Source organism: Rhodococcus sp. IEGM 1351, assembly GCF_030056875.1.
Classification (GTDB): Bacteria; Actinomycetota; Actinomycetes; order Mycobacteriales; family Mycobacteriaceae; genus Rhodococcus_F; species Rhodococcus_F opacus.
On the sequence record NZ_JASHKU010000016.1, the window covers coordinates 89,554 to 146,515 of the forward strand.

General features: G+C 69.3%; 54 protein-coding genes and 2 pseudogenes (2 of these 56 running past the window's edge). 25 read left to right on the forward strand and 31 right to left on the reverse strand.

All coding sequences use genetic code 11. The annotated features are described in order from the left end of the window. The 3 genes from QM806_RS41785 to QM806_RS26055 form a co-directional block, all read left to right on the forward strand. Positions 1–96 carry the 3' portion of a DUF8730 family Cys-rich protein gene (locus QM806_RS41785; protein ID WP_502943886.1) on the forward strand. 75 nt of this gene lie to the left of the window's left edge, so only the last 96 of its 171 coding nucleotides appear in the window; its start codon lies beyond the left edge, outside the window; the stop codon is at positions 94–96. An 82-nt stretch (positions 97–178) separates the two neighbouring features. Next, a complete protein-coding gene (locus QM806_RS26050) occupies positions 179–955 on the forward strand; it encodes a sulfite exporter TauE/SafE family protein (protein ID WP_283293277.1) in 777 nt (258 codons plus the stop codon). An 87-nt stretch (positions 956–1,042) separates the two neighbouring features. Continuing rightward, the gene (locus QM806_RS26055) at positions 1,043–1,312 is read left to right on the forward strand and encodes a metal-sensitive transcriptional regulator (RefSeq protein ID WP_095866271.1); all 270 of its coding nucleotides are present in this window, start codon (positions 1,043–1,045) and stop codon (positions 1,310–1,312) included. Positions 1,313–1,366: 54 nt separating this feature from the next. On the opposite strand, the gene QM806_RS26060 is transcribed toward QM806_RS26055, so the two are convergent. Both QM806_RS26060 and QM806_RS26065 read right to left on the reverse strand, forming a co-directional pair. Next, a complete protein-coding gene (locus tag QM806_RS26060; protein ID WP_502943887.1) occupies positions 1,367–3,427 on the reverse strand; it encodes an N-acetylmuramoyl-L-alanine amidase in 2,061 nt (686 codons plus the stop codon). A 268-nt stretch (positions 3,428–3,695) separates the two neighbouring features. Continuing rightward, on the reverse strand, positions 3,696–5,096 hold the full coding sequence (locus QM806_RS26065) for an MFS transporter (protein WP_283293279.1): 1,401 nt from the start codon (positions 5,094–5,096) through the stop codon (positions 3,696–3,698). Positions 5,097–5,182: 86 nt separating this feature from the next. On the opposite strand from QM806_RS26065, the gene QM806_RS26070 reads away from it, so the two are divergent. The 8 genes from QM806_RS26070 to QM806_RS26105 all read left to right on the forward strand — a co-directional run bounded on the left by QM806_RS26070 (position 5,183) and on the right by QM806_RS26105 (position 11,338). Then, entirely contained in the window at positions 5,183–5,566 is a 384-nt protein-coding gene (locus tag QM806_RS26070) for an ArsR/SmtB family transcription factor (protein ID WP_283293280.1), read from the forward strand. Next, the gene (locus QM806_RS26075) at positions 5,563–7,518 is read left to right on the forward strand and encodes a heavy metal translocating P-type ATPase (protein WP_283293281.1); all 1,956 of its coding nucleotides are present in this window, start codon (positions 5,563–5,565) and stop codon (positions 7,516–7,518) included. The genes QM806_RS26070 and QM806_RS26075 overlap by 4 nt, the downstream gene beginning before the upstream one ends. Continuing rightward, positions 7,515–8,036, forward strand: coding sequence for a signal peptidase II (locus QM806_RS26080; RefSeq protein WP_283293282.1), 522 nt, complete (start codon positions 7,515–7,517; stop codon positions 8,034–8,036). Before QM806_RS26075 ends, QM806_RS26080 begins: the two co-directional genes overlap by 4 nt. Then, the gene (locus QM806_RS26085) at positions 8,033–8,386 is read left to right on the forward strand and encodes a DUF3703 domain-containing protein (protein ID WP_283293283.1); all 354 of its coding nucleotides are present in this window, start codon (positions 8,033–8,035) and stop codon (positions 8,384–8,386) included. The genes QM806_RS26080 and QM806_RS26085 overlap by 4 nt, the downstream gene beginning before the upstream one ends. A 36-nt stretch (positions 8,387–8,422) precedes the next feature. Then, positions 8,423–9,025, forward strand: a complete 603-nt coding sequence (locus QM806_RS26090; protein WP_283293284.1) for a cadmium resistance transporter — start codon at positions 8,423–8,425, stop codon at positions 9,023–9,025. Then, the gene (locus QM806_RS26095) at positions 9,022–9,771 is read left to right on the forward strand and encodes a helix-turn-helix domain-containing protein (protein WP_283293285.1); all 750 of its coding nucleotides are present in this window, start codon (positions 9,022–9,024) and stop codon (positions 9,769–9,771) included. The genes QM806_RS26090 and QM806_RS26095 overlap by 4 nt, the downstream gene beginning before the upstream one ends. Positions 9,772–9,819: 48 nt before the next feature. Beyond that, entirely contained in the window at positions 9,820–10,764 is a 945-nt protein-coding gene (locus tag QM806_RS26100; RefSeq protein ID WP_283293286.1) for a sterol desaturase family protein, read from the forward strand. A gap of 451 nt (positions 10,765–11,215) precedes the next feature. Further along, entirely contained in the window at positions 11,216–11,338 is a 123-nt protein-coding gene (locus tag QM806_RS26105) for a hypothetical protein (protein ID WP_283293287.1), read from the forward strand. On the opposite strand, the gene QM806_RS26110 is transcribed toward QM806_RS26105, so the two are convergent. The 4 genes from QM806_RS26110 to QM806_RS26125 all read right to left on the reverse strand — a co-directional run bounded on the left by QM806_RS26110 (position 11,326) and on the right by QM806_RS26125 (position 17,740). After that, positions 11,326–12,366, reverse strand: a complete 1,041-nt coding sequence (locus QM806_RS26110) for an ABC transporter ATP-binding protein (protein ID WP_283293288.1) — start codon at positions 12,364–12,366, stop codon at positions 11,326–11,328. The two genes, QM806_RS26105 and QM806_RS26110, sit on opposite strands and share 13 nt — an antisense overlap. Beyond that, complete coding sequence (locus tag QM806_RS26115) at positions 12,363–13,877, reverse strand: ABC transporter permease (protein ID WP_283293289.1); 1,515 nt, start codon at positions 13,875–13,877, stop codon at positions 12,363–12,365. Before QM806_RS26115 ends, QM806_RS26110 begins: the two co-directional genes overlap by 4 nt. 71 nt (positions 13,878–13,948) lie before the next feature. Continuing rightward, positions 13,949–14,989 (reverse strand): iron ABC transporter substrate-binding protein, encoded by a 1,041-nt coding sequence (locus QM806_RS26120; RefSeq protein ID WP_283293290.1) that lies wholly within the window; start codon positions 14,987–14,989, stop codon positions 13,949–13,951. A 153-nt stretch (positions 14,990–15,142) separates the two neighbouring features. Further along, positions 15,143–17,740, reverse strand: coding sequence for an AMP-binding protein (locus tag QM806_RS26125; RefSeq protein ID WP_502943888.1), 2,598 nt, complete (start codon positions 17,738–17,740; stop codon positions 15,143–15,145). 909 nt (positions 17,741–18,649) lie between these two features. On the opposite strand from QM806_RS26125, the pseudogene QM806_RS26130 reads away from it, so the two are divergent. Further along, positions 18,650–18,904 (forward strand): annotated as a pseudogene (locus QM806_RS26130) (hypothetical protein); the annotation flags it as partial. Between the two features lie 176 nt (positions 18,905–19,080). Here QM806_RS26130 and QM806_RS26135 read toward each other — a convergent pair. The 7 genes from QM806_RS26135 to QM806_RS26165 form a co-directional block, all read right to left on the reverse strand. Then, positions 19,081–19,494 (reverse strand): Rieske (2Fe-2S) protein, encoded by a 414-nt coding sequence (locus QM806_RS26135; protein ID WP_283293291.1) that lies wholly within the window; start codon positions 19,492–19,494, stop codon positions 19,081–19,083. Next, positions 19,491–20,777 carry a ZIP family metal transporter gene (locus tag QM806_RS26140; protein ID WP_283293292.1) on the reverse strand — a complete coding sequence of 429 codons (1,287 nt, stop codon included), beginning with the start codon at positions 20,775–20,777 and terminating at the stop codon, positions 19,491–19,493. The genes QM806_RS26135 and QM806_RS26140 overlap by 4 nt, the downstream gene beginning before the upstream one ends. Beyond that, complete coding sequence (locus QM806_RS26145; protein ID WP_283293293.1) at positions 20,774–21,844, reverse strand: multicopper oxidase domain-containing protein; 1,071 nt, start codon at positions 21,842–21,844, stop codon at positions 20,774–20,776. Before QM806_RS26145 ends, QM806_RS26140 begins: the two co-directional genes overlap by 4 nt. A gap of 288 nt (positions 21,845–22,132) precedes the next feature. Then, positions 22,133–24,391, reverse strand: a complete 2,259-nt coding sequence (locus QM806_RS26150) for a heavy metal translocating P-type ATPase (protein ID WP_283293294.1) — start codon at positions 24,389–24,391, stop codon at positions 22,133–22,135. Then, positions 24,384–24,797 carry an ArsR/SmtB family transcription factor gene (locus QM806_RS26155; RefSeq protein ID WP_283293295.1) on the reverse strand — a complete coding sequence of 138 codons (414 nt, stop codon included), beginning with the start codon at positions 24,795–24,797 and terminating at the stop codon, positions 24,384–24,386. Before QM806_RS26155 ends, QM806_RS26150 begins: the two co-directional genes overlap by 8 nt. A gap of 63 nt (positions 24,798–24,860) precedes the next feature. Beyond that, a complete protein-coding gene (locus tag QM806_RS26160) occupies positions 24,861–25,211 on the reverse strand; it encodes a DUF3703 domain-containing protein (protein ID WP_283293296.1) in 351 nt (116 codons plus the stop codon). Positions 25,212–25,246: 35 nt separating this feature from the next. After that, positions 25,247–25,576, reverse strand: a complete 330-nt coding sequence (locus QM806_RS26165; protein WP_283293297.1) for an ArsR/SmtB family transcription factor — start codon at positions 25,574–25,576, stop codon at positions 25,247–25,249. A gap of 335 nt (positions 25,577–25,911) precedes the next feature. On the opposite strand from QM806_RS26165, the gene QM806_RS26170 reads away from it, so the two are divergent. Together QM806_RS26170 and QM806_RS26175 are read left to right on the forward strand one after the other, a co-directional pair. Continuing rightward, on the forward strand, positions 25,912–27,072 hold the full coding sequence (locus tag QM806_RS26170; RefSeq protein WP_283293298.1) for a M23 family metallopeptidase: 1,161 nt from the start codon (positions 25,912–25,914) through the stop codon (positions 27,070–27,072). 93 nt (positions 27,073–27,165) lie between these two features. Next, entirely contained in the window at positions 27,166–27,606 is a 441-nt protein-coding gene (locus tag QM806_RS26175; protein ID WP_283293299.1) for an SRPBCC family protein, read from the forward strand. Between the two features lie 29 nt (positions 27,607–27,635). Here the strand turns inward: QM806_RS26175 and QM806_RS26180 are convergent. Then, positions 27,636–28,855, reverse strand: a pseudogene (locus QM806_RS26180) (L,D-transpeptidase). A gap of 58 nt (positions 28,856–28,913) precedes the next feature. Then, on the reverse strand, positions 28,914–29,849 hold the full coding sequence (locus QM806_RS26185) for a cation diffusion facilitator family transporter (protein ID WP_283293300.1): 936 nt from the start codon (positions 29,847–29,849) through the stop codon (positions 28,914–28,916). A gap of 183 nt (positions 29,850–30,032) precedes the next feature. Here QM806_RS26185 and QM806_RS26190 point away from each other — a divergent pair, with 183 nt between their 5' ends. The 7 genes from QM806_RS26190 to QM806_RS26220 all read left to right on the forward strand — a co-directional run bounded on the left by QM806_RS26190 (position 30,033) and on the right by QM806_RS26220 (position 37,735). Next, positions 30,033–31,997, forward strand: coding sequence for a bifunctional copper resistance protein CopD/cytochrome c oxidase assembly protein (locus QM806_RS26190; protein ID WP_283293301.1), 1,965 nt, complete (start codon positions 30,033–30,035; stop codon positions 31,995–31,997). A gap of 127 nt (positions 31,998–32,124) precedes the next feature. Beyond that, entirely contained in the window at positions 32,125–33,078 is a 954-nt protein-coding gene (locus QM806_RS26195) for a M23 family metallopeptidase (protein ID WP_349307610.1), read from the forward strand. 38 nt (positions 33,079–33,116) lie between these two features. Further along, positions 33,117–33,476 carry a BlaI/MecI/CopY family transcriptional regulator gene (locus QM806_RS26200; RefSeq protein WP_054248955.1) on the forward strand — a complete coding sequence of 120 codons (360 nt, stop codon included), beginning with the start codon at positions 33,117–33,119 and terminating at the stop codon, positions 33,474–33,476. Beyond that, positions 33,473–34,420 carry a M56 family metallopeptidase gene (locus QM806_RS26205; protein ID WP_054248956.1) on the forward strand — a complete coding sequence of 316 codons (948 nt, stop codon included), beginning with the start codon at positions 33,473–33,475 and terminating at the stop codon, positions 34,418–34,420. The genes QM806_RS26200 and QM806_RS26205 overlap by 4 nt, the downstream gene beginning before the upstream one ends. 117 nt (positions 34,421–34,537) lie before the next feature. Beyond that, positions 34,538–36,316, forward strand: a complete 1,779-nt coding sequence (gene ctaD / locus QM806_RS26210) for an aa3-type cytochrome oxidase subunit I (RefSeq protein ID WP_283293302.1) — start codon at positions 34,538–34,540, stop codon at positions 36,314–36,316. Between the two features lie 43 nt (positions 36,317–36,359). Continuing rightward, on the forward strand, positions 36,360–36,911 hold the full coding sequence (locus QM806_RS26215) for a hypothetical protein (protein ID WP_283293303.1): 552 nt from the start codon (positions 36,360–36,362) through the stop codon (positions 36,909–36,911). An 89-nt stretch (positions 36,912–37,000) separates the two neighbouring features. After that, entirely contained in the window at positions 37,001–37,735 is a 735-nt protein-coding gene (locus QM806_RS26220) for an Rv2732c family membrane protein (RefSeq protein WP_283293350.1), read from the forward strand. Positions 37,736–37,778: 43 nt separating this feature from the next. Here the strand turns inward: QM806_RS26220 and QM806_RS26225 are convergent, their stop codons facing one another. Next, the gene (locus tag QM806_RS26225) at positions 37,779–40,010 is read right to left on the reverse strand and encodes an MMPL family transporter (protein WP_283293304.1); all 2,232 of its coding nucleotides are present in this window, start codon (positions 40,008–40,010) and stop codon (positions 37,779–37,781) included. Between the two features lie 793 nt (positions 40,011–40,803). Here QM806_RS26225 and QM806_RS26230 point away from each other — a divergent pair. After that, the gene (locus tag QM806_RS26230; protein WP_283293305.1) at positions 40,804–43,143 is read left to right on the forward strand and encodes a SulP family inorganic anion transporter; all 2,340 of its coding nucleotides are present in this window, start codon (positions 40,804–40,806) and stop codon (positions 43,141–43,143) included. A 280-nt stretch (positions 43,144–43,423) separates the two neighbouring features. Here QM806_RS26230 and QM806_RS26235 read toward each other — a convergent pair whose 3' ends face one another. From QM806_RS26235 to QM806_RS26245, 3 genes are all read right to left on the reverse strand, one after another. Continuing rightward, on the reverse strand, positions 43,424–44,125 hold the full coding sequence (locus QM806_RS26235; protein WP_283293306.1) for a metal-dependent transcriptional regulator: 702 nt from the start codon (positions 44,123–44,125) through the stop codon (positions 43,424–43,426). Between the two features lie 115 nt (positions 44,126–44,240). After that, complete coding sequence (locus QM806_RS26240; RefSeq protein ID WP_283293307.1) at positions 44,241–44,894, reverse strand: vitamin K epoxide reductase family protein; 654 nt, start codon at positions 44,892–44,894, stop codon at positions 44,241–44,243. After that, positions 44,891–45,565 carry a DsbA family protein gene (locus tag QM806_RS26245; RefSeq protein WP_283293308.1) on the reverse strand — a complete coding sequence of 225 codons (675 nt, stop codon included), beginning with the start codon at positions 45,563–45,565 and terminating at the stop codon, positions 44,891–44,893. The genes QM806_RS26240 and QM806_RS26245 overlap by 4 nt, the downstream gene beginning before the upstream one ends. 147 nt (positions 45,566–45,712) lie before the next feature. Between QM806_RS26245 and QM806_RS26250 the strand changes: the two genes are divergently transcribed. Both QM806_RS26250 and QM806_RS26255 read left to right on the forward strand, forming a co-directional pair. Then, positions 45,713–46,255 (forward strand): copper resistance CopC family protein, encoded by a 543-nt coding sequence (locus QM806_RS26250; protein WP_283293309.1) that lies wholly within the window; start codon positions 45,713–45,715, stop codon positions 46,253–46,255. A gap of 40 nt (positions 46,256–46,295) precedes the next feature. Then, positions 46,296–47,240, forward strand: coding sequence for a cytochrome c oxidase assembly protein (locus QM806_RS26255; RefSeq protein WP_283293310.1), 945 nt, complete (start codon positions 46,296–46,298; stop codon positions 47,238–47,240). Between the two features lie 74 nt (positions 47,241–47,314). Here QM806_RS26255 and QM806_RS26260 read toward each other — a convergent pair whose 3' ends face one another. The 5 genes from QM806_RS26260 to QM806_RS26280 all read right to left on the reverse strand — a co-directional run bounded on the left by QM806_RS26260 (position 47,315) and on the right by QM806_RS26280 (position 51,010). Further along, the gene (locus QM806_RS26260) at positions 47,315–48,067 is read right to left on the reverse strand and encodes a DUF305 domain-containing protein (RefSeq protein ID WP_502943890.1); all 753 of its coding nucleotides are present in this window, start codon (positions 48,065–48,067) and stop codon (positions 47,315–47,317) included. Next, complete coding sequence (locus tag QM806_RS26265; protein WP_283293311.1) at positions 48,060–48,839, reverse strand: thioredoxin-like domain-containing protein; 780 nt, start codon at positions 48,837–48,839, stop codon at positions 48,060–48,062. Before QM806_RS26265 ends, QM806_RS26260 begins: the two co-directional genes overlap by 8 nt. A gap of 52 nt (positions 48,840–48,891) precedes the next feature. Then, complete coding sequence (locus tag QM806_RS26270) at positions 48,892–49,698, reverse strand: cytochrome c biogenesis CcdA family protein (RefSeq protein WP_283293352.1); 807 nt, start codon at positions 49,696–49,698, stop codon at positions 48,892–48,894. Positions 49,699–49,706: 8 nt separating this feature from the next. Further along, positions 49,707–50,267, reverse strand: coding sequence for a TlpA disulfide reductase family protein (locus QM806_RS26275; protein WP_283293353.1), 561 nt, complete (start codon positions 50,265–50,267; stop codon positions 49,707–49,709). A 92-nt stretch (positions 50,268–50,359) separates the two neighbouring features. Further along, positions 50,360–51,010, reverse strand: a complete 651-nt coding sequence (locus QM806_RS26280; protein WP_283293312.1) for a TlpA family protein disulfide reductase — start codon at positions 51,008–51,010, stop codon at positions 50,360–50,362. Between the two features lie 170 nt (positions 51,011–51,180). Between QM806_RS26280 and QM806_RS26285 the strand changes: the two genes are divergently transcribed. Next, the gene (locus tag QM806_RS26285; protein ID WP_283293313.1) at positions 51,181–51,531 is read left to right on the forward strand and encodes a DUF4229 domain-containing protein; all 351 of its coding nucleotides are present in this window, start codon (positions 51,181–51,183) and stop codon (positions 51,529–51,531) included. A 270-nt stretch (positions 51,532–51,801) separates the two neighbouring features. Here the strand turns inward: QM806_RS26285 and QM806_RS26290 are convergent, their stop codons facing one another. From QM806_RS26290 to QM806_RS26320, 7 genes are all read right to left on the reverse strand, one after another. Next, a complete protein-coding gene (locus QM806_RS26290) occupies positions 51,802–52,761 on the reverse strand; it encodes a M56 family metallopeptidase (RefSeq protein WP_283293314.1) in 960 nt (319 codons plus the stop codon). Beyond that, positions 52,758–53,132, reverse strand: a complete 375-nt coding sequence (locus QM806_RS26295; RefSeq protein WP_283293315.1) for a BlaI/MecI/CopY family transcriptional regulator — start codon at positions 53,130–53,132, stop codon at positions 52,758–52,760. The genes QM806_RS26290 and QM806_RS26295 overlap by 4 nt, the downstream gene beginning before the upstream one ends. A gap of 620 nt (positions 53,133–53,752) precedes the next feature. Next, positions 53,753–54,115, reverse strand: a complete 363-nt coding sequence (locus tag QM806_RS26300; RefSeq protein ID WP_283293316.1) for a DUF1707 SHOCT-like domain-containing protein — start codon at positions 54,113–54,115, stop codon at positions 53,753–53,755. Beyond that, positions 54,115–54,324, reverse strand: coding sequence for a hypothetical protein (locus tag QM806_RS26305; RefSeq protein WP_283293317.1), 210 nt, complete (start codon positions 54,322–54,324; stop codon positions 54,115–54,117). The genes QM806_RS26300 and QM806_RS26305 overlap by 1 nt, the downstream gene beginning before the upstream one ends. A 415-nt stretch (positions 54,325–54,739) precedes the next feature. After that, positions 54,740–54,898: a hypothetical protein gene (locus tag QM806_RS26310; protein WP_283293318.1), complete on the reverse strand. Its 159-nt coding sequence runs from the start codon at positions 54,896–54,898 to the stop codon at positions 54,740–54,742. 141 nt (positions 54,899–55,039) lie between these two features. Beyond that, positions 55,040–55,669: a TVP38/TMEM64 family protein gene (locus tag QM806_RS26315; protein WP_283293319.1), complete on the reverse strand. Its 630-nt coding sequence runs from the start codon at positions 55,667–55,669 to the stop codon at positions 55,040–55,042. Between the two features lie 157 nt (positions 55,670–55,826). Continuing rightward, positions 55,827–56,962, reverse strand: the 3' portion of a protein-coding gene (locus QM806_RS26320; protein ID WP_283293320.1) for a L,D-transpeptidase. 97 nt of this gene lie beyond the right edge of the window; the window shows 1,136 of its 1,233 coding nt (coding positions 98–1,233); its start codon lies beyond the right edge, outside the window; the stop codon is at positions 55,827–55,829.

Here is a 56,962-nt window from a genome sequence, read left to right on the forward strand (position 1 = left end):
ATGCAGTCGGTGCCGGCATCCGAGTGGTGCTCGTGTGCGCCGGTGTCCGAGCCCGCGCCGAGGGCCGGGTTCTTCGGCTCCCTTTTCCGCCGCTGACCCCCGCGAATCCGCCCCGCGACCGGCGGTCGGTGTGCACCGCCGGGCACGAGATGCCGGTCCGAGGTGAGAGGAGGATCCGGTGACGGTTGTGCTGGCCCTGACGCTCGGGGCCGTGATCGGGATCCTGCTCGGGCTCCTCGGCGGCGGTGGGTCGATCCTCGCGGTCCCGGGCCTGGTGTACGGGCTCGGGATCCCGCTCGACCAGGCGGTGCCGATGTCGCTCCTCGTGATCGGCGTCGCCTCGCTGTTCGGGGCCGTGCCGAAGATCCGGGCGGGGCAGATCCAGTGGCGGGTCATGGCGGTCTTCGCCGGCACCGGTGTCGTGGCCGCGTTCGCCGGCAGCGCGGTCAACCGACTGCTGCCGCCCGCGGTCACCCTCGGCGGGTTCGCGGTGGTGATGATCGCCTCCGCGATCCGGATGCTGTCGAGCACCGAGAGCGTCGGGACCGCCTGCCGCGCGGACGGCGCCTCGGCCATCGACTGGCGCCGCTGCACGTCCCGTTCCGTCCCGGCGGGCCTCGGTGTGGGTTTTCTGACCGGGCTGTTCGGGGTGGGCGGCGGTTTCCTCATCATCCCCGCCCTCGTCCTGCTGCTCGGGGTGCAGATGGCCGTCGCCGTGGGCACGTCACTGCTGATCGTCGCCGTGAACTCCGGGGCGGGGCTCATCGCCTACCTCGGTCATCTGCGCCTGGACTGGGCGCTGGTTGCGGTGTTCACGGTGACCGCCGTCGGTGGATCGCTTCTCGCGGGCCGCTACGGCGGGCACGTCGACAAGGCCCGGTTGCAACGGTGGTTCGCCGTCCTGATCTTCGCGGTGGCGGGATTCGTCCTGATCGAGGTGCTCGCGCTGCGATGACCCACACTCGCGAGCCACGCACTCCACACTCATATACCCCGGGGGGTAGCCTGGGGCAGGTTGTTTTCTTTCACAGGAGGTTTCGTCATGGTCGGTGACGACGACAGTGTTGCATTGGTGCTCAACAGGCTTCGGCGGGCGCACGGACAGCTCGCCGGGGTGATCTCGATGATCGAGCAGGGCCGTGACTGCAAGGACGTCGTCACCCAGCTGGCCGCGGTCTCGCGGGCCCTGGACCGGGCCGGGTTCAAGATCGTCGCCTCCGGTCTGCGTGAGTGCCTGACCGGCAACACCGCCGAGAACGCCGAACCGATGACCGAAGCCGAACTCGAGAAGCTGTTTCTGGCGTTGGCCTGACCGGGGTCCCGCAACTGCGATCCCTCGGCGTTCGGCGGCGCGATAAACGGCGTGTCAGCCCGCGGGTGCGGGAGCTGGAGCAGGTTCGACCGGAGCCGGGGCAGGCGGAAGTTGCACGGGATCAGCGACCGAAGGCATCGGCGTCACCGGTGCGTCGGCGTCGTTGTAGGTCTTGAGGATCGTGGTGACGATGCCGGTGAGCTCGTTGAAGATCAGCGAGCCGTTCTCGAAGTCCGCCCGCCGCCCACCCGGGATCGGGTACTCGTCGGAGGTCGGCAGGCCGATCTCGCCGGTGTCGGCGCCGACGTTTTGCCAGGTCTTGAAGATTTCGCCGAGCACCGACCACACGCCGTTGGCGGAGGTGTAGACGGCGCCGTTGGTGAACTTCGCGGCGCTGTTGCCTGCCTTGGCCGGCAGCAGTCCGGTGATCGCCGGGCCGAGTCTGCCGGTGTCGCCGCCCTCGGCCGCCCACTTCTGTGCGACCGGGGACGGGTCGGTGAGCCGGAGCAGTTCGGTGACCAGGGCCGGGATTCCGGCGCCGAGACTCGAGCTGGCGTCGGTGCCGGGACTGCCGGACGGTGCCGGGGTGTCGCCGTCGGCCGGTGCCGGGGTGCTCGCCGGTGCATCCGACGCGAGGGACGCGCTGCCGCCGCCCAGGTTGGCCGCGGCGATCTGCCGGATCTCGTCCATGTGCCGGTACCCGGCGTCGCCGTTGCAGCTGGTGTTGCCGACATCGCGGTGCGCGAAGATGATCGGCAGGTCGACCGCTTCCCCCTCGGCGTAGGGGGTGAATTCGGTGCCCTCGGAGTACATGGTGGTGTGGCCGAGCGGGTCGAGTCCGGCCTTGCCCAGTTTCCAGCCGAGGAACTTGCCGACCGAGTCGAGGGTGACCTGCGGCGGATCCTCGGAGGAGAAGTCGCCCATCATCGCGATACCGGTGGTGTTCTCGTTGAACCCGCCGGAGTGGGCGCCCTGGACGGGACGGTCGAGACCGCCGGCGCGGCCCTCGAAGATCTGCCCGTACTTGTCGACGAGGACGTTGTAGCCGACGTCGCACCAGCCGAGCGTCTGGGCGTGGTAGGCGTAGATTCCGCGGACGATCTCGGCCGACTCGGTCTTCGAGTAGTCGTTGCTGCCGTCGGTGTGGTGGACGGCGGCGCCGCCGATGAAGTCGTCGTAGTCGGGGTCCTGGCAGCGGATCGACTCGTCGGCCCCCCACTGCGCCCGGGAGATGACCTTCGGGCCGGTCCCGTCCAACGGGGCGGCGACGTCGGCGAGGGTCGCGTCGCCCGGGCCGCTGCCCGGTTCGATCAGCACGGCGGTGACGTCGTCGTGGCCGGTCTGCGCGGGCTGCTGACGCAGCGGCGTGTTGACGGCCGCCGGCGTGTACCCGAGCGGCGCCGCGCCCGCAGGCGCGGGCCCCGGTGCCGGGGCGGGTGCGGGGGCGGGTGCGGGGACCAGCGCTTCCCCGGGCGTCGCCGGGAGGGCGGGAAGTCCCGGAACGGCGGCGGCCGCCTGATTCGCGATCGGGGTGAGGATCTGGATCGCCTTGGTGAGGCCGACGTACACGGGCTCGGTGGCGACCTTGCCGCCGGCGGCGGCCTGGTCGGTGCGGCGGGTGTCGATCATGTCCGGGGAGATCCACTGTCCCCAGGTGCCGTCCGCCTGCAACGCGCGGACCTTCGACTCGGCGGAGGCCGCGGTCTGCGAGGTGAGCGCCACCATGCTGAACGGGGTGTCGCGGGTCAACTCCTTCACGATCGCGCCCGGCTGCTGATCGGCCGGCGGCGCGAGGCTCGGGTCGGACACGTCGCCCGGTGCGGGCACCTTCAGCGGGATCTGCAGGTTCGGCAGCTGCAGGCCGCCGGGCAGCTGCAGGTTGCTCGGGATCTGAATCGTGTCGGGAAGCTTGATGTTCCGGAGATCGCCGAGGTTGACGTCGGGCAGGTTCAGGCCCGTCAGTTCCTTCAGCGGGATCACGATGTCGGGGATCTGGGACAGGGCGACCTGGGCGATCTGCGTGGACACCGTGACGGCCTGGGACTCGTTCGTGGAGCGCACTGCGGCCGGTGCGCTGGTGAGGCCGTAGACCGCGACGGGACTGGCGACAGCCACTGCCGCGATCGCCGCGACAATGAGCGAAGGACTCCGGCGGCGGTACAAGGGCACTCCTCTGTTGCAGTTTCCCGGACATCGGATCGTGCGAGGTTTGTGCGTGGAACTGGACGAATGTCTTGTTCTCCGAACAACATCCGCTGCAGAAGCGGACCTGCGGCCGGCGCCCCGCCGGTCTTGATCACTCTGGTCACAATAGTCACAGCAGGCGCAACATTCAATCTGAAGTTGAGACTTTGGGGTTGCGCGCCGGTGGTGACGTGGCCCGTCAGGTGCGGGCGGGACCGATCGCCGTCGGCGCGCCGCGGCGGGGCATGGCGGCCGCGGTCAGGGCCGCACCGACGGCGGTGACGGCCGCGCTCACCAGCAGCACCGTGGTCATGCCGTCCATGAAGGCGACCGGGGTGGCGGCGTGTTGCCCGGCGAGCAGGCTGCCGAGCACGGCGACCCCGAAGGCGCCGCCGACGTAGCGGAAGGTCATGGTGATCGCGATGCCGGAGCCGGACCGTTCGGGGGGCAGGACACCGAGGACGGCGTCGACCGCCGGGGCCAGCGCCGCTCCGACGCCCGCCCCGACGGCGGCGAGCCAGGTGGCGGTCACCGGGTAGCCGGTGGCCGCGTCGGTGGTGGCGCCGAGGGTCAGGCCGGCGGTGGCCAGGAGCAGTCCACCGGCGACCGGGACGCGGACCCCGCACAGCGCCGCGAGGCGCTCGCCGAGCGGTGCGCCCACGACGATGCCGCCGATGACCGGCAGCAACCGCAGTCCGGTGCCGAAGGCGTCGTAGCCGCCGACCAGGTGCAGGTACTGGGGCACCGCGAACAGCAGCCCGAGCAGCGCGAAACTGGCCAGCGCCGCGGCGACGCTGCCCCAGACGAACAGCGGCTCACCGAACAGGGGCAGGTCGATGATCGGATGCCGGGTGTGTCGTTGCCACCAGACGAACACCGCCACCAGCGCCAGGCCCCCGGCCAGGGCGGCGACCGTGACCGGATCGGTCCAGCCCCGGGTGGGTGCCTCGATCACCCCGTAGACGACGGCCACCAACCCGGTGGTGGCCAGCACGGCGCCGAGGACGTCGACCGGCCGCGGGGCCGGGTCCCGGAACTCGGGGATCAGCAGCGCGGTGGCCACCAGCGCGGCCGCCGCGACCGGCACGTTGATCAGGAAGATCGACCCCCACCAGTAGTGATCGAGCAGCCAGCCGCCGATCAGCGGGCCGAGCGGGATACCGGCACCCATCGCGGCGATCACCACCGACAGCGCCTTCGCCCGCTCGCGGGCGTCGGGGAACAGCACCGGCAGCGTCGCCAGGGCGATCGGGGTGAGCACCGCGGCCCCCAGCCCCATCACCGCGCGGGCCGCGATCACCGGTCCCGCGGTGTGCGCCGCCGCCGCCACCAGCGATCCGGTCGCGAACAGGGCCAGGCCGGCCAGCATCGACCGCCGGTGACCGTAGCGGTCGCCGAGCGCCCCGCACGGCAGCATCAGGCCGGCGAACACCAGCACGTAGGCGTTGACCATCCACTGCAGATCCGCGGTGTCGGCACCGAGGTCCGCCGCGATGGTGGGCAGCGCGACGTTGAGGATGGTGATGTCGAAGCCGAGGGTCAGGACCGCCAGTGTCAGCGGCAGCAACGCCCACCACCGGCGGTGTTCGGGTGTGTGCATGAGCGTGCTCCTCCACCGCCGAACCGAATAGCGGCGATATCATCGTCGCCCAACGATGTAACTACCAAACATGTTATCATCGCCGTATGACGATTGATAGTGATGGGTGCCTGGTCTCCGGCACCGGCTCGAAGTTGGATGCGGCGGTGGCGTTGTTCCACAGCCTCTCCGACGGCACCCGGCTGGCGATCGTGCGCCGCCTCGCCGACGGGGAGGCCCGGGTGGCGGACCTGGTCGGCGAACTCGGTATGGCGCAGTCGACGGTGTCGGCGCACATGGCGTGCCTGCGGGACTGCGGTCTGGTGCAGGGCCGCCCGCAGGGCCGGCAGGTGTTCTACTCGCTGACCCGCCCCGAGCTGCTGGACCTGCTGGCGTCGGCGGAAACCCTCCTCGCCGCCACCGGGAATGCGGTGGCGCTGTGCCCGAACTACGGCACCGACGCCGCCGCCGGCCCGGGGGTGACCGCATGAGCGACGCCTGCGGCTGCGGCCACGACGAACCCCGCCCCGAGGGCGAGGAGGAGCACGAACCGGAAAAACTGTGGCAGATCACCGAGATCCGGGCCGCGGCCGCCGCCGGGGTGCTGCTGCTGGCCGGACTGATCACCGGCTGGGTCGGCGGACCCGATCCGGTGAAGTTGGCGCTCGAAGCGCTCGCGTTGGCCGTCGCCGGCTACACCTTCGTCCCCTCCACCCTGAAGCGGCTGGCCAAGGGCAAGATCGGCGTCGGCACCCTGATGACGATCGCCGCGGTCGGCGCGGTGATCCTCGGCGAGGTCGGCGAGGCCGCGATGCTCGCGTTCCTCTTCGCGATCAGTGAGGGCCTCGAGGAGTACGCGGTCACCCGCACCCGCCGCGGCCTGCGCGCGCTGCTGTCCCTGGTCCCCGACACCGCCACCGTGATCCGCGACGGCCGTGAGCAGACGGTGCCACCGGCCGAGTTGGTGCTCGGGGAGATCATGATCGTCAAACCCGGGGAACGGATCGCCACCGACGGCACCATCCGGGCCGGGCGCACCGCGCTCGACACCTCGGCGATCACCGGCGAATCCGTGCCCGTCGAGGCCGGCCCCGGCGACGAGGTGTTCGCCGGCTCCATCAACGGCACCGGCGTCCTCGAGGTCGAGGTGACCGCGGGCGCCGAGGACAACTCGCTGGCCAAGATCGTGAAGATCGTCGAGGCCGAACAGTCCCGCAAGGGCGAGGCCCAGCGCCTCGCCGACAAGATCGCCAAACCCCTGGTCCCGACGATCATGGTCGCCGCCGCGATCATCGCCGCCGTGGGCAGCCTGCTCGGCGAGCCGCGGGTGTGGATCGAACGCGCCCTGGTCGTGCTGGTGGCCGCCTCCCCGTGCGCGCTGGCCATCGCCGTCCCGGTCACCGTCGTCGCCGCGATCGGCGCCGCCAGCAAACTCGGCGTCCTGGTCAAGGGCGGCGCCGCCCTCGAGGCCCTCGGCCGAATCCGCGGGATCGCGCTGGACAAGACCGGCACCCTCACCCGCAACAAGCCGGTCGTCATCGACGTCGCCACCACGAACGGTGCCACCCGCGACGAGGTGCTCGCGGTGGCCGCGGCGCTCGAGGCGCGCAGCGAACACCCCCTCGCCGCCGCGATCCTCGCCGCCGTCGACGACTACGCCCCGGCCGAGGACGTGGAGTCCGTCACCAGCGCCGGCCTGACCGGGCGCCTGCACGGCGCCGCCGTCCGGCTCGGACGACCGGGCTGGATCGAGCCCGGCCCACTGGCCGACGAGGTGGAGCGGATGCAGCACGCCGGAGCCACCGCCGTACTCATCGAACGCGACGGCCTGGTGCTCGGTGCCATCGCGGTCCGCGACGAACTGCGCCCGGAGGCCGTCGAGGTCGTCGCCGGGCTGCACCGCGACGGCTACCACGTGGCGATGCTGACCGGTGACAACGAGCGCACCGCCCGCGCCCTGGCCGCGGATGTCGGGATCGACGAGGTGCACGCGGACCTGCGCCCGGAGGACAAGGCCCGCATCATCGACGACCTGCAAGGCCGGCGGTCGACGGCGATGGTCGGCGACGGCGTCAACGACGCCCCTGCCCTGGCGACCGCGGATCTCGGTATCGCGATGGGCGCGATGGGCACCGATGTGGCCATCGAAACCGCCGACGTCGCCCTGATGGGTGAGGACCTGCGGCACCTGCCGCAGGCCCTGGCCCACGCCCGCCGCTCGCGCCGCATCATGCTGCAGAACGTCGGGTTGTCGCTGGCGATCATCACCGTCCTGATGCCGCTGGCCCTGTTCGGGGTCCTCGGCCTGGCCGCCGTGGTCCTGGTGCACGAGGTCGCCGAAATCGTGGTCATCGCCAACGGTGTCCGGGCCGGCCGCGCCCAGGCCCTCACCACCGGGTCGGTACCCGCCCCGGCGGCGGGGAAGGTCGAGGCCCGCACGTGAGCGATACAGCGGCTCGATCGACCCGCACGGGTTGGTCGCGGCGGGTTCTTGCGGTCGTCGGTGTCGCGCTCGCCGCCGTCGCACTGCTGGTCGAACCCGTTGCGCGCCGCGAACTTTCCGATGATCGCACCGTCGACCTGGGATTGCTGCAACTGAAGTTGGCGTACAACAGCGGTGTCGCGTTCAGCGTCGGCGACCAGCTGCCGGCCTGGATCGTCCTCGCGGGCACCGCCACCATCACCCTCGGTGTCGGTATCTACGCGTGGCGCACCGTCCCCACCAGTTCGCTGGTGGCGGTGGTGGGTTTCTCGGCGATCGTCGCCGGCGCGGCCGCCAACGTGATCGACCGCGCCGTCGACGGGAAGGTCACCGACTATTTCCACACCGGCTGGTGGCCCACCTTCAACCTCGCCGACACCTACCTCACCTGCGGTGTCGTGCTGCTCATCGCAGCACTGCTCTGGGAGTCCACCCACGCCCCCGCTGATCCCACGCCCGCGAAGGAGAGTTCGACATGACCGCCATGCCCGATCGCATCCGATCCGTCTACACCGCGGAGATGACCGCCGCCCGCGACACGGCGGACGACAACGCGCGGTGGGCGCATCTCGAACGGGCGCACATCCTGTCCCAGCCGTACCCGTGGCCGCACACCCGCAACCACCTCGCCATGCTCACCCTGGCGCTACGGCAACACGATCGCCGCGAGGCCCTCGGGCAGATCGTGCGGGTCATCGTCGCCGCGCCCGGTTCGCTGGCCGGCCGCTACCCGGAGGGCAACACCGGCCGCACCCGCGCCGGACTGACCACCCGGATGCCGATGCCCGCGGACCTGGCTGGCACCATCACCGGAACCCGTGACCGGTAAGAGCATCGGGCGGACCAGTGCCGCTCGGTGGAGCCGATGATCGGCACCATCGCCGCGGCGGTGGCGATGTTCGCCGGCACCAACATCGACGACATCGTCGTGCTGACCGTGCTGTTCGTCGCCTCCGCCAGCGGGGGCCGGCCGCGGCCCTGGCAGATCGTCGCCGGCCAGTACCTCGGCCTGATCACCCTCGTCGCGATCAGTGTGGTCGCCGCCCTGGGGTTGGTGATCGTGCCCGAGGACTGGGTGGGGTTGCTCGGGTTGCTGCCCCTATCGCTGGGGATCTGGGGACTGATCCGGGGCCTGCGCGACGACGGTGACGGTGAACCCGCGGTGGCGGCGACCGGGCTGGCCAGTGTCGCCGCCATCACCATCGCCAACGGCGCCGACAACATCGCCGTCTACACCCCGGTCTTCCGCACCCTCGGTGCGCCGCAGACCGCGGTCACCATCGCCGTGTTCCTGGTCTGCGTCGGACTCTGGTGCGCCGCCGGCAGACTGCTCGGCACCCACAAGAAGGTCATCGCCACCCTCGAGCGGGTCGAGCACTGGCTCGTGCCCGCGGTGTTCATCGGCCTGGGCGTGATCATCCTGCTCGAATCCGGTGTCCTCGGCCGCCTGACCGCCGCCCTGACATGACCGACACCCGCTGGCGCGGCGGCGCCCTGATCCGGCCCGGGATCCTCGCGTTCGCCGGGTCGATCGGGGCCACCGACACCCACGCCCACCACGCCGCCCAGGTCATGACCGCAGACACACCGCTCACCGTCGCCGACGAGGCCGGGGCCCGGCACTGCGGCACCGCGATCGTCGTGCCACCCGACACCGCTCATCGCATCGCGACCGGAGCGCCGACCGGTGCGGTGGTGTTCCTCGACCCGGACACCGCGGCCGGCCGCGCCGCCGGCCACCGAGCCCACCGATTCGGCTGGGCTGGAGGACCACCACTGCCCGCACCCGCCACCGTCGACGGCGGTCTCGGCGCCCTGGTCGCCGACGTGGTCGGCGCGCTGGTCCCGGATTCCGCCCCCGACCCACCGGACCGGCACCGGTCGGTGACCGCGGCATTGGAGCTGCTGCCCACGCTCGTCGCCGACGGACCGGTCACCACCAGCGACCTCGCCGACCGTGTGGGTCTGTCCACCAGCCGGCTCACCCATCTTTTCAGTGAGCAGGTCGGACTCCCGCTGCGCCGCTACGTGCTCTGGACCCGCCTGATGATCGCCGTCACCGAGGTAGGGGCCGGACGCGATCTCACCACCGCCGCCCACGCCGCCGGGTTCGCCGACAGCGCCCACCTGACCCGGACCTGCCGGGACACCTTCGGGCTGCCCCCGTCCGCGCTGAGCCGCACCGTCGCCTGGGACACCACCCCGCGCCGATAGCCGAATCGTTCAAGCCCGCACCCCTACTCGGCGGCCACGATCGAGCACATGCCCACTCTCACCCACACCCCGGTGCACCAGCTGGCCCGCTACGGGTACGCACCGTTCCTGCTGATCGGACTCAACGGCATCGGGATCGCCCTCACCGCCGCCGGAACCCCGAAAATCCTGCTGCTGCTGGTGCTGGCCACCGCGATCGGCGCGTCGTTCCTCGTCGAACGGGTCATCCCCTACGCCCCGGAATGGAATACCGACCACCAGGACACCACCCGGGACCGCATCCACGTCGCGGTGAACGAAACCCTCATCCTGGCCAGCGTCGCCGCGATCCCGGCGCTGGCCGCGATCGTGCCCGCACCCGGGATCTGGCCGCAGCAATGGCCGCTGCTGCTGCAGGTGCTCGCCGCGATCCTGATCGCCGACCTCGGGATCACCCTGGTGCACCTGGCCAGCCACAAGATCGGGGTGCTGTGGCGGTTCCACGCCGTCCACCACAGCATCACCCGCTTCTACGGCCTCAACGGGCTGATGAAACACCCCCTGCACCAAACCGTCGAAATGGCCGCCGGGGTCGCCCCGCTGATCCTGCTCGGCCTCCCCGTGGAGGTCGCCTCCGTCCTCGCCCTCGCCGTCGCGATCCAACTGCTCCTGCAGCACTCGAACGCCGACTACCGCGTCGGCCCCGCCACATACGTCCTCGCCCTCAACGAGGGCCACCGCTTCCACCACCTCAAATGGGCCGGCGTCGGCGACGTCAACTTCGGCCTGTTCACCCTGATCTGGGATCACCTGCTGCGCACCTACTCCTACGACCCGGCCCGCCGCTTCACCAGCGACCACCTCGGGATGGCCGCCAAACCCGACTACCCGACCGGCTACCTCCGGCAGCTGAGTTACCCCTTCACCGCCGCCGGCGGCTGCCACCCCACCCCCACACCGAGTCCCTCGTCGACCGACCGTTCGGTAGGGATACGCAGTCGGCGCTGCCCGTAGGCGGCGGCCTCCTCGAGCACGGTTCGGGAGCCGCAGGTCCGGCGCAGCACCGCCTCGATCCGGGCGACCAGAGGGCTTGACGACGTAGTCGTCGCCGCCGAGCCGAAGCCCCATCACCCGGTCGTTTTCACCGGCCTTGGCGGTGAGCATCACGATGGGGACATCGTCCGCCTTGCGGAGCAGCCGGGCCATCCTTCGCTGCGCAGGTCGAGGGCGCGGCGGCCGTCGCCCGCCTCGAGCACGGTGTAGCCCTCCCGCTCGAGGTAGTCGCGCACCAGGCGCGCAGTTTCACCTCGTCGTCGATGATCAGCACCGTTGCGGTGGTCATGACCGCCCAGTGACCGGTGCGGCGCTGGCGGGCGGGGTGCGTGGGAGGGCGGGGAGGTCGAGGGGTGAACCGGCGGAGCCGGTTGGCGTTGCTCACCACCGACAGCGAGGAGGGTGCCGGACCATGACCTACGCAAACGAGGTAACAGGTCTCGACAAGTCGTTCGGTGCCGCGGCGGTGTTGCGCGCGTCGAACGGTACCAAGGTGGCGGCCCGCGATATTGCCGGATTGGCTCAGGCTTGGTAGGCCACGCCCCTGCCGAGGACGCGGATGCCGACGCGATCGCCCGGAGTGAGGGCGGTGGCACCGAAGCGGCGGACGGTGACCCGTTCGGAGACGACGCCGTCCGCGTTGTCGAGGCGTATGCCGAGCAGCATCTCCGACCCGAGGTATTCGACGTCGACGACCGTCCCGGTTACGCCTGCGCCGTCCGCGGTGAGTTCGATCTGCTCCGGCCGCACCATGACTCGGGCGCTCCCGCGGACGCCGTTCGCGGCCACGGCCACGTCGCCGAGGGCGCAGCGGGCCCGGCCGCCGTCGACGTGCGCCGACAACACGACGGCGTCACCGATGAACTCCGCGGTGGGGACGTCGATCGGGGTGGAATAGATTTCGCGTGGGGTACCGATCTGGGCGAGGCGACCGGTGCTCATCACCGCGACCCGGTCGGCGAACGACAGCGCCTCGGGCTGGTCGTGGGTGACGAGGATGGTGGTGATCCCCGCCTTCGCGAGCACGTCCGCGACGATCCTGCGGGTGTTCGCCCGCAGCCCGGCGTCCAGTGCGGAGAACGGCTCGTCGAGCAGCATGAGTTCGGGTTCGCGGGCCAGCGCCCGCGCGAGTGCCACCCGCTGCTGCTGCCCGCCCGACAGCTGGTCGGGTCGCCGGGACGCGTACGACGGGTCCAGCGACACCATCTCCAGGAGCCCGGCGATCGTCGCCGCGGTGCGGGCCCGGCGGGGCAGCCCGAACCCGACATTCGCGCCGACCGTGGCGTGCGGGAACAGCGCGCCGTCCTGGGCCACGTACCCCACCGACCGCCGGTGCGCCGGCGCCCAGCCACCGCCCGCGACGACCCGACCGGCTAGTGCGATGGTGCCGGCATCCGGCTTCTCGAAGCCCGCGATCAGGCGGAGCAACGTGGTCTTGCCGCAACCCGACGGCCCCACGATCGCCGTCGTGGATCCCGCCTCGACGGCGAACGCGACGTGCCGGAGGACCGCCGCGGCGCCGAACGACTTGTCGAGTCCGTCCACTTCGAGTGCGTATGTCATAGTCCCGCTACCTTTTTCGACTGGGAGAAGAGCACGTAGGTCATGGGCAGCGACAACACGATCATGATCAGTGCGTACGGCGCGGCGCCGGCGTAGTCGATCTCGCTGCTCAGCGACCAGAACCGCATGGACAGGGTGCGGGTACCGGTGGGCGCCAGCAACAGGGTGGCGGTCAGCTCGTTGACGATCCCCAGGAACACCAGGGCCCCGCCCGCCGCCGTGGCCGGGGCGGCCAGCCGCAGCGTGACCCGGAAGAAGGCCGACAGCGGCGAGACACCCAGCGACTGCGCCGCCTCCTCGAGCCCGACGGGCGCCTGCGCGAGTCCGGCCCGGAGGTTCACCAGGGCACGCGGCAGGAAGAGCAGCGCGTAGCCCGCGATCACGACGGCCACGCTCTGATAGAGCGGGTGGAGGTAGCGGATGGAGACGGTGACCAACGCCAGTGCCACCACGATGCCGGGCAGCGAACTCGAGATGTAGGTGCCGCCCTCGAGGAAGCGGCTGAACCGACCGCGGCGGCGGATCGAGATCCAGGCGATCGGGAAGGCAAGTACACACGTCACGACGGCGCCGGCGATGCCGAACCCGAGAGTCTGTACCAGCGCGGACGCGACGGCGTCCCACTCCCAGACCGCGCTCCCACCGATGACGAGCCACCGCAGGACACTGACCACCGGGACACCGACGGACGCCGCGATCAGCACCCCGAGGAACGCAAGCACCATCGGCGAGTACCGCCACCCGAGTTCGGCGGGCACGACCCGGCGGGCCGCACCCGACCCGATCCGGGCGTACCGGGCGCTGCCGCGGACGACCGATTCGATCACCAGCAGGGTCAGGCACAGCAGCACCAGGACACCGGCCAGCATCGTCGCCGCGGTCCCGTTGAACGTCGACTGATACTGCTCGAAGATCGCCGTCGTGAACGTGTCGAACCTGATGAAGACGAAGGCGCCGTATTCGGCGAGAAGGTGCAGCGACACCAGCAACGCCCCGCCGGCGATGGCGAGGCGCAGCTGCGGCACCACGACGCGGAAGAACACCGCCCACGGCCCGACGCCGAGTGCTCGCGCCGATTCCTCGACGGCCGGATCCAACCGGCGCAGTGTCGCGGCCGCCGGAATGTAGACGAGGGGGAAATACGAGAGGGTCGCGATGAGAACGCCGCCGGGCAGCCCGCCGAGGGAGGGAACCGCCGTCACCCAGGAATAACTGTTCACGAACGCCGGAACGGCCAGAGGCGCCGCGAGAAGCACCGCCCACACCTTCGCCCCCGGCACCCGGGTGCGCTCGACGAGCCAGGCGGCGAGGACGCCGACAATGACGCAGATCGGGACCGTGACCACGACCAGCAGCACGGTGTTCGACAGCAATTCGCGTACCCGGGGTCGGAACAGCAACGCCGACGCGGTGTCCCAGCCCGTGGCGATGCTCGCCGCGATCACGTACCCGAGCGGAATGAACGACGCGGCCACCACGATCACCGCGGCGACCGCCAAGGGGAGTGGCATGCCCGGCCGGGCGGTCGGGCGACGCGCCCTGTCCGCGTCTCCCGACCGCGCTCGGCCGATCAGTGCGAGATTCAGAGCAAACCGGCTTCCGTCATGAGCTCGGTGACCTGCGGGCTGTTGAGCTTCGCGGGGTCGACCTGCGGGGCCTGCAGCTCGGCGAGGGGAACCAGCTTCGGATTCGCGGGCACGCCACTGCCCACCGTGTACTCGAACGACGTACCGGTCTGCAGGACGTCCTGCCCCTTCTGGCCGGTGACGAACTTCAGGAACTGCTGCGCCGCATCCTGCTTCGTGCTGGACTGCAGGACACCGCCACCGGAGACGCTGACGAACGCCCCCGGATCCTCGTTCTTGAAGTAGTGCAGAGCGACGTTGTTGCTGTTCTCACCGGTCTTGGCCTGATCACCGAACCAGTAGTAGTGGTAGATCACCCCGCCCGGGATCTCCCCGGCGTTGACGGCCTTCATCACCGCGCCGTTGCCCTTGTAGGTGCGGACGTTCTCCTTCATCCCGGCCAGCCACGCCCGGGTGGCGTCCTCACCCTTCAGCTCGAGCAGCGCACTGACGATGGCCTGGAAATCGGCGCCCGACGGGGACGCAGCCCAGCGGTCCTTCCAGGCGGGATCCTGCAGGTCGAGCAGCGACTTCGGCAGCTGGTCCTGGGGCAGCGTGTCCTTGTTGTACGCGAATACGGTGGAGCGGGCCGCGATCCCGGTCCACTTGCCGCTCGACGGCCGGTACTGGCTCGGGACCTGGTCGAGGACGTCCTGGTTCACGTCGGCGAAGAGCCCGGCGTTCTCCACCAGCGTCATGGCCGGGGAATTCTCCGTGAGAAACACGTCGGCCGGCGACTGGTCACCCTCGGCCACGAGCTGGTTGCCGAGCTCGGTGTCACTACCGTTGCGCAGTTCCACCTCGATGCCGGTCTCCGCCGTGAAGGCGTCAGCCCACTCCTGGGACAACGATTCGTGCTGCGCGTTGTACACGGTGATCTGGTTGGCGGCGCCCGAATCGGTCCCGTTGTCCGAACCGGAATCCGAGCACCCTGCCACCATCAGCACCGCGGCGGTGGCGAGCGCCACCCCCGACATCAGTCCGATCCGCATCCTCATCGTCCGTCCTCTTCCGCAGCGGGACCAGTCCCAGCCGTCATTAGGAAAATGATGCTACCCACAGGATTGGCAAACCTAAATTGCCGCGCAGGGCGCACCGAGTTGAGGATCGCCCGGGACCGAGCGCCCGACCGTCGCGCGGACGACCGACGCTCATTCGCCCGTCTGCGATGACGCGCTGGTTCGAACCAGAGATCGATGCGATCCGGCTCCCGTGAGAGTCGACAGCACGGCACCGCGCCGTCGGCGCAGGCCGAGTACGAATGTCACCGCCTGCCAATAGAGGATGCCGACCAGAATCGACAGCGCCAGCGCCAACCAAGGATGGTCGTCGCGCAACGGCAGATACACCTGGAAATGTGTCAGGTAGATGTAGAGGGACGCACTCGCCAACACCCCTGCCACTCGGCTCAGCATCGTCGGGCAGGGGACGGATTTGAGCCACACCAGCAGGCAGAGCCCACCGACGATGATGATCTCCCGCCGAGTCTCACCGAAGAAGAACCCGGGAACCGTGGCCACGACCACCGCGGTGACGCAGAGTCGATGCCAGACGGTCGTCGACTTGGCGGCTGCCCAGCCGAGGGCGAACAACCAGAAGACCACCGGCGCGGTCAGGATGCGATTGCGGGTGTCGTCGACGTCGACCAGTCCGTACCGGGTGAGCAGGCCGAGGGCCACGAACCCCATCGCGAACCAGAACGGGTACCTGCGCTCGATGCGGTCGACGAGCGGTATGGAGAGCACCGCGGCGGCGGCGAGCACGATGTACACGATCGCCTCGACGAACCAGTATCGCCACTCGGCGGACCACCCGTCCGGACCGAAGATTCCGTTGAGCAGGAACGCACTGGTGATGCGGTAGTCCCCGGTGAGGGCGATGACGGACCCGATCCACACCATGCTGGGAACGGCGATCCGGGCGACGCTCCCGAGTGTGTGGCGGACACGGTCGGTCCGTTCGGCTGCGCCGAGGTGGAAGCGTGCGAAGTTGTAGCCCGCGATCCCGAGGAGCACGTGCGCTCCGCCGAGCAGCGTGAACAGGTGAATGTGCGAGCCCGCGATCAGCACGATCGCCACCGCGCGGAGCAGGACGTTGGTTTCCACCCTCCGCCAGCGGTGTCGCCGCGGAGCCGCTGCGAAGTCCCCGACACGGGTGGTGTGCCAGTTCTCGGGGAGATAGCCGAGCATCTCCTCGAGTCGCAGGGACATCCGCACATAGGACAGGGAATCGCCGCCCAGGCTCACGAACGTGCTGTCATCGGTGACGTGCGTGCAGCGGAGGATGTCGGCAAACAACGCCCGTACGGCGCCGGTGTCGGGGCCTGTGGTCGATTGCGTGGCCCGCGGTCGTTCGGACGCGTGTGCCAGCTCGGCGACGGCGCGGAGATCGGGTTTTCCCGTGGAGGTCCGCGGAAGCTCGTCGACGGGGCACACCCGGATGGCCGCGACGGGAAGACCCGAGGCCCGGGCGGTCGCGTGCCGGACCGTATCCACATCGCCCCAGTTCTGGACGGCCACGATCAACTCGTCCGTTCCGCCCGCGCAGCAGGCCGTCAGCCCGTGCTGCGCGAGTGCCGACTCGACGTGCTGCAGGTCGATCCGCAGTCCGAAGACCTTGGCGAACCGGCTTCGGCGACCGACCACCTCGTACAACCCGTCACCCGTCTGCCGGGCGAGGTCACCGGTCCGGAGTTCGCCGCCGAGGGTGTCACCGAGGCGCAGGTCCTCGGGGGTGTGGGCGTAGCCGAGCATCACGTTCGGCCCCGCGTAGATCAGCTCACCGGCGCCGTCCGGGGCGTCGGCGACCGGTTCGAGCCGGAAGGATCCGCCGGGAACCGGCCGGCCGATCGACAGCGGGTGGGTGGCGGCGAGTTCCGCTGGTAGATACGCCATCCGGGCCGTCGCCTCCGTCTGCCCGTACATGACGAACAACTCCCAGCCCCGCCGTCGACCCAGATCCGCAAAGGCCCGCACCCGGTCCGGTGCCAGCCGCCCACCGGCCTGCGTGATGTACCGCAGGTCGGGCAGATCCAGTTCGTCGAACCCGATCCGGTCGAGGAGATCGAAGGTATACGGCACACCCGCGAAGCTGGTGCCGCGGTGGGCCTTGACGAGGTCCCAGAACCCGGGGTCGGTGACCGAGTGGGTCGTGAGGATCAGGGCGGCGCCGCGGAGGAGGTGGCTGTGGATGACCGATAACCCGTAGCAGTAGTGCATGGGCAGCGTCGTCACAGCACGGTCGGTGCCCTGGATGTCGAGGTAGTCCGCGATCGACTCGGCATTGGCCTGCACGTTGCGGTGCGAGAGGCGGACGAGTTTCGGTGATCCGGTCGATCCGGAGGTGCTCAGCAGCAGCGCGAGGTCGGGGTGCAGCAGGTGCGCGGAGCGCTCACGGAGCTCCTCGACCACCGTGCGCCCGTCGGCGCTGCGCACCACGACGTCGGGTCGGTACGCGGCGATCAGGGCCTCGAGGCTATCGGGATTGTCGCCCGGTGCCAGCAACACCGGATGCCCGGCGAACAGGGCCGAGAGATAGGTGATGCTCAGATCGATCTCGTTGCTGCCGGCGACCAACACCAGACGTCGGGTCCCGCCGAGCCGTGAGGCCACCCGCTCGACGCGTTCTGCCAGTTCACGGTAGGTCACCGTCTCGCCCGGCGTGATCAGCGCCGGAGAGTCACCGAATCTTCCCAGCTCGCGCGGGAAGCGCACACCGGGGCGCTCTACATGGACGGACGAGCTGGACACCGACCGAGTCTATAAGGCATGCCGTACCTAACACGCTCGGTGGTGGCGTCGCGATGACCACCGCGCGGGTGGCGTTCCACCAGGGTGCCCCGTCCGGGCCGATCATTGTGGACTCCCGCGGCAGGACTGTTCTTCGGGGACGCTGCTCGCCACCGGCGCCGCTGGCCATGGCCGCCCGACCACCGTGCAGGACGGTACCCACCATGTCAGACCCATTTCGAGCCGCGCGTTGTTCCAGGCGCATGCAATCAACCGCAGCAGTTATCCGAACACGGGTTCCTCTGAGTGGCCTCGGTAGGCGCCCTTGACGTAGACGACGAGGCGGGTCTCCGGAGAGCTTTCCAACGCATCGGTGCTATCTGGTGTGTCCTCGAGTCGGTCCAGCCTGCGTATCCTGCCGCCCACGGTTCAGCCTGGCACGCTGGTGGATTCGATCCCTGGCGCCAATCCGGTGCGGCCTGGGCGCGGGTGTATTCGTCGTCGCTGAGCCGGATGGTTATGCGGTGGGCGGGGCCGGGGGTGGGTTGCTGGTTCAGTTCGTGCTGGAGGGTTCGCGCACGGGTGACGCCCGGGAAGGGGGTGCGTGATGTTCGACAGATTCGCCGATCAGGCCCGCCGGGTCGTCGTCCTCGCCGCCGGCGGCCCCGCAGTCGCAGCACTGACCTCATACGGGGTATCACCGCACCCACCCTCGACAACACACTCGACACCGTCAGCACCGGTACCAGCTCCGATCCCGCCGGGCACCTTCCGATCACCGGAGAAAACGGAGAAAGTCCTCCAAGGCGCCCTGCGCCAGACGCCCTGCTCCGGCACGAGGAGATCGGCACCGACCACCTACTCCTGGCCCTGCTCACCCGGAGCCTCACCGACCTCGCACCCCTCAACATCAGTGAGATGCGCGAGCACCACTCGGTGGCCGGACTGCTCTCACACCTGAGCGGAACAAATATCGACTGGGCGCTCACCGCTGTGTTCGCCACCACCGCAATTTCCGGATCACTCCTCGCCGGACACTTCGGCACCGCTACATCCCCGACTTCGGCAATCGGAACCCGGCGCGCTGCGCTACGCGTCGACACCAGCCGACTCCAACGATGGTTCGGCTACCTCGTCTTCGCCGTCGCCACGTACATCCTGGTCGACTCGACGATCCTCCATTGACGGACATGTCCGAGGACCGCAAGCACAACCGAGAAAGAATGCCTTTGCGGGCGGCGAGGCCTGGCGACGAACCGACCGGGACCTGGCCGCTCTGCTACGACGGCCTCACCCGGGTTTCCCGGCCGGTCCACCGCTTGTCGCGATTGATTTTGTCTCCGCCTGCGGATCCCGGTGCGTCAACTGATTGTGAGAAAGTCGCCGGTGCGGGTGACGGCGTAGGTGGGGAGGGGCTCCTGGGCGGGTCGGCGGACGACGGAGCCGTCGGTGATGGAGTAGCGGCTGCCGTGGCAGGGGCAGTTGATGGTGCCGTCGCGGACCTCGGACACGTTGCAGCCCTGGTGGGTGCACACCGCCGAGAAGGCCCGGAACACGCCCGCTTGCGGCTGTGTGAGGACGAGTTGTTGCGCAGGGAGGACGATTCCGCCGCCGACCGGGACATCGGAGACGGCAATTCGGGCGGTATCGGTGGTGGATCGGTCGGAGGTGGCCGCCCCGGCGCTGCATCCGGCGGCGGCGAGGCATCCGGTGGCACAGGTGGCGGCGAGGAAGGTTCGGCGGGGCATCCCTGTGGGCGACGGGAGGGTGCTCATGCGGGCACCGCCAGGGCGGTGACGAACATCAGGAGCATTCCGGCGCCGATGCCGGCGAGCACCCACGGCCCCGCAGCGGTGCGGTCATCGCTTCGCAGGGACGGGGCGATCTGGATGATCACCTGGATGATGGCGCCGACCCCGACACCGAGCAGCAGCGCGGAGACCTCGGTGTTGCCGACCCCGGCGCCGAGGACGGCGCCGAGGATGGCCGGTGCGCCGGCGAGCATCCCCAGTCCCAGGAGCGTGATCACCTGGGTGCGCCGACGGGTGAGCGGGGCGACGATGGCCAGGCCCTCGGTGGTGTTGTGCAGGGTGAAGCCGAGCACCAGGAAGGCCCCGAGGGCGAGTTCCCCGACCGCGTACGCCGATCCGATCGCCAGCCCCTCCCCGAGGTTGTGCAGCCCGATCCCGGCCGCGATCATGACGGCCAATCGCAGACCGGACGCTCCGGCGGCGTCGGCGTGCGCCCGGCGGGCCCGCAGGAATCGGTCGATTCCCATCAGGGTGAGGAAGGCCGCCGCGGCGCCGAGGACGACCAGGGCGGTCCCGCCGAAGGCACCGCCGGACTGGGATGCCAGCTCGAATCCCTCGCTGGCACCGTCGAAGGCGAGGAACGCGAGCAGGCCGACGGTGACGGCGAGGACGAACCGGACCACGTCGGCGCTCACCCGGCGCAGCACCGGGAGCAACAGCATGCCCAGCAGCACCGGGATGATCCCCACATAGGTGCCGAGCAACGCCATCGTGACGAAGAAGTCGGCCCCGGGTGCGGGGGTGTCCACCGCGGCGGGGATTTCGTGTTCGATGACCAGACCGGTGTTGGTCAGCATCGAGATCAGATACGGCTGACCGGTGATCCACGGGTAGTCGAGCGTGATCGTCTCGGACGCCAGCCGCCCGAGCGGCTCCTCGGCGCCGACGACGTCGACGAATGCGTCGTTGACGAACACCTGCGCGACGGTGACCGGATCGGGGCCGACGTTGCGCAGAGTCAGGCTGATCTGCCCCGGCTCGAGGACGGTGCGTTCGATCGCGATGTCCTCGATCGGGGGGCCGGCGCGCTCGGGCAGGCTCTGCGCGGCCAGCATCGCCAACGCCGCCAGCGCGGCGACGATGATCGCCACGACACCCACGCCGCGGATCCACACTCCGGCGCGGGGTGCGTCGGGGCGTTCGGCGGGTGATTCGGTCTCGGTGACCGACGCCTGGCCGGGGTCCTGCGGCGGCACCGCGGTACGGTCCGGGTTGTCCGACGTCGCCGGACCTGGGGTGGGGGTCATTCGGTCACCTCGAAGAATCCCATCCAGCCCAGGTCGGCGAACTCGGTCTTGTGGGCGTGGAACATGTATTTGCCCGGATGCGGGAACCGCATCTCGCAGATTCCGCGCTGGCCCTGGGCCTGGACGATGGTGTCGGTGAACTCGGCCGGCTCGAGCCGGGTCCCCGTCGGGTAGTAGTCGAAGAAGTTGCCGTGCACGTGGAAGCTGTTGATCGGGTCGTACTCGAGCACGTTGACCAGGTAGATCCGCACCAACTCACCACGTTTGACCTGCACGGGCTCGTGCATGTAGTGGAACGGGATGCCGTTGACCGCGTAGAGCTGGTTGCCTTCCCCGTCGAAGGTGGTGTTGTAGCCGTGCATCACCATCACCATCTCGTCGGCCGGGGGCCGTCCCTGCGGCGGGTCGATGACGAAGGTGCCGTACATGCCGCGGGCGATGTGCTCGGCGAGCGGGCTGACGTGGCAGTGATACAGGTGCAGCCCGAACGGGGTGGCGTCGAATTCGTAGGTGAAGGATTCGCCGGGTTCGATGATGCCCCGGCCCACCCCGGGGATCCCGTCCATCTCCGCGGGGTGGATGCCGTGGAAGTGCATCGTGTGCGGATGCGCGGACCCGTTGGTGAACCGCACCCGCAGCCGGTCGCCCTCGGTGCACCGCAGGGCCGGACCCGGTACCCGCGAATTGAACGTCCACGCCGGAAAGAAGACACCGGGCGCGACTTCGATCTCCTCGTCACCGGCGAAGACCTCCCACTCGCGCAGCGTGCGCCCGTCCGGCAGCACGGAGGTCGTGCCGTAGTCGAAATCACGCAGCAGGGCGGTGGGATGAAATCCATTCGCCGCGTGGTCGACCTGCTGGCCGAGTCGGAAGGTCGCCCCACTGCTTCCACCACCGTGACCGGCGGTGGCTGCGCTGTGGGACGAATGGTCCGGTCCGGCGCCGGCGTTTGCTCCGGGATGGTGCTCGTTCGGTGATTGCGTCAGTTTTCCCGCCCCCAGCACCAGCCCGGCGGACCCCGCCAGCGCCCCGCCGAGCAGCAACTGACGGCGCGACGGCGCGCTCATTGCCCCGTCTCCGGCCGGTCGGCAACCACATCTCGCACATCGATGAGCCTCATCACATCGTAAAGTTTGGCATGCCGAACTCAGAACTTCAAAGTTCCGAATATATTCTGGGCCGGGTGCTCTGTCGGCTGCCCGACTGCCGCCCCCCTGATTGCCGACGCCCCGGCGGCTGAGCTGGGACTGCAGGAGGGAGCATCGATCGCCGCCGGGCACTCCCGCCACCCGTCCGCCGTGGGTGGTTCACCACCGGATCGGCCGGGCCCTGGCAGGAGCCGGCGCCTCGATCGGCTACTGCTGTCGCGGGGTGTGCGAGCGCAGCCCGCTGGGGGCCTCGATGTCGGGTTTCCGGTCCGTGCGCCTGCCCGTAGCGCTCGACGGTTGATCGGCGGCGTCGACGGGGGATGGGCAGCAGTCGCAGCCATCGTCGGCGCTCTGGCCGTCGCGGGCAGCCGAGTTCGGCATGGTCAGCGGCAGCAGTGTCGGTGTGCGTCCCGCAGGCGCGGCAGGCGCGGTGCGCTGGGCCGGGGCCGCGGCCGCGGCGGGGGGACAACAGGGGTCACCGAGGACGTGGTCGGAGGCTGCGACGCTCACGTGCACGGCGCCGGTGGTGGTGGGGGCGGCGGTCAGCCCGGGCAGGGTGGTGGCGCGGGCGGCGCGGATGGCGTTGCCGATCACGAGGACCTCGGCGAGTTCGTGGATGAACACCACGGTGGCCAGGCCGAGGACGCCGGTGGCGGCCAGCGGGATCAAGATCCCGATGATGGCCAGGGACAGGCCGATGTTCTGCAGCATGATGGTCCGGGCCCGCCGCGCGTGCGCCAGCACCTGGGGGAGGTGCCGCAGGTCTTCGCCCATCAGGGCGACGTCGGCGGTTTCGATGGCCACGTCGGTTCCCATGGCGCCCATCGCGATGCCGATGTTCGCGGTGGCCAGGGCGGGGGCGTCGTTGATGCCGTCGCCGACCATCGCGATCCGGCGGCCGCGCGCGAGGGTCGGCAGCAGCGTGGCCTTGTCCTCGGGGAGCAGTTCGGCGTGCACGGTGGTGATGCCGGCCTCGGCGGCGAGGCTGTGGGCGGTGCGGTCGTTGTCCCCGGTCAGCATCGCCACATCGATGCCGAGTCCGCGTAGCCGGTGGATCGCCTCGGGTGCCTCGGGGCGTAGTTCGTCGCGGACGGCGATCGCCGCGATCACGGTCGCATGCTGTTCGAGCAGCACCACGGTGGCGCCCTCGCCCTGCAGGCGGGCGACCGGGTCGGCGAGCGGCCCGGGATTGATCCAGCCGGGTTTGCCGAGCCGGAGTCCGATGCCGGCGAGGGTGCCGTGCAGGCCGTGGCCGGGGACCGCGGTGACGTCGTCGGCCGGGGTGATGTCCGGTCCGGCGGCGGTCAGGATCGCCTGGGCGAGGGGGTGTTCGCTGCGGGCCTCGAGCGCCGCTGCGGCGGCCAGCGCGGCCGGTTCGTTCACACCCGGGACGGTGACGGTGGCGATGACCTGCGGGGTGTTGCGGGTCAGGGTGCCGGTCTTGTCGAGGGCGACCACCCGGATCCGGCCGAGTTCCTCGAGGGCGGCGCCGCCCTTGATCAGGGCGCCGTGCCGGCTCGAGGCGCCGATCGCGGCGACCACGGTCAGCGGGACCGCGATGGCCAGGGCGCACGGGGAGGCGGCGACCAGCACGACCAGGGCCCGTTCGATCCACAGCATCGGATCGCCGAGCAGGGCACCGAGTCCTGCGACGAGGGCGGCGAGGATCATGATCGCGGGCACCAGGGGGCGGGCGATGGTGTCGGCGAGCCGCTGCCCGGCGCCCTTGCGGTCCTGGGCCTCTTCGACGATGTGCACGATGCGGGCCAGGGAGCTGTCGGCGGCGCGGGCGGTGACCTGCACCTCGATGGCGCCGCCGCCGTTGATGGTCCCGGCGTGCAGCTCGTCGCCGGGTCCGGCCTCGACCGGCACGGATTCGCCGGTGATCGCCGACAGATCGAGGCTGGTGCGGCCGGAGCGGATGATGCCGTCGGTGGCGGCCCGCTCCCCGGGGCGCAGCAGCAGCAGGTCCCCGAGCGCCAGTTCGTCCGGGGCCACCGAGAATTCGGTCCCGTCGCGCAGGATTGTCGCGGTCGGGGGCACCAGGGACAGCAGGGCGCGCAGCCCGCGTCGGGTGCGGGTGACCGCGTAGTGCTCGAGCCCCTCGGCGATGGAGAACAGGATCCCGAGCATCGCGGCCTCGGGGATCTGCCCGAGCGCGACGGCCCCGATCGCGGCGATCGTCATCAGCGTGCCGACCCCGATCCGGCGGTGGCGCAGCAGGTTCCGCAGCGCCCCGGGGACGAACGTCGTACCGGCGACGACGGCGGCGAGCAATTCCACTGCGGTCCCGATCGTGTCGGCACCGGACCGCCCGATCAGCCAGCCGGCGCCGAGCAGCACCGCGGCCGCGGCCGCCAATTGCAGCTCCCGCACCTGCCACCAACGCTCCGGCCCGTGATCGGGCTCCGCGACGGCGCCGTCGGTGTTCGAGGTCGGTGCTGGTCCGCAGCAGGCGTCAGACATGTTCGGGCTCCACCTTGTCGGAACTGCTCGCGGCGGCGGCCGGGGCCGCGGTGGGCTGGTCGCCGAGTACGGCGCCGACCAGCGCCCGGCCGCGCAGGGTGAGCGAGTACATCACCAGCCGGCCCTGTCGCCGCGAGGCCACCAGGTCGGCGATCTTGAGTTGCCGCAGATGGTGCGAGACGAGGTTCTGCGCCTGCCCGACCACCCACGCCATGTCACATACGCAGAGCTCACCGCCGGCCGCGAGCGCCGTCGCGATCGTCAACCGCGTCGGGTCGCCGAGCGCGCGGGCGGCGGCCGCGGCGGGTTCGATCCGGCTCGCCGCGGGAAGCCCGGCGCGGATCTGCTCGGCGTGCGGGAGGTCGAGACACAACAGGTCGCAGGTGTCGACAGGTTCCTCAGTCATATCAACATACTAACGGATATTGATATGAAGGATAGTCCCGATGTCGTGGGTGCGACCGGGGCGTCAGGCGGCCGCGGCGGCGATCTCCTCGGCCAGATCACCCGGAACCGGCATCGGCGTCATCAGCCCCGCCGAGACCCGCCCGGTGTTGCCCTCCGGATACCGGCCCAGCGCCGAGCCGGGGGCGGCCACGATGATCCGCACCACCTGGCCGAGGGCCTCGCGGCGGTCGTGCTGGCGCAGGGCCAGCCGAAACATCGCCACGTGATTGCGGGTGTGCAGCCACGGATACGGCTGCGACACGATGTGCGCCCGTTCCAGGTGCGCCCACCGCGCCTGCGCCTCACCGGCACCGGCCGCGGCAGTCATCTCCCGCTCGTACAGGACGCGAATCGACTCGGTCAGCTCAGTCATCTCAGTTCCCTTCCACATCAATATGATTCGGGTGGTCAGCAGCAACTGTCGTCGTCGGCGTCCGGGCACAGCGCCGGATCGACGGCGAGCACCAGCTCGAGCAGATCGCCGAGCGCGTGGCCGATCCGCGGATCCGCCAGCTCGTAACGCGTCCGCCGGCCCTCCGGTACGGCGACCACCAGCCCGCACCCGCGCAGGCAAGCCAGGTGGTTCGACAGGATCTGCCGCGACACCCCGATCTGCTCTGCCAGCTCGGACGGATACCCGGGTTCCTTCCTCAGGCTCAACAGAATTCGGGTGCGCGTCGAATCCGACAACGCGTACCCGAACCTTGACAGCGCATCTGCGTGCGTCACGGTGTCCACCACACCAACTGTACAGAGAAAACTGAATTCAGAAAAGGCTGAATCTTCGTTGCCGTCCGTCCCGGCGGCATCGGGTCAGGGCGCTGCCCGCGAACCATGGGCTTCACGGGCTTGACCAGTCGTCGTTCCGCCGCAGCTCACAGGGGCGCTCGCCGGCCCCCGGACCTCGCGCGATAACGCTGCTGCGCCTCGTGGGGGCCATGTGAAACAAGTGGATAGCGACACGGATGTGAAGGAAATGCATTAGCGTTACGGCGTGTCGTCTTGACTTGTCGCGCCGGTTCGCTTCGCCTCGCCGCCGAATGCCGGGCGTGACTGCACCGAAGGGACCTGCGATGCGCGGTATCACCACAGCAACGCTGATGGCCTGCATGAGAAGGCTGCCCACACTGGCGCTCGGGGCCTCGACGGCTGTGGTCGCGGTGGTCATCGCAGCACCACCCGCCTCCGCCGATACACCCGGCGACGCGGCCTCGCCGTCCGTGCTCGCCGCGACGCTGGCCGACGCGGTCGCCATGGCCACCGACGCCGCGCAACCGGACGTGGTGGTGGTCGATCCCAGCCGCTGGCAGAGGGTCGCGAATATCGCGGCCGCCAGCCTGGCGGGCGCCGAGGCGAGCGGCTCGTCCGCCGACACCCGGAACCTGCTCGCCGGATGTCTGAGCGGATTCGCCGCCACCGGGTCCGCCGCTTCCGATGTGCTCGGCGCCTGCGCCGACGAACTCGGCGCCGTCGACGGCGGCATCGCCCCCCGACTGGTTGCCGCACTTGAACTCGGTGATGTCTCCGAATCCGCCGGCCCCGGCTCGTTCGACCACACCCCCGCCGCTGACGAGGCGTCACCGGACTCGTCGTCCACCGAGTCCACCACGCCGAACCCGGACGAGGCCACCGGTGCCGGTTCGGGAACCGATGAGGCCCCGGCCGCCACCGAGGAGCAGAGCGAGCCCACCGACCCCACCGGTGTCGAGGCGCCCTCACCCGAGGCGAACACCGGCACCGGCACCCCGGACAACGCCGACGCCGCGAGCGGTGAGCAAGAGACCGAGGACGGTGCGGCGGCGGCCCCGCCGCGGCCGCGCACCTGGAGTCGCCCCGGGACCAAGGAGTTTGTGGCACCCAGTGCGGGCACCGTCACCTCCACCGTGGGGGATGGGCGCGGCCACGAAGGCATCGACATCGCGAACACGCTGGGGGCGCCGATCGTCGCGGTCGCCGACGGTGAAGTCATCGACGCCGGCCCGGCGCAGGGATTCGGGTTGTGGGTGCGGATCCGGCATGACGACGGCACCATCACCACCTACGGGCACAACAACGACAACCTGGTCGAGGTGGGGCAGCGGGTCAAGGCCGGACAGCAGATCGCCACCGTCGGCAATCGAGGCCAGTCGACCGGCCCGCACCTGCACTTCGAAATCGAAGACTCGGACGGGGAAATCGTGGACCCCGTCAAGTGGCTGGCCAAGCGCGGCGCCTCCATCGTCGGTCTCGACTGAGCGGCGTGCTCTTTCTCCGCAACCGGAGACAACCAATCGGCAACAGAGGCCCTGCGTGACGCGGCACGCGGTGGAAAGGGATGGTGGTCGGTGATGATCGACGTCGAGGGCAGCATCGTCATCGACCGCCCCATCGGGGAGGTCTTCGACTTCGTGGCCGATCAGACCAACGCACCCCGCTGGCAGAACGGACTCGAGCAGGTCCGCCGGGTCACCGACGGACCACCTCAGGTGGGCACCAAACATGTTGTCGTCCGCAAGTTTCTGGGCCGGCGGCTGGAACTGATCAACGAGTACGCCCACTTCGAGCCGAACGCGGAGATCACGTTCACCGGTGCGTCCGGACCGAGCCGCTTCGAGGTGACGTACCTGACCGAGGAGACCGCCGAGGGAACCCGGCTGAGCTGCCACATGCGGATGGAGCAGAAGGGACTGTTCGCCCTCGCCGACCGGGTGGTGGCCGCGAGCCTGCGGCGGGACTTCGCCACCAGCCTGCGAAACCTCAAGGCATTGCTCGAAACCCGCGCCGAGTAGGCCGCGACCTCTGGCCAGGTCTGGTCTGGTCAGGTCAGGGCACTGCCGGCCTGCCATTGCTCCCACGGGACGGACCAGTCGCCGTTCTGCCACAACTCGAGGGGAGCGCCGCCGGTATTTCGGACCTCGACGATGTCGCCGGGGACGGAGAAGTCGTAGAACCAGCGGGCGTTGTCGGGGCTGAGGTTCAGGCAGCCGTGTGAGACGTTGGTGTTGCCCTGCGCCCAGATGGTGTCGGCGAGTTCGTGGAGGTAGATGCCGTCGTTGCTGATGCGGGTGGCGTAGTTGATCTTCTCCTTGTAGCCGAGGCGGGAGTTGACGGGCAGCCCGTAGGTGGAGGAATCCATGATCACGGGGTTGGCCTTGTCGATGACGGTGTAGATGCCCGGTTGGGTCCAGAACGAGAGGGCCCGCCGACGACTTCGGTGCCGCCCCGGCCCATCGACGTCGGCATCGTGCGGACCACCTGCCCGTTGTTTGTGACGGTGACCTGTTTGGTGGTGTCGTCGGCGACCGAGATGTGCGCGTCGCCGATGGTGAACGAGGTGGTCGCGTCCTCCTGGCCGAAGAGGCCTTCGCCGAGCGCGATGCCGTAGACGTTGGCGCGGACGGTGACCTGGGTGCCGGGCGCCCAGTAGTTCTGGGGTCGCCAGTGCACGCTTTGGTCGTCGGCCCAGTACCAGGAGCCGGTGACCGGGGGTGTGGTCTGAACGTGCAGGGCTCTTTCGGCGGCGACGCGGTCGGTGATCGGTTCGTCGAAGTGGGTGACGATGACGATGCCGATACCGAAGGTGCCGCCGTCGGCGAGCAGGTTCCCGCCGCTGGTGACGAAGGTGGGTTTGGTCTGGTTGCCGGGGGTGACCGTGGAGAACGTGCTGGTCTTCTCGCTCCGGACACCCTGGTCGCCGACCGCGATGACCGCGAGGGTGTAGGTGCGGCCGTAGCCGAGGGGAACGCCCGGTTTCCAGGACAGGCGGTCGGGGGTGAAGATGCCCTCGACCACCCGGCCCTCATCGTTGGTCATGGTGACCGTCTCGAGGGTGCCGCCGGTGGTGTTCACCGCTACCGGGTCGGTGGGGTTGACCGCGGCGGCGCCGTCGGCCGGGGACACGGTGATCTCCGGTCCCGGCGGCGGCGTGGCCGGCCCTGCGGGTTGGTCGGTGGACGGTGCGCAGGCCGCGGCCACGAGAGCGAGCAGCAGGACTGCGAGGACGTGGATGAGGCGACCGAGACGGCGACGGGCGGGCATGGCACTGATTCTCCCGTGCACAAGGGTCCGGGCGCGTGCAGTCGCGATGCGACGGCGGTCACCAGGGCAGTTCGCGGCAGCGGCCTTCGCCCTCGGCGGGCTCGACCTGCAACGTGGCGTGCTCGAGGTCGAACTTTTCGGCGAGCAGGGTTTGCGCCGAGGCGAGCACGGCGGTGGGGTCCGCGCCGCGTTCGGTGGTCAGGTGCGCGGACGCGACTTCCATTCCCGAGGTCAGTGTCCACAGGTGCAGGTCGTGCGATTCCTTCACCCCGGGAAGGGTTTCCAGTGCCAGGCCGATCGCGTCGACGTCGACACCGGCGGGGGCGTGCTGGAGCAGGATGCGGATCGCGTGGCGGCCGAGGTTGAACGCGCGCGGCAGGACGAACAGGCCGATGGCGACACCGATGACCGGGTCGGCGTACCGCCACCCGAACAGCAGGGTGAGCAGGCCGCTGACCAGAACCCCGATCGAGCCGAGCATGTCGGCCATGACCTCGAGGTAGGCGCCGCGGACATTGATGGACTCCTTCGCACCGCTGCGCAACAGCAGGAACGCGACGACGTTCATCGCCAGCCCGACGAGCGCGACGATGACGACGGGCAGGCCCGGCACCTCGGGCGGATCGGAGAGTCGGCCGGCGGCCTCGTAGAGGATCCAGCCGGCGACACCGAAGAGCAGGACCGCATTGAACAGGGCCGCGAACACCTCCGCCCGATACATCCCGAAGGTGCGCTCGGGCCGGTTGTGCGCCTTGTTGGCCAATGTGATGGCGATGACCGCCATCAGAATGCCGAGCACGTCGGTGAACACGTGCGCCGAATCCGACAGCAGCGCCAGCGACGACGTCGACAGGCCCACCACGAGCTGGGTGACGAAGGTGACCAGTCCGAGGGCGACGGCGATCCAGAGCTTGCGCAGATGCTTACCGGAGGCGCTCGTCGCATCCGCGGGTGAGATCCCGTGTCCATGCCCGTGGCCGTGTCCCTGCCCCATGCCGGCGTGTCCTTTCGTCGCAGCGTCAGCACGGATCATATTGTCATATGCGCATATATTCAATCGGGAGGGTGTTCGGCGCTGCACCCTCGTCAACTAACCTGCATAGTATTTCGGCGGCGGTGCACAGGCGATGAGCTGGCTCGACCGGAAACTCCACAGACCAGGAAGGCCCTCTTTCGCGTGAGTGCAGTAGATGACCCCGGCGCCCCCGTGGGGGAGCGGTCCCGCAGGCGCACCCTGCCGCAGATCCTCGGCTGGGCGGCGATCGCGGCCGTCGTCGCCGCCGCGCTGGCGCAGCTGTCGACGACCGAGGCGCTGCGCCTTCTGGGATTGCCCGATCCCGGCACGCTCACCACCTACGGGCTCCCGGCGGTGATGGCGTTCGGGGAGGCATGCGCGGTGGTCATGGTCGGCTCGGTGCTGCTGGCCACCGCGCTGGTGCCGCCGCAGGCCTCCGGGGTCCTCGACGTCGACGGCTATCTGGCGATGCGCGCCGCCGGTGTCGCCGCCGCACTGTGGGCGCTGAGCGCGGCCGCACTGGTGCCGCTGACCCTCTCGGACAGCTCCGGCCAGACTTTGGGCACGGTGTTCGCCGACCCGGGCCCGTTCCTTCAGGCCGTCACCGACCTGGAGGTCCCGAGGGCGTGGGCGTGGACCTGCCTGCTCGCGGTGGTGGCCGCGATCTCGGCCCGGCTGGTATTGCGCCACAAGTGGACCCCGGTGGTGCTGGCGCTGGCGGTGATCAGTGTGCTGCCCCGCGCGCTGTCGGGGCACTCGGCCTCGGGCGGCTCGCACGACGTCGCCACCAACAGCCTGGTCTTTCACATCGTCGCCGCCGCGCTGTGGGTGGGCGGGCTGGTGGCCCTGGTGCTGCACGCCCGCCGCCGCGGCGCACGCCTCGACATCGCGGCGCGCCGGTTCTCGGCCCTCGCGCTGGGTGCGTTCGTGGTCATGGCCGTCTCCGGGGTGGTCAACGCCGCCGTGCGGGTCCCGATCACCGAGCTGGTGACCAGCACCTACGGGGTGCTGATCCTGGCGAAGGTCGCCGCCCTGGTGCTGGTCGGGTTCGCCGGCTGGCGCCAGCGCACCGTCGCGGTCACCGCCCTCGAGACCGATCCCGAGGACCGGGCGGAGTTCGTGCGGCTCGCGGTGATCGAGTCGGTCGTGCTCGCGGTCACTCTCGGCATCGCGGTCGCACTCGGGCGCACCCCACCGCCGCCCGGCGAGCGCCGCGAACCCACCCCGCTCGGAGAAACCCTCGGCTACGACCTGGGCGGGGCGCCGTCCGCCGGACGGATGCTCGGCGATTGGCGGTTCGACCTGATCTTCGGCACCGCGGCGATTCTCCTCGCGGCCGCCTACCTGCTCGGGGTCCGGCGGCTGCACGCGCGCGGTGACCGGTGGCCGGTGGGCCGGACGGTGTGCTGGGTCGCAGGGTGCGTGGTGCTGCTAGTGGCCACCTCGTCGGGGATCGGGCGGTTCGCGCCGGCGGTGTTCAGTGTCCACATGGGCGCGGTGGCGGGGCTGGCGATCATCGCGCCGCTGCTGCTCGCGCTGGGGGCGCCGCTGACCCTGTGGTCGGCCGCGGCGCGGCGCGCCGCCGACGGGGTGCCTGGGATGTGGGAGTTCTCCCGGCAGCTCTACCGCAGCACCCCGGTGCGGCTGATCACCCACCCGGTGGTGGCGTTGATCCTGCTGTTCGGCGGGTTCTATGTGTTCTACCTGGGCGGGATCTACGGCTCGCTGGACGGTTCGCACACCTGGCACGTGGTGGCCAACGGTTACTTCCTGGTCGCCGGATTCGTGTTCTTCTGGGTCAGTGTCGGCCCGGACCCGACCCCGACCACGGCCTCGGCGCGTGCCCGGCTGATCACGGCGGCGGCCGGGCTCGCCGCCTACGCCGGGTTCCTGCTCCTGGTTGCCGGGTCCGGCAGCGTGATCGCCGCCGAGTACTACACGATGTTGCGCCGCGGCTGGTGGGACGATCTCGCCGCCGATCAGCGGCTCGGCGCCGCGATCGGGGCGGGCACCGGGGCGGTGGCGCTGGCGGCCGCGGTCGTACTCGCCGGCGCCGCGCTCACCGCGCCGCGCCGCGGCCGGGACGCGGCTCTCGCCGTGCCCGGGGGACCGAACGCGGCCGAATAGGTCCGGGCGGTGTCGTCCTCGCGCTGGTCGGTGGCGTCAAGCCCCAAATGAAAAACTATGCAAGATAGTAGTACTGTGTGCGTGTCCGTCACCGTTTCGTTATCTCAACCCGGCAAGGAACGCGATCTTGGCACGTCACCGCAGGCCCGAACCCGATCTCGACGCGTGCTGGGATCACGAGAACATCACTACCGCCGCCCTCGACCCGGTCACCACGGCCCCCGCGGTGGACCCGCGCCCGGCCGTCGACGAGGGGGGTGTCGCCGATGTGGGGGAGTGGGAAGCCGATTCGGGCCCCGCGCCCACCGCCCCGCGGCACCGGCGCGGCGGCGCGCACCGGCAACCCACGCCGGCCCGGCCCGGCGGGCGGGCGATGGTGCTGTCGATGGCCACCGGCGCGCTGCTCGCCGCCGGAACCTCGACCGCGCACGCCGCACCGGCCGAGCCGGCCCCGCAGACCGAGGTGGCCCCGCAACCCGCCCCCGATCCGGTGGCCGCCGCCCTCGCCGCTGTGCCGCAGGTGCTGCAGATCCCCGAGATCCCCGAGCTGTCGAAGTTCACCGACCAGCTCGCGAAGGCGCGCGAGCGCGAAGCCGAACGACTCGCCCGCGAGGAGGCCGACCGGGCCGCCCGGACCCCACCGGCCACCCCGGGAAGCGGCGGAGGGTTCCTCCGCCCGCCCGGAACTTCCATCGCACCGGTCAGCGGAACCCTCACCTCCAACTACGGGGCACGCTGGGGGACCACCCACTACGGGCTCGACATCGCCAACGACATCGGCACCCCGATCGTGTCGGTCACCGACGGCACCGTGCTCGAGGCCGGACCCGCCTCCGGGTTCGGCATGTGGGTGCGGATCCTGCAGGACGACGGCACCATCGGCGTCTTCGGGCACATCAACGAAGCCCTGGTCACGGCGGGAGAAAAGGTCCGGGCCGGGCAGCAGATCGCCACCGTCGGCAATCGTGGGCAGTCGACGGGGCCGCATCTGCATTACGAGGTCTGGCAGGCCGACGGGATGAAGACCGACCCGATGGCGTGGCTGCAGGCGCGGGGCATCAACATGACATCATCCGACTAGGGATTCGTAGTAGCCGACGGGACGTGGGGAGGAGAGCCATGAAGGGACTGGGCGGCCTCGAAGCCGAGGTGATGGACATCCTGTGGTCCTCGGCCGAGCCGTTGTCGGTGCACGATCTGCTCGACACGCTCAGCGAGCGCAAACAGTTGGCCTACACCACGATTCTCACGGTCGTGACCCACCTGCACGACAAGGGCTGGGTCGAGCGGGAAAAGCGCAGCCGCGCCTACTTCTACTTCCCGGTGCGCACCCGTGAGGAAGCGACCTCGCAGGCGCTGCGGGAACTGCTCGACAGCAGCACCGACTCCGCGGCAGTCCTGCTGCACTTCGCGCGCACGGTCTCCGAGACCGAGCAGGAAGCGTTGCGGCGGGGCCTGCGGAAGGGCCGCAAGAAGTGACCCTCGCGGCCGTGCTGCTGGTCGGCGCCGTCCTCGTGGCGGTGCTCGCCCCACCCGTGCTCGAAACCATGCCGTTCTCCGGGATCCGGCCCAACGTGGTGCTGGCGTTCTGGCTGGCGAGCATGGCCAGTGTGCTGTTCTTCGCCGGCTCGGCCGTGGTCGTCCTCGCCTGGCCGGACCATGCCCCGGCCGAGGGGGTCATCGAGACGATCGTGCGGTGCTTCTCCGCCGTGTCGCACACCGCCGCGCCCTGGATCGGGACATCACTGGTCGCCGCGGGCCTGATGATCGGTGCCGGGTTGGTCGCCCGCGCCGTCTTCTTCACCCGCCAACAATCCGCCTCCCGCGCCCGGATGCAGACCTTTCACCGCGACGTGGTCGCGATCGTCGCCCGCACCGAACACGACCACGACGACGTGATGTGGCTCGATCATCCACTGCCGATGGCCTATTCGGTCTCCGGGCGCCCCGGTTTCGTCGTCGCGACCGACGGGCTGTCGTCGAGCCTGAGCAGCGTCGAACGCGACGCCGTCCTCGCCCACGAACGCGCCCACCTGCGCGGGCACCATCACCTGATCGTCGGCGTCGCCGACGTGCTGGCCAACGTCCTTCCGATGGTCCCGCTCTTCGCCCGGGCCCCGCGCTCGATCAAGACCGTGATCGAACTGGCCGCCGACCAGCAGGCCGCCCGGGCCACCAGCGCGGCCGTGGTCAGCTCGGCACTGACCGCCGTGGCCGACGCCGCCCTGCCGACACCGGCGTACACGCTCGGGCTCGGCAACGACATGAACCTGCGCCTGTGGCGGCTGCGCCGGGCGCCGCACACCCGATTCTCCCGGCTGGCGTGCTGCGCGGCGGCCGCCGTGACGGTTACCGTGCCCGCTGTCGTCGCACTGACGGTCGTGTCGGTGACGACGATGACCGCATGCATCATGCTGACCTGACACGCTTTTCGTCGCCCGGACCGGGTGACGCCTACCCCCTAAATACTATGTTGCGTAGTAGTTCGGCTAGGCTGTCGACGTCTCATTGATTGCGTTTCGACAGGAAGCGGGCATCTCATGACCGCCATCGCACCCCCACCGGTCGCCGCCCGGCCGTATCCCGCCCGCACGGCGCCCAAGGGGTCGTTCGTCTATAAGATGATCACCACGACCGATCCCAAGGTCCTCGGGATCATGTACCTGGTGACCTCGTTCGCGTTCTTTCTGATCGGTGGCCTCATGGCCCTGATCATGCGCAGCGAGCTCGCGGTGCCGGGCATGCAGTTCCTGTCGAACGAGCAGTACAACCAGCTGTTCACCATGCACGGCACGATCATGCTGCTGCTCTACGCGACCCCGGTGGTGTTCGGGTTCGCCAACTACATCCTGCCGCTGCAGATCGGCGCCCCCGACGTGGCGTTCCCCCGGCTGAACGCGTTCAGCTACTGGCTGTACCTGTTCGGGGCCATCATCGCGACCGCCGGGTTCATCACCCCCGGCGGTGCCGCGGACTTCGGCTGGACCGCCTACGCTCCACTGAGCTCCGCGGTGAGTTCACCCGGCATCGGCGCGGATCTGTGGATCGTCGGTCTGCTGGTCTCGGGCCTGGGCACCATCCTGGGCGGGGTCAACATGATCACCACCGTCGTGTGCCTGCGCGCCCCGGGCATGACGATGTTCCGGATGCCGATCTTCACCTGGAACATCTTCATCACCAGCATCCTGATCCTGCTGGCGTTCCCGCTGCTGACCGCCGCGCTGCTCGCGCTGCTCGCCGACCGCCAGCTCGGCGCCCACATCTTCGACCCCGCCTCCGGCGGTGTGATGTTGTGGCAGCACCTGTTCTGGTTCTTCGGACACCCCGAGGTGTACATCATCGCGCTGCCGTTCTTCGGCATCGTCTCGGAGATCTTCCCGGTCTTCTCCCGCAAACCGATCTTCGGCTACACCGGCCTGATCTACGCGACGCTGGCGATCGCGGCCCTGTCCATCGCGGTGTGGGCGCACCACATGTACGCCACCGGCGCCGTATTGCTGCCGTACTTCTCGTTCATGACGTTCCTGATCGCGGTGCCGACCGGTGTGAAGATCTTCAACTGGATCGGCACCATCTGGAAGGGGCACCTGACGTTCGAGTCGCCGATGCTGTTCTCGATCGGGTTCCTGGTCACCTTCCTCTTCGGTGGTCTGTCCGGTGTGCTGCTCGCCAGCCCGCCGATCGATTTCCAGGTCACCGACTCCTACTTCGTGGTCGCGCACTTCCACTACGTGGTCTTCGGCACCGTCGTGTTCGCCACCTACGCCGGCATCTACTTCTGGTTCCCGAAGATGACCGGCCGGATGATGGACGAGCGTCTGGGCAAGTGGCACTTCTGGACCACCTTCATCGGCTTCCACGGCACCTTCCTGGTTCAGCACTGGCTCGGCGCCGAGGGCATGCCCCGCCGGTACGCGGACTACCTGCCCTCGGACGGCTTCACGTTCCTGAACTCGATCTCGACGATCTTCGCGTTCGTCCTCGGTGCCTCGACGCTGCCGTTCGTCTGGAACGTCTTCAAGAGCTACCGGTACGGCGAGGTCGTCACCGTCGACGACCCGTGGGGCTTCGGAAACTCGCTCGAGTGGGCCACGACCTGCCCGCCGCCGCGACACAACTTCACCGAACTGCCGCGCATCCGCTCCGAACGTCCCGCGTTCGAGCTGCACTACCCGCACATGATCGAGCGACTGAGGGCCGAGGCGCACGTCGGGCCCGGCCACGGCGGCACGCACGCCAGCGCGGTGCTCGAGGAAGAACGCCACGCCCCGCTCACCGAAGCCGACACCGGTGGCGCGCGCGGCGAACAGGCCACGTAGGAACCTGCCCGCCGACAACGATTTTCCCGATCGGAACGCAACCATGACAACACGTTCGATACCGCTGCTGACCGTCCCGGCCACCGACGAGGCCGCCGCCACCCTGGCCGACTGGCTGGTCCGCAGTCTGGTCCCAACCGTCCTCGACGGTGCGGGCATGGTCGAGGCCGCCGACGACCTGTGCGCACTGGCACCGATCACCGCCCGGCGCCTCGCCCGTCCCCGCAGGTTGCGGGGCCATGAGCGGCAGCTCCACGAGACCATCGCCCTGATCGAAGACCGGCTGCGGCAGCCACCGTCCCCGGTCGCTGCCGCGATGGTGGCGTCTTTCGCCGACCCGCCCGTCCGGCCGATTCCCGACGAAATCTGCGATGTCGCAGCCCACATCGCGGGCACGATCGCCGATGCCGGCAGCCCCGCGGCTGCGCTGGCGAACCGGGCGCTGCACCTCGGGGCGGTCGTGGTCGACGCCGGACTCGGGGCCACCGCAGCCGTGCACCTGCGCGCGCAGGTCACCGAGTCGTACAGCTCGCTGATGACCTATCTCTGGCACACCGATCCCGAGACGCAGATCCATCTGACGACACCCCGATGACCGGACCGACCGCAGGCGGCACGGGGCTCGATGGGGAGCCGTACCGGTCATCGGCCCGACTCGAACCCGCCGAGGACAGGACACCGATCATGAGCGAACCCGACGACACCGCCCACACACCCGGGCAGCAGCAACCCGCGCAAGACCCACCGGCACAGCGTCCCCCGGCCGCGGCCGGCAGCGACGCACCGGCCTCCTCGGCGGAAACCCCGCGAGAACCCGGCCCGGCCGACGACCGGTCCGCGGCCGACGCAGCCCGCCGAGCCGAGCACGATGCGGCCGCAGCGGAACGCACGATCGCCTCGGCGATCGACCCGGGGGCGCGCGCGATGGTCGTCGCGGTCGCGGTGCTGGTGCTGTTGTTCTCCTTCACCCTCGCGCACACCGGCACCGCGAACGGATGGGAAGTGCTGGTCAGCGCGGACGACGCCGGCGCCGAAGCTATAGCCCTCCCGTCCCGCGTCTTCCTCACCCTCGCCGTGGCATTCGGGGCGGTGATGTCCATGCTCGCCCTGATCACCCGGCGCTGGGTGCTGGCGTGGATTGCGTTGGCCGGCTGCGCGTTGGCGAGCGTGTTCGGCATGCTCGCGGTGTGGTCCCGGCAGACCGTCTCACCCAACCTCGCGGCCGCCGGCGTCGGTCCCGGGCTGCTCCTGGGCTGGGCGACGGTGATCGTGCTGACGTTCCACTGGCTCAAGGTGGTGTGGGGGCGCACCGTCGCCCAGATGGACGCCGAGCACGAACGACGCCGCCGGGCCGCGGACGCCGAGCGGTACGGCGACGGCAACACCGGCCCCGGTGGGTTCACACCGCGACTGAAATGAGGATGCGCGGCGCGTCGCCCCCGGCAGTACCCGGGCCCGTCCGCTACCTCGGCCCCGATGATGGGCGCGCTGCACGCGTTTCGGCCGCCTTGCTCTCCTCGAGTCGAATCCGGTCGTGCGGCCGGACCCGGTCGCCGCGACGGTGCCGGAGGCGGGGGAACCACCAGTTCCATTTGCCGAACAGCCGCATCAGTGCAGGGACCAGAACCAACCGGACGATGACCGCGTCGATGGCCACCGCCACCGCAAGTGCGAGCCCAAGCTGCTTGAGTTCCAACACATTCGCGGTGACGAAGCTCCCGAACACCACCACCATGATGGCGGCCGCGGCGGTGATCGGGCGGGCGGTGTGCGTGATGCCGGCGGCGACCGCGTACCGATTGTCGTGGCTCGAATCCCAGGACTCCCGCATCCGGCCGATCAAGAAGACCTCGTAGTCCATCGACAGCCCGAACAGGATGACGAACACCACCGTGGGCAGATAAACCTGCAGGAAGCCGGTGCTGGTGAAGTCGAGCAGCGACTCGCCGATGCCCCATTGGAAGACGGCCACGGTAATCCCCAGGGCGGCGCCGGTCGCCAGCAGGTTCATCACGATCGCCTTCACCGGCAGCGCCAGGCTCCGAAACGCTGCCAGCAGAAAGACCAAAGACGAGCCGAGGACCAGTGTGACGACCAGCGGAAGCTTGGCGGTCATTTCGTCGGAGATGTCGATGAACTCGGCGGTGCTGCCCCCGATCAGCACCACCGGCCCGCCGCCGCGCGCTACCTCGGCCGCGTCTGCGCGAAGGTCGCGTACCAGGTCGCCGGCGACCATGGAATCGAACGGCACCCCGGGGAGGGCCGAGATGAGCAGACGCCCCCCGCTTTGCTGGGCGGGCAGGACCGCATCGACGCGGCCGTCGCGGGAGATGCGTTCGACGAGCTGATCGACTCGGGTGATGTCCTGCGCGGTCAACGGGGTATCGCCGGGGCCGGTGGCGATCATCTCGAGCGGGGACAGCGACCCCGGGGGGAAGTTCGCCGTCAATGCCGCCGCCGCGCGGCCCGAGGGTGCGTCGTCGAGTGCGGAGGTCCCCATGTCCAGGCCGTACCGGATCCCGAACAGCGGCATCGCGGCGAGCACGAGAACGGCGACGGCCAGAGATCCGAACAGCACGGGGCGGGCCATCATCGCGTATGCCCACCGCGCCCACCGGCCCGGCTTTCCCGGATCGGCGGGCGCGGTCTCGGCCGGCCGCATCCGCTGCGGGAGGGCGCCGCGGCCCACCGCCGGACCGAGCGTGGCCAGCAGCGCGGGCAGCAACGTCAGGCTGACGATCAGGGTACTGACCACCGCGGTCGCGACCGCGAGGGCGATCCCTCGAAAGATCGGAGCTTGCATCACGATCAGGGAGCACAGCGAGATCATCACGATCAGTCCCGAGGCGATGATCGTCTTGCCGGCGGTCATCAGGGATCGTCCGACGGCATCGGCGATTGGTGCCCGGTCACCGCGGCCGGTGACTCCGGCCCGGGTCAGCTCCTCGCGGAAGCGGCTGACGATGAACATGGCGTAGTCGATCCCGATTCCGATGCCGATCATCGTCGCCATCGAGACGACCAGCGAATCGAACGCGGTGATCGTGGTCATCGCGAACATGGCTCCGACCGCGACAAGTAGACCGGCAACGGCGATGCCGATCGGGACGATCGCGGCAACGAGGGCGCCGAGCGCCAGCACGAGAAGTGCCAGCGCCACGGGGATTCCGATCGTCTCGGCGCGTTGCACGTCGGCGTTCTGGATCTCGGTCACATCGTTCTGGACCGGTGAGTAGCCGGTGAGCGCGGCGTCGATGTCTCCGGTGTCGGTGGCCGCAATCGCCTCCTGCAGGTCCCTGGCCACGACCGCCCGCTGAGTCATGTCCCCGTCCACCCCGACCACGGCGATCGCCACCCGGCGATCCACCGAGATCTGCGCCCCGTCTCCGGCATACGGGTCGATGACCGTGCGCACCCCCGACATCTGCTGCGCCACTGCGCCGATGCGGGTGACCGCCGCCCTGAACTCGGGATCGTCGGCTGTCCGGGTTCGGGATTGGAAGACGATGACGTCCTGCTCTACCCCGATCTGCGGGAAATGTTCGGTGAGCAACCGGTCGACGTCGGCCGACTCGGAGTCCTCCACGGTGAAGTCCGGTGCACCGAGCCGGGCCTCGAGCATCGGGTAGGCCGCCGCGCAGAGCACGAGCAGCGCGGCCCACACCGCGAGCACGAGTCGCTGCCGCCGCGCCATCGCGACCCCCCAGGCATAGATCGCGGGCCGGTGTTCCCCTGGCCCAGCAGCAGGGGCCGACCGCTCCACATCGGATGCATGTATGCGCATACCGCTATGTTTCCTCGCCGGGACGGGAAAACGCAACCCCCAGGCGCGGGAATTCAGCTGCGCGGGCGCCCGCCCGATCCCGGAACTGTGCGGCATCGCGGCGTTGTTCAACGCCTGGCCAGGTCTCACCAGAGCCGAACGGTGGAGCGCCGCAGGGCATTGCGCCGATTTGGAGGTTTCGCGCTGCGTGCGGATATGTGCCGTCGCCGCGGCGTGCGCGTCGACGGGCTGGAGGGCACCGCCAACTCCAAGTACTATGTTGCATAGTTCTTGGGGCAACGTCGCCCCACCGAGGCGATGGCACGGTGCCCCGTCCAGAACCCTGCGTGCCGGGTGCCGCCAAAAGCTGATGTGTCCCCGTGAGCGCGCTGCCGGTCGGCCTCGATGCGCAGCGACAGGCGATCCGAACGCCCCTCGTCGGGCCGCGGTACGCGCGCGCCCGATCGATCTAATTACGTTGTCTAACAACATCTTCGGTCGTTGTGATGCTCGCCGCACTTCGTCTTCGATCTCAGCATGCTCTAAGCCTTCGCCCGTAGCGTCAGCGACCGCAGAACCCTCGGCCCTTCGGGGCTGGCAGAGCAAGACGGCCGGGCCGCATCGGCTCGGCGCACTCTCATGTACGTCTTGGTCTCACCGATAGGTACACCGTGCCCGACGACAGCGCCCGGCAGCTCGAGACCGGGGTGAAGGAGAGAGCCATATGCCGCCGACCACGACCACACAGAGCGACGATCCACCCACCGTCCCCGCCGACAGTGCGAAGCCGGACCCCTGGCTCCCGCGCGTTCTCCGACACGACCTGCCTGCCTCGCTGGTGGTGTTCCTCGTCGCCCTGCCGCTGTCGATCGGCATCGCCATCGCCTCCGGTGCGCCGATCATGGCCGGCCTGATCGCCGCGGTCATCGGCGGTGTCGTCGCGGGCCTACTCGGGGGGGCGCCCCTGCAGGTCAGCGGCCCGGCCGCAGGCCTGACCGTGGTCGTCGCCGAATTGGTCAGCACCTTCGGGTGGAAGGTCACCTGCGCGATCACCGTCGCGGCCGGGGTGCTGCAGATCCTCTTCGGTCTCAGCCGGGTGGCGCGGGCCGCCCTGGCGATCTCCCCGATGGTCGTGCACGCCATGCTGGCGGGAATCGGCATCACCATCGCCTTGCAGCAGGTCCACGTCCTCCTCGGTGGCAGCTCGCAGAGTTCGGCGTTCGAGAATCTCACCGCACTGCCGAGCCAGATCGGTACCGCCCACCTCGACGACGTCCTCGTCGGGGCGATCGTGATCGCAATCCTGTTGTCCTGGAAATACGTACCCGCCACCGTGCGGCGGGTACCCGGACCGCTGGTGGCGGTCGTCGCCGCGACCGCGCTGTCGCTGGTCTTCCCGCTCGACGTCGAACGCATCGCCCTCGACGGGACGCTGTTCGACGCGATCGCCCTTCCCGCCCTGCCCGACGGGCAATGGCTCGGGGTCGCCACCGGAGTGCTCACCGTGGCGTTGATCGCCAGCGTCGAAAGCCTGCTCTCGGCCGTCTCCGTGGACAAGATGCACACCGGCCCGCGTGCGGACCTGAACCGGGAACTGCTCGGTCAGGGCGCCGCGAACATCACCTCCGGTGTCCTCGGCGGCCTGCCGGTCACCGGGGTCATCGTCCGTAGCGCCACCAACGTCAACGCCGGGGCCCGCACCCGGGCATCGGCGACGTTGCACGGGGTCTGGGTGCTGGTGTTCTCTGCACTGCTCGCCGGTCTCGTCCAGCAGATCCCGAAGTCGGTGCTCGCCGGCTTGCTGATCGTGATCGGTATCCAGCTCATCAAGCTTGCGCACCTGCGGATCGCGCACCGGACCGGAGATCTGTGGGTGTACGGCGTCACCGCCGCCGCGGTGGTGTTCCTCAACCTCCTCGAGGGTGTGCTGATCGGGCTGACCCTCGCGATCGCCCTCGTCGTGTGGCGGGTGGTCCGCGCCTCCATCCATGCCGAACCGGTGGGAACACCGCAGTCACGTCAGTGGCGGGTGGTCGTCGAAGGCTCGTGCAGCTTCCTGGCCCTGCCCCGCCTGACCAGCGTGCTTGCCTCGGTGCCCCCGGAAAGTCACGTCACCATCGAAATGACCGTCGATTTCCTCGACCACGCCGCGTACGAGGTGATCGAGGAATGGTCCCGCCAGCACGAGAGCAACGGTGGAACGGTGCTGATCGACGAACGGGGAACCGCGGAAATGGCGGCAGCCGCAGCCGGACCCCCGACGCGCACCACCGACGGCACCGCCCAGCTCAGCCGCCGCGGCGGCTTCGCCCCCTGGCGTGTGTGGCAGAAATACCTGCCCCACCCCGCCCCGGACGGCCAGACGAAGCAACCGAGTCCACGGGCGCTGCGGTCGGTGCTGGCCGGGATCTCCGACTACCACCGCACCCACGCTCCGCACCTGCGCCCACACATGGATGACCTGCACGACGGGCAGAACCCCGACTCCCTGTTCTTGACCTGCTCGGATTCGCGGATCGTCCCGAACATCATCACCAGCAGTGGACCCGGCGACCTGTTCACCGTCCGCAACATCGGCAACCTGGTCCCGTCCGGTGAGCTCGATGACTCCGTCGAGGCGGCGCTGGCCTTCGCGCTCGACGAACTGGGGGTCAGCTCCGTGCTGGTGTGTGGCCACTCCGGATGTGGCGCTATGAAAGCTCTGTTGGCCGACCCGGATCTGCCGCATCCTCAGTCCAGCGGCAGCATCGCGGTGGGGCGGTGGCTCGAGCACGCTCAGCCCAGTAAGAGGGCATACCTGGCCGGGCACCCGGTTGCCCGCGCCGCCGCCGAGTCCGGGTTCGGTGCGGTCGACCAGCTCGCCATGGTCAACGTCGCCCTGCAGCTGCAGACCCTGCAGCGGCACCCGCTGATCGGTGCGGCGATGTCGGAGGGCCGGATCCACATCGCGGGCCTGTTCTTCGACATTCCCACCGCTCGCGTACTGGCGGTCTCGACCAGCACGATCTCCGAACTCGACCCCGACAGCGCCCCGCTGGCGTCGTTGTCGGCCCCGCTGGGATAACCAGGGCCCCACGCCCACCGCCGGATGGGAACCCGGGAGGCCCGCGGCGCGAGCCGCGGGCCTCCCCTCGGTTCCGGGTCAGCGATGACGTTCGGCGGCAACTGCACTCACCGGCAACGGCGTCTACCGCCGCCGTCGCATGCCGCTGCTCAGATGATCTGGATCTGACGGAACCGCACTGCATTTCGCGCGGCTGCTCGGTGCGGTGCGCCGAGCGCTACCGGGCTCGCGGCGCCGAGCGGGGCCGAGCCTTTCAAGAACGGTCGCCGCGATTCGGGTATCACGCTGCCCTGCCGTAGATGAGGCCGCTGACTGCGGCTGACAGCTCATGCGGGTGGCCCTCGTCGATTTCGACGCACACCGGTCCGCCGTGCGGGAGCGCTTGTGCCCGGGCGAGGACGCGGCCCGGGTAGATGCCCAGGCCCGCGAGCAGGCGCAGCCCCTCGGCATCACGGTCCACGACCCGTTCGACCGTGAAATTTCGGCAGGGGACCACCGCGCTGAGGCTGTCCGGCCACGACTCGACATACTCGCCGGTCGCCGGCGGAATCGGGTTGCCGTACGGGTCATGGGTCGGGTTGCCGAGTGCGGCGGTCAGCCGGGACTCGAGCCGCGGGCTGATCGCATGCTCGAGTACATCCGCCTCGGTGCCGATCTCGTCCCAGGACATGCCCAGAGACTCGACGAGAAACGTCTTCGCCAACCGATTTCGGCGAAGGACCTTCACCGCGTGGCGCTGGCCGTGCGCTGTCAGCGTGACCCGATGGGGTCCGGGTCGCCGGATGAGGCCGGCGTCGGCCGACCTCTTGTGCAGATTGGACACGGTCGAGGTCGCCAGATCGAGGCACCGGGCAAGTGCCGACGTCGAGGTCGCTTCGCCCCGCGCGGACAGGCAGAAGAGTGTTCGGAGATAGTCCTCGACCGCCGCCGTGAGTAGGGATCCGCAACACTGCGAGGGTGTGCGCATCACGGAGCTGGGCATGGCCACACCTAAAAGTTAGCTCGCGAACATGTGACAACAAGAGCTCGATCCTCGATACACGGGTGAGGAAGGTGCGCACGCGCACCAGCGGTCGACCGGAGATGCTGCGGGACGATCAGATGAGCGTTTGCCAATACACCCAGAACGCCTCGGCAATCAGTGCCGCGATGATGAGCACCCAGACGGTCAGCACCAGGGTGTGGTGCTGGGCGGCGACCTTCACCCATCGGCGCAGTGGCCGACCGGGGTTACGCGCACCGGCGCCGGTGTGCAGCAGGACGTACCACAGCGACACCACCGTCACCGCCCAGACCAGCATGCAGTACGGGCACAGCGCCCCGATGCGGTAGAGGCTCTGGAAGATCAGCCAATGCACGAACCCCGTCGCGGCCATCAGTCCGGCCGACAGTCCGATCCAATACCACCGGGGGAGTGGGGCGCCGGCGAGCGTGACGACCCCGGTCGTCAGGGCCACGGTGAACCCGATGATCCCCAGTAGGGGATTGGGAAACCCGAACGCCTCGGCTTGCGGGGAGCTCATGATCGAGCCGCAACTGATGACCGGGTTGATGCTGCAGGAGGGCTGATACGTGGGGTCGGTGAGCAGGCTGAACTTCTCGATCGTCAGCACCAGGGATGCGGTCAGCCCCAGCCCGCCCGCCACGGTCAGTACCCAGCCCACCACCCGCGAGCCGGTGAACGCGGCGGCCGGCCGTGTCGGGTCGGCGGATCCGGTCGAGGCCGCGACGGCGGAAGCCGGTGCCCTCATTCGGCCAGGGCGGCGTCGATCCGGGCGGTGAGGTCCTCGTAGCTGGGCATCGGCGGCAGCGCGGTGCCGTTGAGGAATAAGGTCGGGGTGCCCTGCACCCCGAGGTCTATTCCCTCGTTGAAGTCCCTATCGACCCGTTCGGCGAGGGCGGGATTGCCCAGGTCATTGTCGAATCGGCCCATGTCCAGGCCGAGGTCCTGCGCGAAGGACCGGAACAGCGGCTCCTGGGACCGGCCCGATTCTCCCCACTGGGTTTGGGTCTCGTACATGCGCTGGTACATCGCCTCGAACTTCCCTTGCCGGGAAGCGGCTTCGACGACGCGGGCGGCGAGCTTGCTGTTGGTGTGACTGGGAATGGGGAAGTACCGCACCCCGAAGGTGATGCGGTCGGCGTACTCGGCGCGTATCCGTTCCATCGTCGGATACATCGCGAGGCAGGATTCGCATTCGAAGTCGAGGAACTCCACCAGTACGACCTTGCGGTCCGGCGCGGAAGTGAGCAGGTGGGTGTCGTCCCTCAGCACGACGGCGGGATCGACCGTCCGTCCGGCCGTTCCCGAGGCCGCTGTGGACCCGGCTCCGGACCGGTTGACGTACAACAGCGCCCCGATTACCACCGCGAACACCGCCACCAAGGCCGCCGAGAGCTTCAGGTTGGTCGACAGCTTCATATACCCGTCCATTCCAGAGTCGAATTGCGCAGACCACCGGTCGGAACGGCCGCCCTACTACTATGCAGCATAGTAATAGCGCGTATCGTGGCCGCGAAGAAGCCACAGCCCGGCCCTCGGCCAGGGCGACTGAGGAGGTACAGGCCCATGAGGCGCGTCATCACCCTGCTGGCAGTGACCGCCACTGCGCTGCTGGTCGGAATGGGCTCGGCCCAGGCTCACAGCGAGCTGATCAGTTCATCTCCGGCCGCCGATTCGGTTCTCGACTTCGGCCCGCCCGGCGTGGAGTTGGTGTTCAACCAGAACATCCAGAACCAATTCGTGAATGTGTCGGTGACGGCGCCGGACGGGACCCAGGTCGGCCAGGGCGAACCCTCCGTCCAAGGCGCGAAGGTGTTGCTGCCGATCCTGGACGGGGTCGGGTCGGGCCAGTACACCGTCGGATACCGGGTGATCTCCGAGGACGGTCACCCCATCACCGGGACCTACTCGTTCACCCTCGCGCTGCCCGCTCCACCGGTCTCACAGGCCGCCGCCGCCAGCGCCGCACCGGCGCCGGCCGCCGCCGACAGCGAGCAGTCGGGCAGCGGTTCGTCGCTGGTGTTGCCGATCCTCGGCGGCGTCGTCGCCTTGCTGTTCGTCACCGGAATCGTGATCGTGCTGCGCGGTGAGCGCCGCAAGAAGGATTGAGCAACACCCGGGCGCAGCGAGATCGGAGTAGTCGCACGTGATGACGGCGATGGACTGGGTGCATCTGCCCGAGGCACCCCCCTCGCTCGGCGCGATGCTGTCCTGGAACCCGCAACCGCTGCCGCTGCTGCCGGTGCTCGGGATTGCCCTCGCCGCCTGGTACTGCTGGGCGGTACGGCGCGTGCACCGGGCCGGCCGGGTGTGGCCGTGGCCGCGCACGGCCAGCTTCCTCGGCGGCTGCCTGATGTTGATCCTGGTCACCGGCCTCGGCATCGAGGGCTACGGATTCGAGCTGTTCAGCGTGTGGATGTTCCAGCACCTGACCTTGTCGATGGCGGTGCCGCCGCTGCTCGTGCTGGGCTGCCCCGGGACGCTGGTGCTGCGCTCGACCCCACACTCCGGGTGGGGGATTCCGGTTCTGCGCGCCGCGCTCGGCGCCCTGCGCAGCCCCGCCGCCCGCATCCTGCTCCACCCCGGGGTCACCATTCCGCTGTTCCTGTTCAGCTATTACGGCATCTACCTGTCACCGGTGTTCGACACCCTCGCCACCTCGTGGGCCGGTCATACCGGACTCGAACTGTTCTTCCTCGCAACCGGCGTGCTGTTCATCGTCCCCGTGCTCTCCTCGGGTCCGTTGCCTGTTAAACAGAGCAACCTGGGAAAGTGCTTCGACCTGTTCGTCGAGATGCCGCTGCACGTCTTCATCGGGGTGATCTTGATGATGGCCACCTCGCCACTGCTGTCCACGTTCACCACCCCGCCGACCTCCTGGGGCGTCGACGTGATGGACGACCAGCAACTCGCCGGGGCACTGGCCTGGTCCTACGGCGAACCGGTCGCCCTGATCGTGGTGGTGATCTTCGCGATCCGCTGGAACCGCGACGAAGACCGCTCCAACGCCGCCGCCGACGAGCAGAACAGGCGGGGCGGGGACAGTGAACTCGCCGCCTACAACGAGTTCCTCAAGTCCCTGCCTCGCCGGTGAGGCACTCGCGGTCAGGGTGCACCGACATCGGAACCGCCCACGAACCACGCGGACGGCCCCGACCGGCACCCGGGTTAGTTCATCGGCAGCGCCGCGGCGCCTTTCGCGGCGAGTAGTTGCCCGATGGCGGTCGATTCGGCTTGCTGGGTGGCCACCATCTGGCCTGCCAGCGAGGACACCGCCGGCACCGCGGCGCCCTCCGCCGCGTACTGCGCCATCGGGATACCGCCCTGGTGGTGGCGCAGGAGCAGCTGCAGGTAGCGGACATCGAACGCCGGCCCGGTGGTCCTGCGGAGTTCGGCGAGTTCGTCCGTCGTCGCCATCCCCGGCATCCGGGATGAGGACGAATCCGCTGTGTCGGTGCCGCTTTCCATGCCTGGCATCGAATGGTGCGCCGAGTCGGAGGCGCTGTCGGTGGGCATCCACTGCATCGGCTCCCCGGACCCCAACGGGGGGCGGTCCCACAGGCTCAGCCAGCCCTGCATGGTGCCGAGCTGGCTCTGCTGGGTGGTGAGCACGTCATAGGCGAGGGAACGCACGGCCGGATCGGCGGCGTTCGCCAACGCCATCGCGGACATCTCCACCGCCTGACCGTGATGCACTGACATGTCCTGGGCGAAACCGACATCCACCGAGTCGGCAGAAGGCGGCGCCGGCTGGTCGCCGTCGAGCCACCTCTGGGCCCAGGTCCCGAGAAGGACACCCACGAGGACGGCGATGATCGCGCCGAGCGCCACCGCGGACCTCGAGGCGCTGTGGCGGCGCGCAGCGTCATCGGTCATCTCGCCCGGGGTGGATGCGGCGGGCGGGGGAGTGGTGTCAGCCATTGCCGCCTCCGGTGGGTGCGGTCGGCGCCGAGGTGTCCGCCGCGGTGTTCGGCGACTGCTCGTCGGTGGCCGGTACCGCGTCCGGGCCCGGCGGCGAGGGGTCGAACGGCGGTGGGTCGGCCGGGTCGAACCCGCCGGGCACGGTCGAGCAACTCGCACCGGCCTCGGGGTAGGTGTTCGGGTTCTGGCTCAGCGCGGTGACGAACTGGGTGATCCGCGGATCGGAGGCGTCGTCGAGTTTGAGTTGGTGGCCCCAGGATTGGAGGGAGATCGCCGCATCGAGGCTGGGATATGGCGACATCAAGGTGTACGGCTTGCCGTCCACATTCGAGGCGAGGGCAGTGACGTCGTCGGCGCCGAGCAGATCCGGGTTGTAGGCCACCCACACCGCGCCGTGTTCGAGGGAATGCACCGCGTTCTCGGTACGGATGGGTTCGGGATAGACGATGCCGGTACAGGTGGCCCAGTACTGATCGTGCGCACCGCCGAAGGGTGGACTCTGGTCGTACGCAACACGTTGCGGAGCCTGAATGTGATTGCCGGCCGGATATTCGACCTCGGTCACCCCGGCAATGGCCGAGGACGGGTCGGGGTTGTCCGCGCTGGGCGCATACCGCTGGGCTTCGGCCTTCTCGACCGCCCGGGGCACCATGTTGTAGGCGATGATCCCGATCAGCCCGACGATGATCACGACGGCGCCGATCATCAGCCAGGGAGTGCGCCGGGTGCCCGGGATGCCCCCCGGCCTGGCTTTGTTGCGGTTGTCGGTCATCTCACGGACCCGTCCTTCACTCTCGTACCGCCGGGCCCAGTGCCCGGGACGGTCATATCGGCAGCACCACCGAGGTGACGAACTCGTTGCGGAGCCACCCGACGAACAACTCCCAGGCGCCGCTGAGCAACGCAGTCCCCACCACGATCAACATGACGCCGCCGACGATTTGGATGGTCCGGGAATGCCGGCGCAGCCACCCGATGCCGTGCAACGCCTTCGCGGAACCGAAACCCAATGCAATGAACGGCAACCCGAGCCCGAGACAGTAGGCGACGATCAACGCCACCCCGCGGGCGGCGGTGGCGCCCTCGGTGCCCGCGGCCACGGACAGGACCCCGGCCAGGGTGGGGCCCAGGCACGGAGTCCAGCCCAAGCCGAACACCCCGCCGAGCAGCGGTGCCCCGGCGAGGGAAGAGATTCGGCGCGGGGCGAACCGGGTGTCCCTCTGCAGGGCTGGGATGAACCCGAGGAACACCAACCCCATGACGATGGTGATCGCCCCGCCGACCCGCTGGAGCAGCTCCTGGTTGAGCCGCAGGGCACCGATCACACCGAAGACCGAGGCGGTGGCCAGGACGAACACCACCGTGAAGCCGGTGACGAACAACGCCGCCGCGCCCGCCACCCGCCACCGATCCGAGCCGACGGCGCGGTCTCCGCCCGCGGTGACGGCCGGTGTCTCGGCGCCGGAGACCCCGGCGAGGTAGGACAGGTATCCCGGCACCAGCGGCACCACGCACGGGGACGCGAACGACACCAGACCGGCGAGCACGCAGGCCCCGAGAGCGAGCAACAGTGGGCCGGTGGCGGCCGCGGTCTGGAAACTTGCACCGACCTCCTGCGCCAGCACTGTCACCTGCGCCGTCACTGCTGCGCCGCCAGACGTTCGAGGATCGGTTGCAGGTCTTCGGCCAGCAAGGCCCGCAGGAAGACCGCGGCGACGCGGTGCTGGCGGTCGAGCACCAGCGTGGAGGGGATGACGCTGGTGGGGTAGCTGCCGCCGAGGGCGATCAGGGTGCGCATCGGGGGGTCGTAGATCGACGGATACGTCACCTGGTTGTCGATGACGAAGTCCTGCGCCTTGTCGCGCTGCGGATCGCGCACATTGATTCCCAGGAACTGCACACCGAGATCCCGGGTGGCCTCATACGCCTGTTCGAGGTCGTCGGCCTCGGAGCGGCACGGCGCGCACCACTGACCCCAGAGGTTGATCACGACCACCTGCCCGTCGTAGTCCGACAGCGACACGGTCCGGTCCTCGGCCATCAGATCGGGCCCGGAGAGGGGACCGACCTTCCCCCGGCTCTCCGGCGGGTCGTAGAGGATGTCCGTCTGCCCGCCCGGCGCAACGAAGTCGAAGGTGCCGCCCTGGGCGACCGCGTCGGTCCCGGACGCGCACCCGGAGGCCCCGAGAACCGCTGCCATGCCGACAGCGAGGACCGTGAGCACCCGGGCACGCCAACCTGGGCGGGACCACCGCAGCGGTCGCCGACCGATCATCGAGAAGACGCGAGGGGTCATCGGATCAACCCACTGACCGCGGACCGGACCTCGGCCGGGTCGGAGAAGACCGCCGGGGTGACGATCCGATCGACCGAACCATCCCGTTGCACAACGAAACTCAACGGCAGCACCGGCGGCGCCGCCAATGCCTGCAGGGCCGCGTCGGCCCCGCCGAACGAGGGATAGTGGGCGCCGAGTTCGGCCAACAACCTCACAGCGGCTATCGGATCGTCCTGAACGTTGATCCCCACGACGGGGACCGAGTCGGGCTGATTCGCATAGGACTCGAGCACGGGTATTTCCTCACGGCACGGGCCGCACCAGGACGCCCACACATTGATCAACGTCGGTTCACCACTCAGCGCGCCGCCGAGATCGACCGCCTGCGCCGAACCCAGGCACCGCGCCGACACCCCACCCAGCGCCGCGCCGACCGGCGCGAGCGACGGTGGGGTCGGGCACGGCCGCAGGCCAGCCTCGGCCGCCATCCGGGACAACTCGGAAACGTCGACAGGCTCACCGGCGCCGTCCACCGAGACGGCACCCTCACCAGCGGTAGCGCGCGCCTCGGGTGCTTCGGGATCGTCCGAGCGAGGCCAGATCGCCGCGATCAGCGCCACGATCACCGCCAGGAAAAAGACCAGCCATCGTGTCCCAGTTTGCACCGGCGTCCCTTCATGGATGTAGCGATCGGTCGAGAGCCCAGACCCTCAACTACTATTGTGCATAGTAGTTAGCGTGGTTCGTCCGCCGCCCCACCTTCCGCGGGGCGGCGACTGCGCCGCAGGTAGCCCGGCAGCGCGAGACCCGGAGCGGGCGAAAGAAGGAAAAACTCATGACGCCGTCACCCCCGGCCGGACACCGTCCGGCGAACACCCTCGCCACCCCGGCACCCAGTCGCGAATCGGGACCCCGCCCATCGGCCGATACCTCGGTGGTGCGGTTGATCCGCCTGGTGTTGCTCTACACCGCGGCACGTTTGACGGTGATCGCCGCGCTGGTGGCGCTGCTGATCGGAGTCGACCGGGTCTTCGGCCTCGGGTTGCCGCTGATGCTGTCGTCGATGGGCGCGCTGCTGGCCGGTGTCGCCATCTCCGCGGTGGCGTTCCGGTCGTTGCGCCGCCGGATCAATCAGGACGTCATCGCGATCGACGACCGACGGCGCGACGCCCGCGCGCAGCGCTGACCTGTCAGCGGTGACTCAGCAGCACATCATTCCGGCGCACATGTCGCACATGCCTGTGGCCATCATCATCTGACAGTCCCACCAGGCCTGCAGGTTGGTCAGCAGTTCGGTCATGCTTTGCTCCTCTGATCTGGTCGAACGCCTCCGGCGCACAGACTACCTACGTAGTACCTACGTAGATAGTAGATGGTGGGGGGCGAGGGGCACCGCACGCCCTACGACGGGGGCGCGAAGCAACAGGAGGCAGGCGCCCGGGCGTTCGAACGCGTGCTACAGGGCCATCGGACCACACAGCATCACACCGGAGACCGCCAGGAGCGCGGTGACCAGCGGTCCTGCCGTGATCAGAGTGGTCGTCGCGGTGAGCAGCGCCCGCACCCGTGCACGATCGGTGGGCGGCGACGGGGCAGCGAGTCGCTGCGCGCGGTCCAGGACCGCGACGCCGGTGGCGCCCAGGGCGTCGGTCGGCAGCGGTCCACCGGAGAGCGCGAGCAGGCCGGTCAGGACGGTGCGTGACCCATGGGTGCGGGCGGCGGAGTCGTCCGCACACATTTCCAGCAGTCGAGCGACTTCGGTCTCGGCGGTGGTGAACAGGGCCATCCGGGGAAGACTCGCGGCAAGGCCCCGAATCAGGGCGAGCAGTTGCAGGTGCCGGCCGCTCAGGTGCGCCCGCTCATGGGCGAGGACGGCATCGAGTTGACGGCGATCGAGGGCGTCGAGCGCGGCACTGGTCACCACGATTGCGTTCGGGCGGCCCGCCACGCAATAGGCGGCCCGTTGTGGGGCATTGAGGACGATGGCATCGATCCCGGCGATGCGGCGCCCGACGATGCGGGTCATCCGGGCATGACCGTGGGTGTGGCTACGCATGCTCAGCATCCGGCGGCACACCCGCCCGATCACCAGGAAGAGCACCAGGATTGCCGCCGCGGAGAGCATCAACAGCCCGGCCTGCAGGACCACCCCGGCGCGGCCGGTGACGATCTCGCGCAGACTGGCGAAGCAGGAGTCGAGCAACTCCCGGCCCGGCCGGGTACCCATGCGCGCGAGTTCCACGCCGACGAAGACCGCGGCGCCCGCCCAGGACAGGGTCACGCTGGCGAGGGCGGCGATCCATGCGGTCACCCCGAGACGCGGGGCGACGCCACTGTGGGCCAGCCGTACCAGCAGCGGCGGACCGAGGACCGCGACGACGAAGCTGTAGAGCAGCAGGCAGGTGGCGACACTCATCCCGCATCCTCGGCGGTCAGGCGTTGCAGGGCCGCGCGGAGACTGGCCGACTCCTCGTCGCTCATCCGGTCGACGAAGTGGGCCAACACGACGTCGGTGCGTCCGCCGCCGTCGAAGGCGTCGCGCATCAGGTTGGCGCTGTGCTCTTCCCGGGTGAGGGTGGACCAATAGCGAAACGCCTTGCCCGCCTTCTCCCGCTCGAGCCACCCCTTGCGGTGGAGGTTGTCCATCGTCGACATCACCGTGGTGTACGCGATATCGCGGTCCGCGACGAGTTCGTCGAAGATCTCACGGACGGTTGTCACCCCGTCCCGGTCCCAGACCCGCTCCATCACGACCGCTTCGAGTTCCCCGAATCCACGCACACGCACTGCAAACCTCCCACTGTCGGCGTCTCAAGAGTACGTCGGAGGCGTGCGCCGCGAACACGCACACTAAGGGCTCCGCGTCTCGTGTACACACCCTTCGGGTGTCGAGCGAGGAGGAACCGCCCCGGTAGATACCATCTACGTACGGAGAACGTAGATGGGTGCCGGAGGGTCCTCCGGGCCACGAGATCAAGGAGTTCACGATGGATATGCTGGCGAACCTTCAGGCCTGGTGGAACTGTCAGATGATGATGCTGGGCGGCCAGATGTGTGACATGTGCGCGAACATGAACATGTGACCGCGAGCTGAGATCTGAGCGCGGCACGAGGGCGATGGCCGTTGCCGACTCCCGTGCACGCTGCTCGCTCGGACCGGCTCCGCCGGGCTCACCGCGAGTTCGGCGGAACCGTCCCGGTGAGTGTTCTGATTGCGCCTCGCGCCTTGCGCCTCGCGGCGAGGCGTGGCCCCGGTCGGAGGCTGCCGGCCTAGCCCCGTCCGAGACCCCACCAGTCGCCGAGGAGTGCGGCGCCCGCGCCGGCGACCGGTCACCGGCAGTGCCAGGGTCTGTGCACGGACGCGGGTGGTGCGATGCGCCCGCGGGGGAGAAAGGGCTCGTTGTCAGTCAGCCGCAGCCCATACCCGGCATCATCGCCGCCATCGCCGCTGCGGGCGGGGATCCGGCGAAGGCGATCAACAGCCCGGCCACCGGCGCCAGGGCGGTAAGGTTGCGCCCGTTGCGGTTCCGGGCCGCGACCGGCCGCGGATTCAGTGTCGGAAGGTCACGGGTCAGAACCGTGAGTTCGCCGAGGGTGCGCGCGCCGTATGCCGCCGCCACCCGATCCGAGTACTCGTCGAGGGTCAACCGTCCGGTCCCGACCTCGTGTTCGAGAGTGTGGACGACACGGGCGCGGTCGGCGTCGGACGCCCGCATCCACCGCTCGGTCGCGACCGGCACCTTCCAGGCGGACCGATGCGCCGCCGGCATCACGGCTCTCGCGGGGCGCTCGGCTCGTTGCGCTCGGCCCGGAGCGCATCGAGTTCTTCCCGCATCTGCCGAAGCTGCTGTGCGGTCTCGTCCGCCCCGCCGGTGCCGACCTCGGGGCTGCCCTTGCCGTGCCGCATCATCATCCACATCATCAGGCCCATGCCGATCGGGCAGGCCAAGATCGCAAAACCCCAAAGCAACTGCTGCATGACTCCTCCGACCGGTGGGACGGACAATCCTTCATCTACTATCTCCGTACATAGATAGTAGATTAAGGTTCTGGGCGGTGGGACTCCGCGAGCGATTGTCGCGCTCGTCCGGGCATGCTCGGCCGCGGGGTTCAAGACAACGCGCCACCTGCTTTGCCACTGATCCCACCGGATGGACCAGTCCCCGTTCTGCCACCGCTTGAGCGGGGCGCCGCGGGTCCTCGGACCATCGGTGCGTGAATGGTGTGAAGCAGGTGCGAAAACGTGCATGCCTGCACGGTGACCCACTCGGTAGGTCACCTGTCACAGTCGCAACAACGACAGTTGCGCGAGGGTCGGAGTGGTCTACGGTGGCGCCCGGGGTTGGGGTCACCGCGGCAGTGGTGTTCGTGCACTAGCTGATCGTCCAGAACCTCTACGAGATCGGGGCTCTGTGCCCGTACTGCATGGTGGTGTGGGCGGTGACGACGCGATCTTCTGGTACGTCACCCTGCGCAACCTGCACCCACGGCGGCTTCCGCCCGGGGTCTGCGGCGGTGCTGACCGCGACAGGCAACCATCTGCTGCCGATCACGGCGTGGATCCTGGGTGTGGCCGGGCTGATCGCACACCGTTCTCGTCGTACTGGTCCACCCTGTTTTGATCCTCGATTCAGCGACTTTTCAACGCGGACTGCGTCGTGACGAAGTACCCCTGATGCGGTACGAGGTACGCGTCAACCGGGCAGGCGGGATTCGAGCAGCAATCCCGCCACTCCTAATGCCGCACAGATCGTCGTCACCACCATCAGCGCCGGATTGGTCTCACCGGTCAACGCGTCGCCGAGCAGCACCACCCCGACCGTGCCGGGCAGAATTCCCACCACAGTCGCCGATGCGTAAGGCACCAGATGCACCGACGAGAGCGCGCAGCAGTAATTCACCAACGCGAATGGTGCCGGCGCGATGAGCCGCAGGGAGCCGACCGCCAGCCACCCGCGCCGGGCCAGGCGGGCATCGATCGCCCTGACCGCGGGGTGCGACAGGCGCGCCTCGACCGCCCTGCGCCCGAGCGCGCGCACCAGCAGCAGCGCCACCACGGCGCTCACCGTCGTTGCGGCGATCGTCACGGCGATCCCGGAAACGGGCCCGAATAGCAGTCCGGCGCTGAGGGTGAACACCGTTCGGGGCACCGGCATGATCGTCACCAACGCTTGGGTCAGAAAGAACACCAGCACGAACCCCGGCCCCACCGACTCCGCCCAGTCACGCATCTGGGAGATCGACGGGCGGGGAAGCAGGACCGCTGCCACTGCCAGCGCCGCCAATACGGTCACGGCGACAAGGACTCTCCGGTCGAACAGCATCCTCGTCACCTGCCAGGACGAGAGGGGCCCCGACAACCGGGATTTCTCGCGGGTGCGTGCGGTCGGAGCGACAGGTCGACCGATCATCCTCGCGTAGCCGAGCCGTCAGCTGCCGCGGCGTCTTCGTCGCGGGTTACCGGCCCCCATGATCGTGCCTTCATGCCAGGGCGCTTCCGGCCTGCCATTGCTCCCAGGGCACGCTCCAGTCGCCGTTCTGCCACTGCTCGAGGGGGGCGCCGCCGGTGTTGCGGACCTCGACGATGTCGCCGGGGACGGAGAAGTCGTAGAACCAGCGGGCGTTGTCGGGGCTGAGGTTCAGGCACCCGTGGGAGACGTTGGTGTTGCCCTGCGCCCAGATGGTGTCGGCGAGTTCGTGGAGGTAGATGCCGTCGTTACTGATGCGGGTGGCGTAGTTGATCGATTCCTTGTAGCCGAGGCGGGAATTGACCGGCAGCCCGTAGGTCGAGGAATCCATGATCACGGGGTTGGCCTTGTCCAGCACGGTGTAGATGCCGCGCTGGGTCCAGAACGTGAGGGTTTGCCCGTTGATGGTTTCGCTGCCGCCCATGCCCATCGAGGTGGGCATGGTCCGCACGACTTCGCCGTTGTTGGTGACGGTGATCTGTTTGGTGGTGTCGTCGGCGATGGAGATGTGCGCGTCTCCGATGGTGAACGACGTGACAGCGTCCTCCTGACCGAATAGTCCGCCACCGAGGTCGACGCCGTAGACGTTCGCCCGGGCGGTCACTTTCGTGCCGGGCGTGTAGTAGTTCTGGGGACGCCAGTGCACGTTCTGATCGTCGGCCCAGTACCAGGATCCCTGCACCGGGGGCGTGGTTTCGACGGTCAGGGTTTTCTCGGCGGCCGGGCGGTCGGTGATCGGCTCGTCGAAGTGGGTGACGACGACGATGCCGACGCCGAAGGTGCCGCCGTCGGCGAGGAGATTGCCGCCGGAGGTGACGAACGTCGGTTTGGTGAGGTTGCCCGGTTTGACGGTGGAGAAGGTGCTGGTCCGCTCCGTGCGGGCGCCGCCGTCGTGAATTGCGGTGGCCGCGATGGTGTACGTCTTGCCGTATCCCAGCGCGGCACCGGGTTTCCAGGCGATACGGTCGGGGGTGAAGATGCCCTCGATGGCCTTGCCCTCGTTGTTGGTCATCGTGACCGATTCGATTGTGCCACCGGCGGTTTCCACCGACACTGGATCCGCGGGGTTGACGGTGTCGGTTCCATCGGCAGGGACGACGGTGATCGTGGGGGCTGCCGGGGTGGCCGGATCAGTGCCGCCGCTCGACA

Coding starts and splice junctions, on each gene's coding strand:
- QM806_RS26315 (WP_283293319.1), bottom strand. CDS start 55,669: ATGCTGTTCGACCGGAGAGTCCTTGTCGCCGTGACCGTATTGGCGGCG.
- QM806_RS26175 (WP_283293299.1), top strand. CDS start 27,166: ATGATCGACGTCGAGGGCAGCATCGTCATCGACCGCCCCATCGGGGAG.
- ctaD (WP_283293302.1), top strand. CDS start 34,538: ATGACCGCCATCGCACCCCCACCGGTCGCCGCCCGGCCGTATCCCGCC.
- QM806_RS26225 (WP_283293304.1), bottom strand. CDS start 40,010: ATGGCGCGGCGGCAGCGACTCGTGCTCGCGGTGTGGGCCGCGCTGCTC.
- QM806_RS26300 (WP_283293316.1), bottom strand. CDS start 54,115: ATGCCGGCGGCGCATCGGTCCGCCTGGAAGGTGCCGGTCGCGACCGAG.
- QM806_RS26110 (WP_283293288.1), bottom strand. CDS start 12,366: ATGACATACGCACTCGAAGTGGACGGACTCGACAAGTCGTTCGGCGCC.
- QM806_RS26185 (WP_283293300.1), bottom strand. CDS start 29,849: ATGGGGCAGGGACACGGCCACGGGCATGGACACGGGATCTCACCCGCG.
- QM806_RS26220 (WP_283293350.1), top strand. CDS start 37,001: ATGAGCGAACCCGACGACACCGCCCACACACCCGGGCAGCAGCAACCC.
- QM806_RS26090 (WP_283293284.1), top strand. CDS start 8,423: ATGATCGGCACCATCGCCGCGGCGGTGGCGATGTTCGCCGGCACCAAC.
- QM806_RS26255 (WP_283293310.1), top strand. CDS start 46,296: ATGACGGCGATGGACTGGGTGCATCTGCCCGAGGCACCCCCCTCGCTC.
- QM806_RS26100 (WP_283293286.1), top strand. CDS start 9,820: ATGCCCACTCTCACCCACACCCCGGTGCACCAGCTGGCCCGCTACGGG.
- QM806_RS26250 (WP_283293309.1), top strand. CDS start 45,713: ATGAGGCGCGTCATCACCCTGCTGGCAGTGACCGCCACTGCGCTGCTG.
- QM806_RS26115 (WP_283293289.1), bottom strand. CDS start 13,877: ATGCCACTCCCCTTGGCGGTCGCCGCGGTGATCGTGGTGGCCGCGTCG.
- QM806_RS26075 (WP_283293281.1), top strand. CDS start 5,563: ATGAGCGACGCCTGCGGCTGCGGCCACGACGAACCCCGCCCCGAGGGC.
- QM806_RS26170 (WP_283293298.1), top strand. CDS start 25,912: ATGCGCGGTATCACCACAGCAACGCTGATGGCCTGCATGAGAAGGCTG.
- QM806_RS26215 (WP_283293303.1), top strand. CDS start 36,360: ATGACAACACGTTCGATACCGCTGCTGACCGTCCCGGCCACCGACGAG.
- QM806_RS26140 (WP_283293292.1), bottom strand. CDS start 20,777: ATGACCCCCACCCCAGGTCCGGCGACGTCGGACAACCCGGACCGTACC.
- QM806_RS26105 (WP_283293287.1), top strand. CDS start 11,216: ATGACCTACGCAAACGAGGTAACAGGTCTCGACAAGTCGTTCGGTGCC.
- QM806_RS26245 (WP_283293308.1), bottom strand. CDS start 45,565: ATGAAGCTGTCGACCAACCTGAAGCTCTCGGCGGCCTTGGTGGCGGTG.
- QM806_RS26285 (WP_283293313.1), top strand. CDS start 51,181: ATGACGCCGTCACCCCCGGCCGGACACCGTCCGGCGAACACCCTCGCC.
- QM806_RS26240 (WP_283293307.1), bottom strand. CDS start 44,894: ATGAGGGCACCGGCTTCCGCCGTCGCGGCCTCGACCGGATCCGCCGAC.
- QM806_RS26065 (WP_283293279.1), bottom strand. CDS start 5,096: ATGCACACACCCGAACACCGCCGGTGGTGGGCGTTGCTGCCGCTGACA.
- QM806_RS26305 (WP_283293317.1), bottom strand. CDS start 54,324: ATGCAGCAGTTGCTTTGGGGTTTTGCGATCTTGGCCTGCCCGATCGGC.
- QM806_RS26135 (WP_283293291.1), bottom strand. CDS start 19,494: ATGAGCACCCTCCCGTCGCCCACAGGGATGCCCCGCCGAACCTTCCTC.
- QM806_RS26265 (WP_283293311.1), bottom strand. CDS start 48,839: ATGACCGACAACCGCAACAAAGCCAGGCCGGGGGGCATCCCGGGCACC.
- QM806_RS26120 (WP_283293290.1), bottom strand. CDS start 14,989: ATGAGGATGCGGATCGGACTGATGTCGGGGGTGGCGCTCGCCACCGCC.
- QM806_RS26260 (WP_502943890.1), bottom strand. CDS start 48,067: ATGGCTGACACCACTCCCCCGCCCGCCGCATCCACCCCGGGCGAGATG.
- QM806_RS26290 (WP_283293314.1), bottom strand. CDS start 52,761: ATGAGTGTCGCCACCTGCCTGCTGCTCTACAGCTTCGTCGTCGCGGTC.
- QM806_RS26230 (WP_283293305.1), top strand. CDS start 40,804: ATGCCGCCGACCACGACCACACAGAGCGACGATCCACCCACCGTCCCC.
- QM806_RS26070 (WP_283293280.1), top strand. CDS start 5,183: ATGACGATTGATAGTGATGGGTGCCTGGTCTCCGGCACCGGCTCGAAG.
- QM806_RS26200 (WP_054248955.1), top strand. CDS start 33,117: ATGAAGGGACTGGGCGGCCTCGAAGCCGAGGTGATGGACATCCTGTGG.
- QM806_RS26160 (WP_283293296.1), bottom strand. CDS start 25,211: ATGACTGAGCTGACCGAGTCGATTCGCGTCCTGTACGAGCGGGAGATG.
- QM806_RS26055 (WP_095866271.1), top strand. CDS start 1,043: ATGGTCGGTGACGACGACAGTGTTGCATTGGTGCTCAACAGGCTTCGG.
- QM806_RS26150 (WP_283293294.1), bottom strand. CDS start 24,391: ATGTCTGACGCCTGCTGCGGACCAGCACCGACCTCGAACACCGACGGC.
- QM806_RS26275 (WP_283293353.1), bottom strand. CDS start 50,267: ATGGCAGCGGTTCTCGGGGCCTCCGGGTGCGCGTCCGGGACCGACGCG.
- QM806_RS26145 (WP_283293293.1), bottom strand. CDS start 21,844: ATGAGCGCGCCGTCGCGCCGTCAGTTGCTGCTCGGCGGGGCGCTGGCG.
- QM806_RS26085 (WP_283293283.1), top strand. CDS start 8,033: ATGACCGCCATGCCCGATCGCATCCGATCCGTCTACACCGCGGAGATG.
- QM806_RS26235 (WP_283293306.1), bottom strand. CDS start 44,125: ATGCCCAGCTCCGTGATGCGCACACCCTCGCAGTGTTGCGGATCCCTA.
- QM806_RS26155 (WP_283293295.1), bottom strand. CDS start 24,797: ATGACTGAGGAACCTGTCGACACCTGCGACCTGTTGTGTCTCGACCTC.
- QM806_RS26095 (WP_283293285.1), top strand. CDS start 9,022: ATGACCGACACCCGCTGGCGCGGCGGCGCCCTGATCCGGCCCGGGATC.